This window comes from Mycobacterium sp. NGS49, from assembly GCF_059812565.1.
Window position 1 is genome coordinate 225,766 of sequence record NZ_JCALCX010000004.1, and the last position, 54,037, is coordinate 279,802.

60 protein-coding genes and 1 pseudogene (2 of these 61 running past the window's edge) are annotated in these 54,037 nt (G+C 66.3%); 36 read left to right on the forward strand and 25 right to left on the reverse strand.

Features of this window, described 5'->3' with window-relative positions; translation table 11 throughout:
- Window positions 1-222: the start of a MarR family winged helix-turn-helix transcriptional regulator gene (locus AC5Y7D_RS05850; protein WP_499922359.1), read on the reverse strand. 234 nt of this gene lie to the left of the window's left edge; the window shows 222 of its 456 coding nt (coding positions 1-222); the start codon lies at window positions 220-222; its stop codon lies off the left edge, out of view.
- A gap of 72 nt (window positions 223-294) precedes the next feature.
- Window positions 295-798 carry a metallophosphoesterase family protein gene (locus AC5Y7D_RS05855; RefSeq protein WP_499922455.1) on the reverse strand — a complete coding sequence of 168 codons (504 nt, stop codon included), beginning with the start codon at window positions 796-798 and terminating at the stop codon, window positions 295-297.
- Window positions 799-832: 34 nt separating this feature from the next.
- On the opposite strand from AC5Y7D_RS05855, the gene AC5Y7D_RS05860 reads away from it, so the two are divergent.
- Window positions 833-1,288 (forward strand): MaoC family dehydratase, encoded by a 456-nt coding sequence (locus AC5Y7D_RS05860; protein ID WP_499922360.1) that lies wholly within the window; start codon window positions 833-835, stop codon window positions 1,286-1,288.
- Between the two features lie 79 nt (window positions 1,289-1,367).
- Here AC5Y7D_RS05860 and AC5Y7D_RS05865 read toward each other — a convergent pair whose 3' ends face one another.
- On the reverse strand, window positions 1,368-2,663 hold the full coding sequence (locus AC5Y7D_RS05865; RefSeq protein WP_499922361.1) for an acyl-CoA dehydrogenase family protein: 1,296 nt from the start codon (window positions 2,661-2,663) through the stop codon (window positions 1,368-1,370).
- A gap of 178 nt (window positions 2,664-2,841) precedes the next feature.
- On the opposite strand from AC5Y7D_RS05865, the gene AC5Y7D_RS05870 reads away from it, so the two are divergent.
- From AC5Y7D_RS05870 to AC5Y7D_RS05890, 5 genes and pseudogenes are all read left to right on the forward strand, one after another.
- On the forward strand, window positions 2,842-3,447 hold the full coding sequence (locus tag AC5Y7D_RS05870) for a GNAT family N-acetyltransferase (protein WP_499922362.1): 606 nt from the start codon (window positions 2,842-2,844) through the stop codon (window positions 3,445-3,447).
- On the forward strand, window positions 3,444-3,629 hold the full coding sequence (locus tag AC5Y7D_RS05875) for an SDR family NAD(P)-dependent oxidoreductase (RefSeq protein ID WP_499922363.1): 186 nt from the start codon (window positions 3,444-3,446) through the stop codon (window positions 3,627-3,629). The genes AC5Y7D_RS05870 and AC5Y7D_RS05875 overlap by 4 nt, the downstream gene beginning before the upstream one ends.
- Window positions 3,619-3,762 (forward strand): annotated as a pseudogene (locus tag AC5Y7D_RS05880) (SDR family oxidoreductase); the annotation flags it as partial. The gene AC5Y7D_RS05875 and the pseudogene AC5Y7D_RS05880, both read left to right, overlap by 11 nt.
- 34 nt (window positions 3,763-3,796) lie before the next feature.
- Window positions 3,797-4,198 (forward strand): SDR family NAD(P)-dependent oxidoreductase, encoded by a 402-nt coding sequence (locus AC5Y7D_RS05885; protein WP_499922364.1) that lies wholly within the window; start codon window positions 3,797-3,799, stop codon window positions 4,196-4,198.
- 39 nt (window positions 4,199-4,237) lie between these two features.
- Entirely contained in the window at window positions 4,238-4,549 is a 312-nt protein-coding gene (locus AC5Y7D_RS05890; protein WP_499922365.1) for a hypothetical protein, read from the forward strand.
- On the opposite strand, the gene AC5Y7D_RS05895 is transcribed toward AC5Y7D_RS05890, so the two are convergent.
- The gene (locus AC5Y7D_RS05895; protein WP_499922456.1) at window positions 4,550-5,236 is read right to left on the reverse strand and encodes a TetR family transcriptional regulator; all 687 of its coding nucleotides are present in this window, start codon (window positions 5,234-5,236) and stop codon (window positions 4,550-4,552) included.
- 70 nt (window positions 5,237-5,306) lie between these two features.
- On the opposite strand from AC5Y7D_RS05895, the gene AC5Y7D_RS05900 reads away from it, so the two are divergent.
- The 4 genes from AC5Y7D_RS05900 to AC5Y7D_RS05915 all read left to right on the forward strand — a co-directional run bounded on the left by AC5Y7D_RS05900 (window position 5,307) and on the right by AC5Y7D_RS05915 (window position 9,222).
- Window positions 5,307-6,380: a ferredoxin reductase gene (locus AC5Y7D_RS05900; RefSeq protein ID WP_499922366.1), complete on the forward strand. Its 1,074-nt coding sequence runs from the start codon at window positions 5,307-5,309 to the stop codon at window positions 6,378-6,380.
- 27 nt (window positions 6,381-6,407) lie between these two features.
- Complete coding sequence (locus AC5Y7D_RS05905; protein ID WP_499922367.1) at window positions 6,408-7,514, forward strand: fatty acid desaturase family protein; 1,107 nt, start codon at window positions 6,408-6,410, stop codon at window positions 7,512-7,514.
- A 113-nt stretch (window positions 7,515-7,627) separates the two neighbouring features.
- Window positions 7,628-8,143: an SRPBCC family protein gene (locus tag AC5Y7D_RS05910; protein ID WP_499922368.1), complete on the forward strand. Its 516-nt coding sequence runs from the start codon at window positions 7,628-7,630 to the stop codon at window positions 8,141-8,143.
- On the forward strand, window positions 8,143-9,222 hold the full coding sequence (locus AC5Y7D_RS05915; protein ID WP_499922369.1) for an LLM class flavin-dependent oxidoreductase: 1,080 nt from the start codon (window positions 8,143-8,145) through the stop codon (window positions 9,220-9,222). Before AC5Y7D_RS05910 ends, AC5Y7D_RS05915 begins: the two co-directional genes overlap by 1 nt.
- On the opposite strand, the gene AC5Y7D_RS05920 is transcribed toward AC5Y7D_RS05915, so the two are convergent.
- Window positions 9,188-10,291, reverse strand: coding sequence for a DUF1214 domain-containing protein (locus AC5Y7D_RS05920; protein WP_499922370.1), 1,104 nt, complete (start codon window positions 10,289-10,291; stop codon window positions 9,188-9,190). The two genes, AC5Y7D_RS05915 and AC5Y7D_RS05920, sit on opposite strands and share 35 nt — an antisense overlap.
- On the reverse strand, window positions 10,291-10,875 hold the full coding sequence (locus tag AC5Y7D_RS05925; RefSeq protein WP_499922371.1) for a TetR/AcrR family transcriptional regulator: 585 nt from the start codon (window positions 10,873-10,875) through the stop codon (window positions 10,291-10,293). The genes AC5Y7D_RS05920 and AC5Y7D_RS05925 overlap by 1 nt, the downstream gene beginning before the upstream one ends.
- Before the next feature lie 28 nt (window positions 10,876-10,903).
- On the opposite strand from AC5Y7D_RS05925, the gene AC5Y7D_RS05930 reads away from it, so the two are divergent.
- Both AC5Y7D_RS05930 and AC5Y7D_RS05935 read left to right on the forward strand, forming a co-directional pair.
- Window positions 10,904-12,139 (forward strand): sulfotransferase family protein, encoded by a 1,236-nt coding sequence (locus tag AC5Y7D_RS05930; RefSeq protein WP_499922372.1) that lies wholly within the window; start codon window positions 10,904-10,906, stop codon window positions 12,137-12,139.
- A 17-nt stretch (window positions 12,140-12,156) separates the two neighbouring features.
- Window positions 12,157-13,041 carry an alpha/beta fold hydrolase gene (locus AC5Y7D_RS05935; protein ID WP_499922373.1) on the forward strand — a complete coding sequence of 295 codons (885 nt, stop codon included), beginning with the start codon at window positions 12,157-12,159 and terminating at the stop codon, window positions 13,039-13,041.
- Here AC5Y7D_RS05935 and AC5Y7D_RS05940 read toward each other — a convergent pair.
- From AC5Y7D_RS05940 to AC5Y7D_RS05950, 3 genes are all read right to left on the reverse strand, one after another.
- On the reverse strand, window positions 13,038-14,084 hold the full coding sequence (locus AC5Y7D_RS05940; RefSeq protein ID WP_499922374.1) for a zinc-binding dehydrogenase: 1,047 nt from the start codon (window positions 14,082-14,084) through the stop codon (window positions 13,038-13,040). The two genes, AC5Y7D_RS05935 and AC5Y7D_RS05940, sit on opposite strands and share 4 nt — an antisense overlap.
- Before the next feature lie 2 nt (window positions 14,085-14,086).
- Window positions 14,087-14,299 (reverse strand): TOBE domain-containing protein, encoded by a 213-nt coding sequence (locus AC5Y7D_RS05945; protein ID WP_499922375.1) that lies wholly within the window; start codon window positions 14,297-14,299, stop codon window positions 14,087-14,089.
- A gap of 121 nt (window positions 14,300-14,420) precedes the next feature.
- Entirely contained in the window at window positions 14,421-15,026 is a 606-nt protein-coding gene (locus AC5Y7D_RS05950; RefSeq protein ID WP_499922376.1) for a TetR/AcrR family transcriptional regulator, read from the reverse strand.
- Window positions 15,027-15,137: 111 nt separating this feature from the next.
- On the opposite strand from AC5Y7D_RS05950, the gene AC5Y7D_RS05955 reads away from it, so the two are divergent.
- Complete coding sequence (locus AC5Y7D_RS05955; RefSeq protein ID WP_499922377.1) at window positions 15,138-16,463, forward strand: cytochrome P450; 1,326 nt, start codon at window positions 15,138-15,140, stop codon at window positions 16,461-16,463.
- A gap of 95 nt (window positions 16,464-16,558) precedes the next feature.
- Here AC5Y7D_RS05955 and msrA read toward each other — a convergent pair whose 3' ends face one another.
- Window positions 16,559-17,074 (reverse strand): peptide-methionine (S)-S-oxide reductase MsrA, encoded by a 516-nt coding sequence (gene msrA, locus AC5Y7D_RS05960; RefSeq protein ID WP_499922378.1) that lies wholly within the window; start codon window positions 17,072-17,074, stop codon window positions 16,559-16,561.
- A gap of 70 nt (window positions 17,075-17,144) precedes the next feature.
- Here msrA and AC5Y7D_RS05965 point away from each other — a divergent pair, with 70 nt between their 5' ends.
- From AC5Y7D_RS05965 to AC5Y7D_RS05980, 4 genes are read left to right on the forward strand one after another with little or no spacing between them, the layout of a single operon-like run.
- Entirely contained in the window at window positions 17,145-17,651 is a 507-nt protein-coding gene (locus tag AC5Y7D_RS05965) for a nuclear transport factor 2 family protein (protein WP_499922379.1), read from the forward strand.
- Entirely contained in the window at window positions 17,648-18,670 is a 1,023-nt protein-coding gene (locus AC5Y7D_RS05970; protein ID WP_499922380.1) for an NAD-dependent epimerase/dehydratase family protein, read from the forward strand. Before AC5Y7D_RS05965 ends, AC5Y7D_RS05970 begins: the two co-directional genes overlap by 4 nt.
- Window positions 18,671-18,680: 10 nt before the next feature.
- Window positions 18,681-19,496, forward strand: coding sequence for a class I SAM-dependent methyltransferase (locus tag AC5Y7D_RS05975; RefSeq protein ID WP_499922381.1), 816 nt, complete (start codon window positions 18,681-18,683; stop codon window positions 19,494-19,496).
- Between the two features lie 36 nt (window positions 19,497-19,532).
- The gene (locus AC5Y7D_RS05980) at window positions 19,533-19,907 is read left to right on the forward strand and encodes a DUF427 domain-containing protein (protein ID WP_499922382.1); all 375 of its coding nucleotides are present in this window, start codon (window positions 19,533-19,535) and stop codon (window positions 19,905-19,907) included.
- Here the strand turns inward: AC5Y7D_RS05980 and AC5Y7D_RS05985 are convergent.
- Window positions 19,904-20,287 (reverse strand): nuclear transport factor 2 family protein, encoded by a 384-nt coding sequence (locus tag AC5Y7D_RS05985; RefSeq protein WP_499922457.1) that lies wholly within the window; start codon window positions 20,285-20,287, stop codon window positions 19,904-19,906. The two genes, AC5Y7D_RS05980 and AC5Y7D_RS05985, sit on opposite strands and share 4 nt — an antisense overlap.
- Window positions 20,288-20,374: 87 nt before the next feature.
- On the opposite strand from AC5Y7D_RS05985, the gene AC5Y7D_RS05990 reads away from it, so the two are divergent.
- The gene (locus AC5Y7D_RS05990; RefSeq protein ID WP_499922383.1) at window positions 20,375-21,286 is read left to right on the forward strand and encodes a DNA-3-methyladenine glycosylase family protein; all 912 of its coding nucleotides are present in this window, start codon (window positions 20,375-20,377) and stop codon (window positions 21,284-21,286) included.
- A 70-nt stretch (window positions 21,287-21,356) separates the two neighbouring features.
- A complete protein-coding gene (dps, locus tag AC5Y7D_RS05995) occupies window positions 21,357-21,908 on the forward strand; it encodes a DNA starvation/stationary phase protection protein Dps (protein ID WP_499922384.1) in 552 nt (183 codons plus the stop codon).
- A gap of 21 nt (window positions 21,909-21,929) precedes the next feature.
- On the opposite strand, the gene AC5Y7D_RS06000 is transcribed toward dps, so the two are convergent.
- Window positions 21,930-23,366: a chloride channel protein gene (locus AC5Y7D_RS06000; RefSeq protein WP_499922385.1), complete on the reverse strand. Its 1,437-nt coding sequence runs from the start codon at window positions 23,364-23,366 to the stop codon at window positions 21,930-21,932.
- An 83-nt stretch (window positions 23,367-23,449) separates the two neighbouring features.
- Between AC5Y7D_RS06000 and AC5Y7D_RS06005 the strand changes: the two genes are divergently transcribed.
- The 8 genes from AC5Y7D_RS06005 (at window position 23,450) to AC5Y7D_RS06040 (ending at window position 31,419) form a co-directional block, all read left to right on the forward strand.
- Entirely contained in the window at window positions 23,450-24,421 is a 972-nt protein-coding gene (locus tag AC5Y7D_RS06005) for a pirin family protein (RefSeq protein ID WP_499922386.1), read from the forward strand.
- Window positions 24,422-24,423: 2 nt separating this feature from the next.
- Entirely contained in the window at window positions 24,424-25,068 is a 645-nt protein-coding gene (locus AC5Y7D_RS06010; RefSeq protein ID WP_499922387.1) for a TetR/AcrR family transcriptional regulator, read from the forward strand.
- 54 nt (window positions 25,069-25,122) lie between these two features.
- Window positions 25,123-26,043, forward strand: a complete 921-nt coding sequence (locus AC5Y7D_RS06015; protein WP_499922388.1) for a class I SAM-dependent methyltransferase — start codon at window positions 25,123-25,125, stop codon at window positions 26,041-26,043.
- 5 nt (window positions 26,044-26,048) lie between these two features.
- Window positions 26,049-26,981, forward strand: coding sequence for a class I SAM-dependent methyltransferase (locus AC5Y7D_RS06020; RefSeq protein WP_499922458.1), 933 nt, complete (start codon window positions 26,049-26,051; stop codon window positions 26,979-26,981).
- The gene (locus AC5Y7D_RS06025) at window positions 26,981-27,904 is read left to right on the forward strand and encodes a class I SAM-dependent methyltransferase (protein WP_499922389.1); all 924 of its coding nucleotides are present in this window, start codon (window positions 26,981-26,983) and stop codon (window positions 27,902-27,904) included. Before AC5Y7D_RS06020 ends, AC5Y7D_RS06025 begins: the two co-directional genes overlap by 1 nt.
- Before the next feature lie 154 nt (window positions 27,905-28,058).
- Entirely contained in the window at window positions 28,059-29,501 is a 1,443-nt protein-coding gene (locus AC5Y7D_RS06030) for an aldehyde dehydrogenase family protein (RefSeq protein WP_499922390.1), read from the forward strand.
- An 83-nt stretch (window positions 29,502-29,584) separates the two neighbouring features.
- The gene (locus AC5Y7D_RS06035) at window positions 29,585-30,445 is read left to right on the forward strand and encodes an SDR family NAD(P)-dependent oxidoreductase (protein ID WP_499922391.1); all 861 of its coding nucleotides are present in this window, start codon (window positions 29,585-29,587) and stop codon (window positions 30,443-30,445) included.
- A gap of 5 nt (window positions 30,446-30,450) precedes the next feature.
- Window positions 30,451-31,419 (forward strand): NADPH:quinone oxidoreductase family protein, encoded by a 969-nt coding sequence (locus AC5Y7D_RS06040; RefSeq protein WP_499922392.1) that lies wholly within the window; start codon window positions 30,451-30,453, stop codon window positions 31,417-31,419.
- Between the two features lie 84 nt (window positions 31,420-31,503).
- Here the strand turns inward: AC5Y7D_RS06040 and AC5Y7D_RS06045 are convergent, their stop codons facing one another.
- Window positions 31,504-33,147: a PPE domain-containing protein gene (locus tag AC5Y7D_RS06045; RefSeq protein ID WP_499922393.1), complete on the reverse strand. Its 1,644-nt coding sequence runs from the start codon at window positions 33,145-33,147 to the stop codon at window positions 31,504-31,506.
- Window positions 33,148-33,729: 582 nt separating this feature from the next.
- Here AC5Y7D_RS06045 and AC5Y7D_RS06050 point away from each other — a divergent pair.
- The 4 genes from AC5Y7D_RS06050 to AC5Y7D_RS06065 all read left to right on the forward strand — a co-directional run bounded on the left by AC5Y7D_RS06050 (window position 33,730) and on the right by AC5Y7D_RS06065 (window position 35,304).
- Window positions 33,730-34,146, forward strand: coding sequence for a (R)-mandelonitrile lyase (locus AC5Y7D_RS06050; protein ID WP_499922394.1), 417 nt, complete (start codon window positions 33,730-33,732; stop codon window positions 34,144-34,146).
- A 105-nt stretch (window positions 34,147-34,251) separates the two neighbouring features.
- Window positions 34,252-34,632: a PPOX class F420-dependent oxidoreductase gene (locus AC5Y7D_RS06055; RefSeq protein ID WP_499922395.1), complete on the forward strand. Its 381-nt coding sequence runs from the start codon at window positions 34,252-34,254 to the stop codon at window positions 34,630-34,632.
- A gap of 16 nt (window positions 34,633-34,648) precedes the next feature.
- Window positions 34,649-34,942, forward strand: a complete 294-nt coding sequence (locus AC5Y7D_RS06060; RefSeq protein ID WP_499922396.1) for a DUF427 domain-containing protein — start codon at window positions 34,649-34,651, stop codon at window positions 34,940-34,942.
- 11 nt (window positions 34,943-34,953) lie between these two features.
- Window positions 34,954-35,304, forward strand: coding sequence for a hypothetical protein (locus AC5Y7D_RS06065; protein WP_499922397.1), 351 nt, complete (start codon window positions 34,954-34,956; stop codon window positions 35,302-35,304).
- 8 nt (window positions 35,305-35,312) lie between these two features.
- Here AC5Y7D_RS06065 and AC5Y7D_RS06070 read toward each other — a convergent pair whose 3' ends face one another.
- The 5 genes from AC5Y7D_RS06070 to AC5Y7D_RS06090 form a co-directional block, all read right to left on the reverse strand.
- A complete protein-coding gene (locus AC5Y7D_RS06070) occupies window positions 35,313-37,193 on the reverse strand; it encodes a PE family protein (RefSeq protein ID WP_499922398.1) in 1,881 nt (626 codons plus the stop codon).
- Between the two features lie 542 nt (window positions 37,194-37,735).
- Window positions 37,736-39,388 (reverse strand): PE family protein, encoded by a 1,653-nt coding sequence (locus tag AC5Y7D_RS06075; RefSeq protein WP_499922399.1) that lies wholly within the window; start codon window positions 39,386-39,388, stop codon window positions 37,736-37,738.
- Between the two features lie 18 nt (window positions 39,389-39,406).
- Window positions 39,407-41,059 (reverse strand): PE family protein, encoded by a 1,653-nt coding sequence (locus tag AC5Y7D_RS06080; protein ID WP_499922400.1) that lies wholly within the window; start codon window positions 41,057-41,059, stop codon window positions 39,407-39,409.
- 128 nt (window positions 41,060-41,187) lie between these two features.
- A complete protein-coding gene (locus AC5Y7D_RS06085; RefSeq protein ID WP_499922401.1) occupies window positions 41,188-42,027 on the reverse strand; it encodes a tyrosine-protein phosphatase in 840 nt (279 codons plus the stop codon).
- Entirely contained in the window at window positions 42,020-43,240 is a 1,221-nt protein-coding gene (locus AC5Y7D_RS06090; protein ID WP_499922459.1) for an acyl-CoA dehydrogenase family protein, read from the reverse strand. Before AC5Y7D_RS06090 ends, AC5Y7D_RS06085 begins: the two co-directional genes overlap by 8 nt.
- Window positions 43,241-43,296: 56 nt before the next feature.
- Here AC5Y7D_RS06090 and AC5Y7D_RS06095 point away from each other — a divergent pair, with 56 nt between their 5' ends.
- Window positions 43,297-43,749: a nuclear transport factor 2 family protein gene (locus AC5Y7D_RS06095; protein ID WP_499922402.1), complete on the forward strand. Its 453-nt coding sequence runs from the start codon at window positions 43,297-43,299 to the stop codon at window positions 43,747-43,749.
- Window positions 43,750-43,756: 7 nt separating this feature from the next.
- Here AC5Y7D_RS06095 and AC5Y7D_RS06100 read toward each other — a convergent pair whose 3' ends face one another.
- Entirely contained in the window at window positions 43,757-43,885 is a 129-nt protein-coding gene (locus tag AC5Y7D_RS06100; RefSeq protein ID WP_499922403.1) for a hypothetical protein, read from the reverse strand.
- A 173-nt stretch (window positions 43,886-44,058) separates the two neighbouring features.
- On the opposite strand from AC5Y7D_RS06100, the gene AC5Y7D_RS06105 reads away from it, so the two are divergent.
- Entirely contained in the window at window positions 44,059-44,682 is a 624-nt protein-coding gene (locus AC5Y7D_RS06105; protein ID WP_499922404.1) for a TetR/AcrR family transcriptional regulator, read from the forward strand.
- Between the two features lie 7 nt (window positions 44,683-44,689).
- Here AC5Y7D_RS06105 and AC5Y7D_RS06110 read toward each other — a convergent pair whose 3' ends face one another.
- The 3 genes from AC5Y7D_RS06110 to AC5Y7D_RS06120 all read right to left on the reverse strand — a co-directional run bounded on the left by AC5Y7D_RS06110 (window position 44,690) and on the right by AC5Y7D_RS06120 (window position 48,579).
- Entirely contained in the window at window positions 44,690-46,108 is a 1,419-nt protein-coding gene (locus AC5Y7D_RS06110; RefSeq protein ID WP_499922405.1) for a PE family protein, read from the reverse strand.
- 17 nt (window positions 46,109-46,125) lie between these two features.
- Complete coding sequence (locus tag AC5Y7D_RS06115) at window positions 46,126-47,562, reverse strand: PE family protein (protein WP_499922406.1); 1,437 nt, start codon at window positions 47,560-47,562, stop codon at window positions 46,126-46,128.
- 120 nt (window positions 47,563-47,682) lie between these two features.
- The gene (locus AC5Y7D_RS06120) at window positions 47,683-48,579 is read right to left on the reverse strand and encodes an alpha/beta hydrolase (RefSeq protein WP_499922407.1); all 897 of its coding nucleotides are present in this window, start codon (window positions 48,577-48,579) and stop codon (window positions 47,683-47,685) included.
- Window positions 48,580-48,665: 86 nt separating this feature from the next.
- Here AC5Y7D_RS06120 and AC5Y7D_RS06125 point away from each other — a divergent pair, with 86 nt between their 5' ends.
- From AC5Y7D_RS06125 to AC5Y7D_RS06135, 3 genes are read left to right on the forward strand one after another with little or no spacing between them, the layout of a single operon-like run.
- A complete protein-coding gene (locus AC5Y7D_RS06125) occupies window positions 48,666-49,766 on the forward strand; it encodes an NAD(P)H-dependent amine dehydrogenase family protein (RefSeq protein ID WP_499922408.1) in 1,101 nt (366 codons plus the stop codon).
- A gap of 20 nt (window positions 49,767-49,786) precedes the next feature.
- Entirely contained in the window at window positions 49,787-50,536 is a 750-nt protein-coding gene (locus AC5Y7D_RS06130; protein WP_499922409.1) for a glucose 1-dehydrogenase, read from the forward strand.
- Between the two features lie 2 nt (window positions 50,537-50,538).
- Window positions 50,539-51,888, forward strand: a complete 1,350-nt coding sequence (locus AC5Y7D_RS06135) for an FAD-binding oxidoreductase (RefSeq protein WP_499922410.1) — start codon at window positions 50,539-50,541, stop codon at window positions 51,886-51,888.
- Here AC5Y7D_RS06135 and AC5Y7D_RS06140 read toward each other — a convergent pair.
- The 3 genes in view from AC5Y7D_RS06140 to AC5Y7D_RS06150 are tightly spaced (at most 13 nt apart) and all read right to left on the reverse strand, a layout consistent with a single transcriptional unit that may run on beyond the window.
- Window positions 51,872-52,420 (reverse strand): TetR/AcrR family transcriptional regulator, encoded by a 549-nt coding sequence (locus tag AC5Y7D_RS06140; protein WP_499922411.1) that lies wholly within the window; start codon window positions 52,418-52,420, stop codon window positions 51,872-51,874. The genes AC5Y7D_RS06135 and AC5Y7D_RS06140 overlap by 17 nt on opposite strands.
- Window positions 52,417-53,262, reverse strand: a complete 846-nt coding sequence (locus AC5Y7D_RS06145) for a thioesterase family protein (RefSeq protein WP_499922412.1) — start codon at window positions 53,260-53,262, stop codon at window positions 52,417-52,419. The genes AC5Y7D_RS06140 and AC5Y7D_RS06145 overlap by 4 nt, the downstream gene beginning before the upstream one ends.
- A 13-nt stretch (window positions 53,263-53,275) precedes the next feature.
- Window positions 53,276-54,037 carry the 3' portion of an SMP-30/gluconolactonase/LRE family protein gene (locus AC5Y7D_RS06150; RefSeq protein ID WP_499922460.1) on the reverse strand. The gene runs 57 nt beyond the window's last position, so the window shows 762 of its 819 coding nt (coding positions 58-819); its start codon lies beyond the right edge, outside the window; its stop codon occupies window positions 53,276-53,278.

Below are 54,037 nucleotides of genomic sequence, written 5' to 3' on the forward strand. Positions count from 1 at the left end.
GGACACCAGGGTGGAGGCGGTGTTGGGCACCAATCCCAATTCGGTGGCCGCGACACTGACCGACACACCCGGCCGGTGTGAGACCAGGCGCAACATCTCTGCCTGCGATTCGGAGAGTCGGCCGGACGGGTACCCCGTGCCGCCGGCACGCCGCAGCTGGCGGCGGAACCTGCCCAGGATCCGCGGTAGGTCAGCGGCCAGATCGGTTGTCGTCTTCAGCACGGTCTAAATAGCTCTGTAGGCGAGCTATTTATTCCCGGTACCCCGGCAGCGGCAACCTGCGCATCAACGACGTCATCGAGCCTGCGGCTCGAGCCGATGCAGGCTGACGTTCAGCGAAGCGTCCTCGATGGTTGCGGTCATGTAGGTGCAGAACGGTTGCCTGCGGCGATCGGTCGGCGAGCCGGGGTTCAACAGCCGCAGTCCGGTCGGCGTCGTGGTGTCCCAAGGTATGTGGCTGTGGCCGAACACCAACACGTCGGTCTCGGGGTAGAGCCGTGACATTCGCGTGTCCCGGCCGGCCGCACCGCCCGTCTCGTGCACCACGGTGAAGTGCAATCCGGCCAGGTCCGCGTCCGCGCGCTCGGGAAGCCGGGAGCGCAGCTCGTCGCCGTCGTTGTTGCCCCAGCACGCGATCAACCGGGTGGACGCGGCTTCGAGTCTGTCGAGCAGTTCCGGTGCCACCCAGTCGCCGGCGTGGATGACGACGTCAACCGCAGCGACCTCGTCCCATATCTGCGTGGGCAGGTCCCGGGCACGTTTCGGGACGTGGGTGTCGGTGATCAGCAGCAGCCGCATAAGTTCTATGCATACCCGGACCAGAGGAGAGACCATGCGCACCTTCGAGTCAGTCGCCGACCTCGCCGCCGCCGCGGGGGAGACCATCGGGCAGAGCGACTGGGTGACGATCAGTCAGGAAGAGGTCAACCTGTTCGCCGACGCCACCGGTGACCACCAGTGGATTCACGTCGATCCGGAGAGAGCCGCCGAAGGGCCGTTCGGGACCACCATCGCCCACGGGTTCATGACCCTGTCGCTGCTGCCGCGGCTGCAACACGACATGTACACGGTCAAGGGGATCAAACTGGCAATCAACTACGGCCTCAACAAAGTTCGATTCCCGGCTCCGGTGCCGGTGGGTTCGCGGGTGCGCGCGACGAGCTCACTTCTCAGCGTCGACGACGTCGGCGACGGCGCCGTGCAGGCCATCGTGTCGACGACCGTCGAGATCGAGGACTCGCCCAAGCCGGCCTGCGTGGCGGAAAGCATCGTCCGCTACATCACCTAAACGGCGCGAGCAGACGCAAAATCCCCCTTTGTAAGGCGCAAATTGGGGGCATTTGCGTCTGCTCGGCAGGGAACGCGCGTCAGAACTCGGCGATGGAGTGTTCCAGGCGGGCGGCTAACCGCGCCTCCGCCTCGGCCTTGCGCGTCGGGATGTGCTGCGACGGGAAAGGCGTTGTCACCGGCGTATATTCGCGCAGCGTGCGACGCGCCACCGTCATCTTGTGCAATTCGGTCGCACCGTCGGCGATGCCCAGGGACTCGGCTGCGACCAGCATCTTGACGAACGGCATCTCGTCGGAGACGCCGAGCGCACCGTGCAGATGCAGCGCGCGCTGAGCGACATCGTGCAGCACCTGCGGCATGGCCACTTTCACCGCCGCGATGTCCCGGCGCACCTTCTGGTAGTCGTGGTGCTTGTCGATCAGCCACGCCGTGCGCAACACCAGCAGCCGGAACTGTTCGATCTGGATCCAGCTGTCGGCGATCTTCTCCTGCGTCATCTGGAAGTCGGACAACCGGCCGTGCCGGGTCTGGCGGGACACGGCGCGCTCGCACATCATGTCGAAAGCCCTGCGGGCCAGCGCGATAGTACGCATCGCGTGATGAATCCGCCCGCCGCCGAGTCGGGTCTGCGCGATCATGAATGCCTGGCCTTCGCCGCCCAGCACGTGGTCGGCCGGCACCCGGACGTCGCGGTAGCGGACGTAGCCGTGGGTGGCCCGCTTCGCGGACTCCGCTCCCACGCCGACGTTGCGGATGATCTCGATCCCCGTCGTTTCGGCCGGCACGATGAACAGCGACATCTTCTCGTAAGTGCGGCCTTGGGGGTTGGTGACCGCCATGACGATGAAGAACGAGGCGTGTTTGGCGTTGGTGGAGAACCACTTCTCGCCGTTGATGATCCAGTCGTCACCGTCGCGGGTCGCCGAAGTGACGAACAGCCCCGGGTCCGATCCGCCCTGCGGTTCGGTCATCGAATAGCACGAGGTGATCTCGCCGTCCAGCAGCGGCTGCAGGTAGCGGGCCTTCTGCTGCTCGGTACCGAACAGCGCCAGAATCTCGGCATTGCCGGAATCCGGTGCCTGGCAACCGAAAACCGAAGGGGCCCAGCGTGAACGTCCGAGAATCTCGTTGAGCAGCGCCAGTTTGACCTGACCGAAGCCCTGTCCGCCGAGCTCAGGGCGCAGGTGTGCCGCCCACAACCCCTGCTCCTTGACCCGCTGCTGCAATGGGCGCAGCACCGCCATCATCTCGGCGTTCTGTTTCTCGTACGGGTCGAGCGCAACCAGGTCAAGCGGTTCGAGTTCCTCGACCATGAATTTCTCGACCCAGTCCAGCTTCGCCTGGTATTCCGGGTCCGTTTCGAAGTCCCACACCGTTGCCGCCGTTCCCCGGCGCCGCGTCGCACCGGCCTCGTTGATGGAGCGACACCAATCGTAAGAGCAGCACGATCCGGGCAGTTCGCCGGTGCGGAGAAGTCCATGCCGCCCCTGGTCGTCACACCCGCGCAGTCCAGGCTGGCGCGCCCAGCGGTACCCACCTACCGTGTGTGAGGTGACTCCACAGGCGCGTCCGGCGCGAAAAGCTGATATTCGTGAGTTGGGCCGCACCATGGGCCGCGCGTTCTTCGACGATCCGATTGCGATGTGGATCCTGCCCGACGATGACGCGCGCCGGAAGCACATGGGCCGAATCTTCGCCACGATGACCCGCCATCACCACCTGGCCGGCGGCGGCGTCGAGGTGGCTTGTGATGGACCGGGCATCGGCGCGGCCGCACTGTGGGATCCGCCGAATCGATGGCAGGAATCCCGGTGGGCGCAGTTCGCGCAGTTGCCCACGTTTCTGCGGGTCTTCGGCGCGCGGTCCCAACGCGGACGCACGGTGCAGGAGCTGATGAAGCGCGCCCATCCGGAAGAACCGCACTGGTACCTTGCCGCTATCGGCAGCGACCCGAGCGTGCGCGGCCAGGGCTTCGGTCAGGTGTTGATGCGGTCCCGGTTGCAGCGCTGCGACGCCGAGTACTGCCCCGCGTATCTCGAGTCGTCCAAGCCTGAAAATGTGCCCTACTACGAACGTTTCGGTTTCCGGGTGACCGGGGAGATCAAGATGCCCGACGGCGGGCCGATGTTGTGGCCGATGTGGCGCGATCCGCAGTGACCGGCTCGCGGTTTGCGAACAAAACCGCTTTCATCACCGGTGCGGCCGTCGGGCTCGGCCGGGCCTTCGCCGAGGCCATGACCGCGTACGGAGCCAATGTGGTGATCGCCGAGATCGACAACGCCGGTGCTGACCGGGGAATTGAAATTGCTTGGCGCCCGGGCGATCGCGGTGCCCTGTGACGTTGCCGACGAGCACCAGGTCGAGGCGGCGGTGGCGGAGTCGGTCGAAACATTCGGTGGCATAGACATTCTCATCAACAACGCCGCGCGCCACCTGATGAAGTACAACCAGCCGTTCGGCGCCCTGTCCCGCGACGACCTGCGCGGAATGTTTCGATGTGAACGCGATGGGTGTCGTCAATTGCACTCTGGCGTGCCGGGATTCGATGCGGGACCGCGGTGGCGGAGTGGTGCTGAACATGTCGTCGACGGCCGGATACTCGAGCAGCACCCCCTATGGCGTCTCCAAGCTCGCGGTGCGCGGGCTGACGGTCGCCTTCGCGAACGAACTCGCACCGGACCTTATCCGCGTCAACGCGATCGCCCCTGGACTGACCAACACCGAGAGCGCCCTTGCCGATGTGCCCCGCTCCCTTGCCCACGATTACATCCACGATCTGCAGTTGGTGCACCGGATGTGCACCATGGATGACGTAGTATCGGCGATGCTCTACCTGTGTTCGGACGAGGCATCGTTCATCACCGGTGAAACCCTCAAAGTCAGCGGCGGCTACCCGCTCTCGCTATAGACGGGTTTAGCTCCCAGGCCGCTGGGAAACGAGACGAACATGGAAACCGGCCCCGGCGACACACTGGACCCGAGCGAGTCCACCGACTCCGACGAGCTGCTCAACGACGACGGCGACATCGTCGTCGACCCGCCCGAGGGGTGGAGCGAGGCCGACAAGTTCGGTATGACCGCGCGTGAGGAACGCGAGGGTGAATCGCTGGATCAGCGGCTCGCCGAGGAAGAACCCGATGTCATACCGGATATCGAGCCGGTTGACGACATGCCGGGCCGTGCGCACCGCGGTCAGATCGACGGAGTCCCCGAGGACGGGCCGTCGTTGTTCCAGGTGGTCGACGAGGATGAGGTCTGATCAGGGTTCGCTTTTCCACGACGCGACACCGATGGTGATCATCCGGAGCTGCTTGACCGCGATCCGGTGAATCTCTTCCAGCGCTTCGGTGCTCTGGGCGTCCTCGATGGCCTCGGCCGTCACGATCATCGCGTTGACGAAAAGGCTTGCCAAGACGTTGAGATCCTCGGTGCTCCACTCGTTCAGCCGCGGGAAGCGGGCCAGGTCGGTCGCGAGTTCCGAGACGATCAGACGGATTTCCGTGCGAATGGCATAGCGCAGTACGGACACGCCGGTAGAGCGTTCGCGAGAGATGAAGCGCCAGTGCTCGCGCTTCTCGGCGACGCTGCCGATCAGGATCTCCACTGATGACTCGATGACCCGGCTGGGGTCCAGCTTGCCGGCGCGTGCGCCGCGCAGCGTGTCGCGCAGGCTGCGGAAGGACTCGTCGATCAGCACCAGACCCAGTGCCTCCATCGACTCGAAGTGGCGGTAGAACGCCGCCGGCACGATCCCGGCCTCCCGGGTTACCTCACGCAGGCTCAGCCCGCTGAAACTGCGGTCATTGAGCGCCTTGAGCGCCGCGGCGATGATCGCCCGCCGGGTTGCCTCTTTGCGTTCCTCGCGTGAGGGCGTGTCACGGGCGCCTTCGCGGCTCCGTTCCCGGCCCGAACGCCGCGATTGTGAGCTAGGAGTACGACTGTTCACTATGTGAACCCTAACACATAACCGGCGAAAACCCTTGACCACCTGCACCGACCGGTGTCACGGTGTACACATGTTCACTCAAACTTTCACTCGGACGATCGCCCAGCGAGTCCTGAGTTCCGACCTCGTTGATCTGCTCACCGGGCCGCACGGCGTCGACCGGTACACCGAGCTTGTCACGCCGACGTGGACCTCGGGTGAGGCCCGGGCCAAAGTGGTCGACGTGCGGCGCACCACGCCGCGCAGCGTCACGCTGACCTTGGCTCCAAACACCGCTTTCACCGACCGCTACCGCGCCCGGGCCGGGCAGTTCGTCAACGTGACCGTCGAGATCGATGGCCGGATGCACTCGCGGTGCTACTCACCGGCCAACGTCGAGGGCAGCACTGAAATCGAGCTGACCGTCGGCGTCCACGACGGCGGGCTGGTGTCGGGCTACCTCTACGAGCGGGCGCGTCGCGGCCTGGTCGTCGGTCTGGACGGCGTCGGCGGGGACTTCGTCCTGCCTGAGCAGCTGCCCGCTCGCATCCTTTTCATTTCCGGCGGTAGCGGGATCACCCCCGTGATGGCGATGCTGCGTACGCTCGTCGCCCGCGGCTACCCGGGCGAGGTGGCGTTCGTGCACTACGCCCGCACCCGCGAGGAAGCGTGCTACCGCGAGGAACTGGCGGCGATGCGCGGGGTTCGGGTGCTGCACGGGTTCACCCGTTCGGGTTCGGGTGATCTGAAAGGCCGCTTCGGTGCCGAGCATCTGGCCGCGGCGATGGATGCGCCCGACGCGGTGTTCGTCTGCGGCCCAGACGCTTTGGTGGACGCCGTCAAAGGTCTCTGTGAAAATGTGTTCACTGAAAGTTTCGTGCCGCCGGTGTTCGCGCCGCCGGCGAATCCGACGGGCGGCCGAGTCAGTTTCGCCGGCAGCAAGGTCGACGTCACCGACGACGGTCGGTCGTTGCTCGAACAGGCCGAATCGGCCGGCCTGAAGCCACAGAACGGATGCCGGATGGGCATCTGCCACACCTGCACCCGCCGCAAGACCTCCGGCACCGTGCGCAATCTGATCACCGGCGCCGTCTCCACCGCACCCGACGAGGACGTGCAGATCTGCGTCACCGTTCCGGTCGGCGACGTCGAGCTCGCCCTTTAGCCACTACACCCTTCTAGGAGAAAAACCATGTCACAGAACAAGATCACGCTGACCAAGGAGCAGGCCGACGCGTTCGGCCGAGAGCTCGACGCCATCAGGGAGCGAGTCTTGGCCGACCTCGGCCAAGAGGATGCCGAGTACATCCGAAAGGTCATCAAGACCCAGCGCGCCTTCGAAGTCGGCGGCCGCGCGTTGTTGTTCCTGCCGCCCGCCTGGTTGCTGGGCACCGGCATGCTGGGCATCGCGAAGATTCTCGACAACATGGAGATCGGCCACAACATCATGCACGGGCAGTACGACTGGATGCGTGACCCGACGATCTCCGGCCGCGACTTCGAGTGGGACAGCGCTTGCCCGTCGGACCAGTGGCGGCACTCCCACAACTACATGCACCACACCCACACCAACATCCTGGGCATGGACCGCGACATCGGCTACGGCATCCTGCGGATGAGCGAGGACCAGCGCTGGCAACCGTACTTCTTGGGCAATCCGGTCTACGCCTTCCTACTGATGGTGCTGTTCCAGTACGGCGTCGCGCTGCACGAGCTGGAAACCGAGCGCATCCGCTCCGGTGAGATCAAGCTGCGTGACAAGCGTGAGACGCTGCGCGAGATCTGGAAAAAGGTCCGCCGGCAGACGCTGAAGGACTACGTCGCATTCCCGCTGCTGGCCGGCCCGTTCGCGCCGTTCGTCTTCACCGGGAACCTGACCGCCAACCTGATGCGCAACGTGTGGTCGTACACGATCATCTTCTGTGGCCACTTCCCGGAGGGCACCCAGGAATTCACCGTCGAAGAGACAGCGGGCGAGTCCCGCGGCCAGTGGTACTTCCGCCAGGTGCTCGGTTCGGCGAACCTGACCGGCGGCAGAATCTTCCACGTGCTGTCCGGCAACCTGTCGTTCCAGATCGAGCACCACTTGTTCCCCGACATGCCTGCCCGCCGGTACGCCGAGATTGCGCCCGAGGTTCAGGAAATCTGCGAGCGCTACGGCGTCCCCTACAACAAGGGCCCGTTGCTCAAGCAGTTCGGCACCGTGGTCCGCAAGATCGTCCGGCTCAGCGTTCCGGACGCGTGGCACCGGCGGCCGAAGGCGCCGGCGCCCGCCGAGCTGGAATTGGTGGCTGCTTAAGCGTTGCATCGAGCCTGAACTGACGGCGCCGAGACTGCGTCCAGGGTGTGTCATTTCGACATCGAGCCACCCTGGACGCAGTCTCGCGGCATTTTCGGGTGGACAATGGCCAAGTGGAATGGACCGGCGCGCGATATTCGGACAAACCGACGGTGGAATCCTCGACGTGGGTCGATGCCGAGCCGCAGCGAGTCTGGAGCCTGGTCTCCGATATCGAGTTGATGCCGACCCTCAGCAATGAGTTGCAATCGGTGGCGTGGCTGGACGGAGTCAGTGAGCCGCGCGTCGGCGCCCGGTTCGTCGGGCACAACGAACACGACGCATTCGGACGCTGGAGCACCACGTCACAGATCGTGGCCTTCGACCGGCCCCGCGAGTTCGCCTGGGCCGTAGGCGAACCCGAGTGCCCGGCAGCGACCTGGCGATTCCGGTTGACCCCGCGCGACGGCGGCACCGTGCTGTCGTTCTGGACACAGATGGGCCCGGGCCGTTCGGGTTTGTCCAACGCCATCGATGCGATGCCGGACAAGGAACAGAAGATCGTGTTCGTGCGCCTGCGGGAGTTCGAGGCGGCGATCGACAAGACCCTGGCGGCGATCAAGAGACTGGCCGAACACGGGGTGCGGTGATGCGAACCGCGACCACCGTCGAATTCTCGGCGGGTGCCGGGGAAACGGCGGATTTCGTGGTCGAGGCCGAGCGGCTCGGCCTGGACATGTGCTGGGTGGCCGAGGCCTGGGGGACCGACGCCCCGTCGGCGCTGGGTTATCTCGCGAGCCGTACCGACGCGATGCTGCTGGGATCCGGGGTCATGCAGGTCGGAACCCGTTCGCCGGTGCTCGTCGCCGCGACGGCGATCACCTTGTCCAACCTTTCGGGCGGCCGATTCCTGCTGGGCCTGGGTGCCTCCGGTCCCCAGGTCATCGAGGGCCTGCACGGCATCGCCTTCGACAGGCCGCTGTCGCGCATCCGGGAGACCGTCGAGATCGTCCGGCAGGTCTTCGAGGGCGGCAAGATCTCCTACTCCGGCAGGGAGTTCCAGATTCCGCGTCCGGGCGGTGAGGCGAAGCCGATGCGCTTGTCGACCCGCCCGGAGCATCCGATCCCGATTTACCTGGCCACGCTCTCACCGGCCATGCTGCGACTCACCGGCCAGCTTGCCGACGGCTGGCTGGGCACCAGCTTCGTCCCGGAAGGCGCCGGCCAGGCCTATTTCGCCCACCTGGACGAGGGCCTGGCCGCCGCCGGCCGCAGCCGCGCCGACCTGGACATCTGCCAGGGCGCCGAGGTCGCTTTCGCGGCCGACGAGGATGTCCTGCGTGACATGGTCGCCGGGCGCAAGACGGAACTGGCGTTCAGCCTCGGCGGAATGGGTTCGGCCAGCACCAACTTCTACAACCAGGCCTACAGTCGGCAGGGCTGGAGCGACGTGGCCGCCGCGGTGCGGGAACGCTGGCAGGCCGGCGACCGCCCGGGCGCCGCGGCGCTGATCACCGACGAGATGGTCTTGGCCACAACGCTGATCGGTACCGAGGCGATGGTGCGTGACCGGCTGGTGGTGTGGCGTGCTGCGGGCGTGAACACCGTGCGGCTGTACCCCGCGGGCGAGACACTCAGCGAAAAGCTCGACACACTGGGCCGGGCGATCGAGTTGGTGCATGAGGCGGCGTCGGTCAGCGCACCTGCATCGGCGCCGCCGACACCTTGACCAGCCGCACCTCGGGGCGCGCCGGCACCCCCTCGGCAAGGAACCACCGGAACGCCAGGTTCCCGCGCGGATAGCCCAGTGTCGTCAGCGAATTCGGGTGAGCCGTGGCCGCAGCGGACAACACGATCGTCACCGACCCGTCGCTGTTCGGGACCGCGCTGTGTCCGTTGACAGAGCAGCGCGCGTCGCCGGCCCCATAGGTGGCCATGAACTGGTTCCACACCACCAGGTTCCAGAACCGGCACGACGGCGGTCGGTGCGTGATGACCAGCGCCTCGTCCTCGCCGAGCACGAAGCTGCCATAGGCATAGCACGCGTCGCGCGCCGACCAGCCGAAGTTGGCGTCCGGGACCTGATAGGGCTCCGCGAATTCGTTTGCCGCATGGGCAACTTCGTGCCCAAGCGAATGGGCGTCGTCGGCGCGCGTCCCGACCGGCAGCGGCACGATGGCGAACATGGTGCGCATCCACGTGGTTGCCGCACGCAGTCTGGCGGCGGTCTCGGCGTCACCGTGCCGTATCGGCTCCGGCTCGTCGAGTGCCTCGATATGCCAGACCACGGGCCGCCCGGTCAGCGGGTCGGCCTGGTAGTCGCGCGTCATCAGCGTGGCAGCGTCGGGTGTCGGGGGGAACTCGAACGAGAAGTTGCCGTCGGCGTCGATGTCGAGGTCGCTGTCGCGGATGATCGCGACCACCCGGTCCGACCACGCGCCGGGTGCCGGCTCGTTGTACGCCGTCACAGAGAAGTAGACGCTGTCACCCTTGTTGCCGCTGATGCGGTAGCGACGGTCCGGATCGACCGGGCACATGTAGTAGTAGGCGTCGGTGTTGTCGCCGCCCCACCGGCGGTCGCGCCGAAAGGGCGTATTGACCGCCATGAACTGGGGGCGGCCCGGTTCGGGGAACAGGTAGCTGTCGAGCGCCACCCCGAGTGTGGCGCCGAGCATGCGGTAGCCGTCGCCAACGTGCCGGTCATCGGTCACCGCGCGGTCGCCCTCGAGGAATGATCGATCGAGTTCGGTGAGGGTGCTGAGCAAGTCGCGCCAGGCGGCTGTCGATTCGTGCGTCATCATGGGGTTCCTCTCCGGATTCCGTCCAGCAGCAACGTCGTGGTGCGCTCGATCCAGGTGTCGTCGAGTGCCGTGGGACGGGTGAGCAGGCCCAGCAACGCGATGCCGGCGATCGCCTCGGCCAGTTCGGGCGCGGCCACATCGGGGCGCACCTCACCCCGCGCCACGGCCTTCGCGAGCAAGCCACTGAGCCCGCCGCCGATCAGACCGGCAAAGCGTTCCAGCAGCGCCGAATGCAGGGTCGGGTCTGCGGCCATTTCTCCGATCAGCCCGGGCAGTGCCGCCTTGGCGGCCGGAGTGCTCAGCACAGCCATTGTGCGGCACAGCATTTCGCGTACATCGCCGCGCAGCGAGCCGGTGTCCGGAATGTCCGTCGCGGCGCCGATCGGGAACACCGCCTCATGCACGAGGTGCGCCTTGCTCGGCCAGCGCCGGTAGATCGCCGGCTTGCTCGTTCCCGCCCGCCGGGCGATCGCCGAGACCAATAGGCCGGGGTAGCCGGTGTCGGCCAGTAGTTCGGCGGTGGCGCTCAGGACGGCCGCGTCGATACGCGGATCGCGAGGCCGGCCGGAGTCTTCAACCATTACGAAACTGAGAGTAACATAATTTGCCGTGACCGACGCCGTTCGCCTGGACGATCTCGCCCGGCCCCGCTTCAGCGCCGAGGCGCAGCCGATCCTGGACATGATGGCCGCGCTGGCCCCCGACTGCCCACTCGACGCAGATGATTTGTGCGCCAGGGCAATTGCGGATACCGGCCTGGCCGACTTCGGTCCCGGCGACTATCGGGAACGGCTCGACGTCTACCTGCAGGCGTTGCGGGAGATTGACGGACTGCACCCGGCGGGGCGGGTCAACTTCTACGGGCAGCTGCTGCAATTGCTGAAGAACCGGCTGCTGCTGGCCGACCTGCTGTACCGCCACCCCGAGATCCACGACATCCAACTGCGCTCGCCGGTGGTGATCGCCGGACTGCCCCGCACCGGCACCACCCATCTGCACAATCTGCTGGCGTCGGCGCCCACCTTCCGCACCATGCCGTACTGGGAGAGCAACGAGCCTTTCCCGCTGCCCTCCGAAGCGGGTATCCAACCCGATCCGCGGCGTGCCCGGATGGATGTTGCGGTCAGCGTGATCAATCTGGTGATGCCGCATTTCGCGCTCATGCACGAGATGACCACCGATCACGTTCACGAAGAGATCCAGTTGCTGGCCAACGACTTCTCGACAATGCTCTTCGAAACGCTGGCCCATGTGCCGCGGTGGCGCTACTATTACCAGGCGCACGATCAGACGCCGCACTACCGCTACCTCGCCACGCAGCTCAAGGCGATGCAGTTGCTGCGCGGGGGGCGACGGTGGCTGCTCAAGTCGCCGCAGCATCTCGAGCAGGTGCCGGTGCTGAATCGGGTGTTCCCGGACAGCATCGTCGTCTTCACCCACCGCGATCCGGTGCCGGTCGCGCTGTCGATGGTCGCCATGATCACCTACTCCGCGCGCATGCACCGCTCGCCGGTGGCGGTGCAGCAGATCGCCCGGTATTGGATTGACCGCCTGGAACAGATGCTCAACGCGCTGGTCCGCGATCGCGACACCCTTGGTCCCGACCGCTCGATCGACATCCGGTTCGACGACTTCATGACCGACGAACTCGGCGTCGCCCAGCGGGTATACGAATTGGCCGGGGAGCCGTTCACCGAGCAGGCGCGGGCCGCCGTCACCGGCTACCTGGCCGGCCACCAGCGCGGCCGCCTGGGCACCGTTGCCACGTCCTTCGAGATGTTCGGGCTGGCCGAGGACGACCTGCGGGCTCGGTTCGCGCCCTATGTCGAGCGCTTCCTCACCTAGGACTACGTTCATCAGACATGATCACCATGCCGGCCCTGGAAGGCGTCGAACACCGATACATCGATGTGGGAGGCGGCGTCACCATCCACGTCGCCGATGCCGGGCCGGCCGACGGGCCGGCCGTGATGCTCGTGCACGGCTTTCCGGAGAACTGGTGGGAGTGGCACGAACTGATCGGTCCGCTGGCCGCCGACGGCTACCGGGTGCTGTGCCCCGACCTGCGCGGCTCGGGCTGGAGCTCGGCGCCGCGGTCGACGTACACCAAGGACGAGATGGCCGGTGACCTCGCGAAGGTACTGGACGAATTGGGCGTCGCCACGGTCAAGCTCGCCGCGCACGACTGGGGCGGACCGGTGGCCTTCATCCTGATGCTGCGCCACCCCGAGAAGGTCACCGGCTTCTTCGGCATGAACACCGTCGCGCCCTGGGTCAAGCGCGATCTGTCGTCGGTCCGCAACATCTGGCGGCTCTGGTACCAGATCCCGATCTCGCTGCCGATGGTCGGGCCGCGCCTGCTCAGCGATCCGAAGGCCCGATTCGCCCGTGGCCTGGGGAAGTGGGTCGGCGGGGGCTACACCATTCCCGACGAAGACATCCGCCTCTACATCGACTGCATGCGCCAGCCCGGGCACGCGGAGGCCGGCTCGCGGTGGTACCGGTCGTTTCAGACCGGGGAGATGCTGCGCTGGATGCGTGGTGAATTCGCGCACGCTCGCGTCGAGGTACCGGTCCGGTGGCTCACCGGCACCCAGGATCCGGTGATCACACCGGATCTGACCGACGGATATGCCGACCACATCAGCGACTTCGAGGTCGAGCTGGTCGACGGGGTGGGTCATTGGATCGTCGGTCAGCGGCCCGATCTGGTGCTGGACCGGTTACGCGCCTTCCTGCGTCTCTAGCCGGGACGGACCAGGATCCGGATCGGGTTGCCCTCCTGGCGCTCCAGCTTCTCGATGCCGGCATGGATGTCCTCGAGCGCCACCACCTCGCTGATGGAACGCGAAAGGTCAAGGCGCCCATAGGAAACCAGCTTGGCCAGGGTCTCGATGTCCACGTTCTGGTAGCCCAGGTGGCCCAGCGCCTGCTTGCGGCTCAACCCGAACATGGCGGTGGGCCCGACCGTCGGTGACTCCGCGCTCATGCCGACACCGACCAGCCGGCCACCGGCGGTCAGGGAGTCCAGGGCCTGCTCGAAGGTCACCTTGAGCCCGACGGCGTCGAACGCGACGTCCAGCTTGCGGCCGCCGGTGACCTCGGCGAGCTTGTCCTGCAAGCGGTCGTCGCGAGTGTCGAACGCGTAGTCCGCACCGATCTCAAGCGCGCGCTCCAGCACGGCGGGGTTGATGTCGAGGGCGATCACCGGTACCGCACCGACCAGTTTGGCGAGCTGGACGATGTGGGTGCCGACCCCGCCGACGCCCCAGACCCCGACCGACTCCCCGATCGCGACCTTGCCGGTGCGTACCACGGCGCCGAACGGGGTGGAAACCGCGTCGGCCAGGATCGCCGCCTGTTCGAGTGGCACGTTGTCGGGCACCCTGGTCAGGCCGGCCGCCTGCGCCAGGGTGTATTCGGCCCACGCGCCGTCGTAGGCGAACGCCATCAGCTGAATTCGCAGGCAATTGACGACGTCGCCACGTCGGCAGTTCGGGCAGGTCTGGCAGGGGCGGCCGGCCGCGACCACCACCCGGTCGCCCTCGGCCCACCCGGTCACCTCCGGCCCCAGTTTCGCGATGGTGCCGGAAGCTTCGTGGCCCTGGGTCACCACTGGCGTCTGGGGCGGGAAGGTGCCGTTGATCAGGCTCAGGTCCGAATGACAGATCCCGCAGAACGCCACCTTGACCAGAACCTCGCCGGGGCCGGGCTCCGGAATCGGAACATCCTCGAGCACAACTCTTCTGGTGTCGGCATAGAAGCGTTCGGCGCGCATGGTGGCTGGCATGGCTACTCGACGCCGATGGTGACTTCGGTCGACTTGATGAATACGGTGGCCGGCTGACCGACCTTCAGGCCCAGGTCCTGCGCGGCGTCCTTGGTGATCGAGGACGTGACGATCTGATCGCCACCGTCGAGCCGAATCTTGATGATTGCCATCACGCTGCCGAGGTCGACGTCGGTGATGGTGCCCTTGAGTTGGTTTCTGGTCGATAGGCGCATGTTGGTGTCCTCCGGGGATCTAGTGTGCAATCGCGAACTTCAGTGTGCTTCCACGGCGGGTTCCTCGCGAGAACAACGCCGTGGACGCACACTCAAATCTGTTGGCTGTCAACGCAAGCCTCTAGTGCCGCGGCCCGAGCAGCGCGACGGACGCATCCACGGCTGGTTCGACGATGCTTCGTACCGGTCGCCCGTCCTCGACGGCCAGTGCCACCAGTTCGCGCAGGCCGCCCACCAGTATCACCGCCAGCGGGACCGTCAGCGGCGGCAGCTCGGCGCGCCGAAATCCCGGGCTGTCACTCAGGCTGACCAGCAACCCGGTCAGCAACTCCAGGCCCTGGCGCTGAACCGGGCGAGCATATTCGCCGAGCGAGGGAAGCTCGCGAATCCAGCTCAGGGTGATGGCCGGGCGAGACTCGATGTTGCCTACGTATCCCTCCACGGCCTGGCGGATCTGCTGGTGCCAGTCAGCCTCGGGGTCGACCGCCGCCCGGATGTCTTCGGCCATGATCTCGATCTCGGTTCGCAGCAACTCCAGGAAGCACTGTTCCTTGGTGGCGAACCGGTCGTAGAAGGTGCGCTTGGATGTGCGCGCGTGGCGGACGATGTCGGCGACCGTAGTGGCCCGGTACCCGCGCTCGCCGATCGAAGCGGCCAGGCCGTCGAGCAGCCGTAGCCGAAACGGGTCGGGTTCAGCCGCAACCGTGTCGCCGGCTACTGCTGTCACAACCGAGCCCTTCTCTTGTCAGGTCTGGTACCACAGAGTACCGTACAGGCAAAGCCTTTGGTACACCGCAGTACCACCCCGGACAGGGGCAGATGTAGGGAGTCGCACTCCGTGAGCCAAGCAATCGACGCGCCGGTACTGACCGAGGTCAAGCTGCCGCCGGCGACCCGGATCCCGAAGCTCTTCCAGGGCTTGATCTTCGCGTTCTCGCGCAAGGGGATGCTGCGGCGGCTGGCCGATCGCCACGGCGCCGCCGTGACCATGCACATTCCCTTGTACGGCCACATCGTGATGGTGTCCGATCCCCAGCTGGCCAAACAGGTCTTCACCACCAGCCCGGAAGAGCTGGGCAACATCCAGCCCAACCTGAGCCGGATGTTCGGGTCCGGCTCGGTTTTCGGGCTCGAAGGCGACGACCACCGGCGGCGACGGCGTTTGCTTGCGCCGCCGTTTCACGGCAAGAGCATGAAGAACTACGAGGCCATCATCGAAGAGGAGACCCTGCGCGAGAGCGCTGAATGGCCAGAGGGGGAGTCGTTCGCGACTCTGCCGTCGATGATGCACATCACTTTGAATGCCATCCTGCGTGCGGTATTCGGTGCCGAGGGCGCCGAACTCGACGAGTTGCGCCGGATCATCCCGCCGTGGGTCACCCTGGGCTCCCGGCTGGCTGCGGTGCCCAAGCCCAGACGCGACTACGGCCGTTTCAGCCCGTGGGGAAGGCTGTCCGAATTCCGGCGCGAGTACGACGCGGTGATCGACAAGCTGATCGACCGCGAGCGGTCGGATCCGGACTTCGCCGAGCGTAACGACGTGCTGGCGTTGATGCTGCGCAGCACTTACGACGACGGTTCGGTGATGTCGCGCAAGGACATCGGCGATGAACTGCTCGCGCTGCTGGCCGCCGGGCACGAGACCACCGCCTCCACGCTGGCCTGGGCCTTCGAGCGGATTACCCGCCACCCCGCGCTGTTGGCGGACCTCGTCGAAGAGGCCCGAAATGGCGGCGGTGAGTTGCGCCAGGCCACGATCCTGGAGGTGCAACGGGCGCGGACCGTCATCGACCTCGCCGGACGGCACGTCTACCCGCAGACCTATCAACTCGGCGAGTGGGTGATACCGCGTGGGTATTCGATCATCGTCAATATCGGTCGGATACATGACAATCCAGATGTCTTCCCGCACCCCGAGCGCTTCGATCCGCAGCGCTACATCGGTGGCAAGCCATCCGCTTTCGCCTGGATACCGTTCGGCGGCGGCACCCGTCGCTGCGTGGGAGCCGCATTCGCCAATATGGAGATGGACGTGGTGTTGCGAACGGTGCTGCGCCAGTTCGTCATTGAACCCACCACTGCGCCGGACGAGGCGTGGCACGGCCGGGGTGTGGCGTTCGTACCCAAAGACGGCGGGCGAATCGTCGTGACCCGGCGCCGCTGAGCGAGGCTGCGCGCAGGGCGCCGAAACTGCGGTGAGGGCCGCCGCTCGGCCCCGGGTGCGACCCTGAGCGCAGGCTCAGCGTCGTGAGCGCAGGCTCACGACGCGGCGTCGGCCCGACGCGGCAGCTTCCAGCCGGGCCGCACGAAGTGGCAGGTGTACCCGTTGGGGTAGCGCAGCAGGTAGTCCTGGTGCTCGGGTTCGGCCTCCCAGAAATCCCCCGCCGGACTGACCTCGGTCACCACCTTGCCCGGCCACAGCCCGGACGCCTCGACGTCGGCGATGGTGTCCAGCGCCACCCGCTTCTGCTCGTCGTCGACGTAGAAGATGGCTGACCGGTAACTCATGCCGCGGTCGTTGCCCTGCCGGTTCTTCGTGGTCGGGTCGTGGATCTGGAAAAAGAACTCCAGCAGGGTGCGGAAGCTGGTGGCTGACGGGTCGAAGACGATCTCGACGGCCTCGGCGTGCGTGCCGTGCTTCCGGTAGGTGGCGTTGGGCACGTCGCCGCCGCTGTAGCCGACCCGCGTGGCGATCACCCCGGGCTGCCTGCGGATCAGATCCTGCATTCCCCAGAAGCAACCGCCGGCGAGAATGGCCCTCTGCGTGCTGGTCATACTGTCCTCCTAACCGGCCCAGACCGGTGACTTTCCCAGGCTACACTCCGCCCGTGAGGTGTAACGGCTCGTGAGCGGCCCGGAATTCCCCAAACCAGAACTGGCGGCGGCCTTCGCGCGGTTCGAACAGACCGTCGCCCGAGCAGCCCGAACGCATGACTGGGACGCCTGGGTGCAGCACTACACGCCCGATGTCGAATATGTCGAACACGCGGCCGGCACCATGCGCGGGCGGGACGAGGTCCGGACCTGGATCAGGCGAACGATGACCACCTTCCCCGGCAGCCACATGGTCGAGTTCCCGTCGCTGTGGTCGGTGATCGACGAGTCCACCGGGCGCATCATCATGGAGCTGGACAACCCGATGCGCGACCCCGGCGACGGCAGCGTGATCACCGCGACCAACATCTCGATCATCACCTACGCCGGCGACGGCCTGTGGCGCCGCCAGGAAGACATCTACAACCCGCTGCGCTTCGTGCAGGCCGCCCTGAAGTGGTGCCGCAAGGCACAGGAACTCGGCACCCTCGACGACGAAGCCGCCGCCTTCCTGAAGCAGTACGGGAGCGCGCAGTGAGTGGCAAGCCCAAACTGGTGATCGGCGCCAACGGCTTTCTCGGGTCGCACGTAACCCGGTTGCTGGTCGAGGACGGCCACGAGGTACGCGCGATGGTGCGGCCCACGGCCAACACCCGCGCGATCGACGACCTGCGGCTCACCCGCTTTCACGGCGACATTTTCGACACCGCCACGGTGCGCGAGGCCATGGACGGTTGTGACGACGTCTACTACTGCGTCGTCGACACCCGCGCCTGGTTGCGCGACCCGGCGCCGCTGTTCCGCACCAACGTCGACGGTTTGCACAATGTCCTCGACGTGGCCAAAGACCTTGAGCTGCATCGCTTTGTCTTCACCAGCACCTACGCGTCGGTGGACCGCCGGCACGGTCATGTCGCCACCGAAGCCGACCGGGTCGGCTCCCGCAACGTCACGCCCTACGTCCAGTCCCGGGTCCGGGCAGAGGACCTGGTGCTGCGCTACGTCGCCGAGCACGGACTACCGGCCGTGGCGATGTGCGTCTCCACCACCTACGGCAGCGGCGACTGGGGCCGCACGCCGCACGGCGCGTTCATCGCCGGCGCGGTCTTCGGCAAGCTGCCGTTCCTGATGAGCGGCATCCAGTTGGAGGTGGTGGGCGTCGACGACGCCGCGCGGGCGATGATCCTGGCCGCCGAGCGAGGCCGCAACGGCGAGAAGTACCTGATCTCCGAACGAATGATGGCGCTGACTGATGTGATCCGCATCGCGGCCGACGAGGCCGGAGTTGCGCCGCCGCAGCGGTCGATCCCGGTGCCGGTGCTGTATGCCCTGGGCGCCTTCGGCAGCCTACGGGCCCGGCTCACCGGCAAGGACGCCGAACTCAGCCTCGACTCGGTGCGGATGATGCGCGCCGAGGCCCCCGTCGACCACAGCAAGGCGGTCCGCGAGTTGGGATGGCAGCCACGGCCGGTGGAGGAGTCGATCCGCGCGGCGGCCCGCTTCTGGGCGGCCATGCGCAGGACCGACACGACAAGCCGGACCGCTGCACCGGAATAGGCGCGCGGCGATGGAACGAATTCACGTCGACTTGCACGGGCCACCTCAGACGATGCTGGCCACGCTGTACGGCAAGGCACTCGACGCCGACGCACCGCTACCGATCCTGGGCGACGAGTACGCGAAGGCTGCGGTGCAACGCATCGACTATGACTGGGCCGCAACGACTATCACCGCGCGTCGGGCCCCGTCGGTTGCGGTGCGCAGCGCGCACTTCGACAAATGGACCCGGCAGTTCGTGGCGGCGAACCCGGAGGCGGCGGTGCTGCACGTGGGCTGCGGCCTCGATGCCCGGGTGCACCGGGTAGCTCCCGGTCCGGGGGTGCGCTGGTATGACATCGACTACCCGGATGTGATCCGGTTGCACGAGCAGGTGTACCCCGCGCGCGACAACTACCAGAGAATCGCGGCCTCGGTCACCGACCCGCAGTGGCTGGCCGAGGTGCCGGCGGACCGTCCCACCCTGCTTCTCGGGGAAGGTCTGACCATGTACCTCACCCGGGACGACGGCCTGGATCTGTTCCGTCGGGTGGTCGACCGATTTCCTTGCGGCGAAATGCAATTCGACGCGTTCAACACCTTCGCGATCCGCACCCAGGTGATCAATTCCGTGGTACGCAGCTCGGGTTCGACGCTGTACTGGGGAATCGACTCACCGTCGGACATCCTGGACGCGGTGCCGGGCGTGCGTCTGCTGGTGTGGGAGTCGGTGTTCGACAGCGACACTTTCACCTTGGTGTCGCCGGCGATTCGGTGGCTGGGCCGGATGATGGCACTCGTGCCGGCACTGAAGAACATGCAGCAGTACCACCGCTATGCCTTCTGACGGGAATGCCACCGTCTGGATTGCGTTGAACGTTGCATGAGTCATCCGGAAATCAAGGAACCCAACGCGGGTCATCCCATCACGATCGAGCCGACACCGGGTCGGGTGCAGGTCCGCGTCAACGGGGAACTCGTCGCGGACAGCACTGCGGCGCTGGGCCTGAAAGAAGCCAGTTTGCCTCTGGTGCAATATATTCCGCTGGCCGACGTGGTGCAGGAACGGCTAACCCGCAGCGACACCGGCAGCTACTGCCCGTTCAAGGGCGAGGCCAGCTACTACAGCGTGACCACCTCGGCGGGTCAAACCGTCGAAGACGCGATATGGACGTATGAGCGGCCCTACCCGGCAGTGTCCGCGATCGCCGGCCACGTCGCGTTCTATCCGAGCAAGGCCGAGATCACGCTGAGTTAGGGGAACACCTTCGCCAGCGCTTGGGTGTCAGTGTATTCGCGCAGCGACGCGATCATTCCGTCGCGTGTATCGAAGATGCACACGAACGGGCTGTCGTACTCGGTGCCGTCGGCGGTGGCGCCGTATACCTGCCCCTCGACCACCACCGTTTCGCCTTCGTTGACGCAGCGACGCAGATCGATGTTGATCTCGAAGACTTGTTTGCGCCGCTCGATCACGCGGCGCATCGTCTCTTTGTCCCACTCTTCGCGGGTGATGATCGTCCAGTAGGTGAAGTCGTCCCTGAGCAGCGCGAAGCCTTCGTCCAGGTCGCCGCCGTCGCACATGCTCTGCAGGAACATCCACGCCAGCTCGGCCTGCGGATCATCAAAGGGCGTCATCACCAGGCCATCCTGTCCCGCCGGACAGTTTGCGGTCAATTGACGCGACCCCCCCGTCAGGGTGTTGCGGTAGGAAGAATCATCGAAGTGGAGACCACGCGGGACGTCACGTTTGCCGGAGCCGGCGGCTTCGGGCATACGTTGGCGCCGTTGCGGCGCGGGCGCGGCGACCCGTGCTTCCGGGCCTCCGGTGACGGCACGGTCTGGCGGACCAGCCTGCTGCCCAGCGGACCGGTCACGGTGCGGATCAGCCGGATCGATCGCGATACGGCGCGCTGCCAGGCCTGGGGCGCGGGAGCGACGGAATTCGCCGAGCTGTTCCCGGCGATGCTGGGTGCCGATGACGACGCGTCGGGTTTCCAGCCGCAGGAGCCCACGGTGGCCGCGGCCCACCGCAGGGTGCCCGACCTGCGCCTGGGGCGCACCGGGCAGGTCCTGGAAGCGCTGATCCCGGCGATCATCGAGCAGCGGGTGCCCGGCGCCGACGCGTTCCGCTCCTGGCGGTTGCTGGTGAACAGGTATGGCACGCCGGCTCCCGGACCGGCGCCGGAGGGCATGCGGGTGCCGCCGTCCGCGGACGCGTGGCGCTTCGTCCCGTCGTGGGAGTTCCACCGCGCCAACGTCGACCCCGGTCGGGCGCAGACGGTGGTGCTGTGTGCGCGGCGCGCGTCGTCGCTGGAACGGCTGGCTTCGCTGCCGTCGGCCCGGGCGCGGGAGGCGCTGACGTCACTGCCGGGTGTCGGGGTGTGGACTGCGGCCGAGACCGCGCAGCGCGCATTCGGTGATGCCGATGCACTGTCGGTGGGCGATTACCACGTCCCGAAGATGATCGGCTGGACGCTGATCGGCCGGCCGGTCGACGACGCCGGCATGCTCGAATTGCTGGAACCGATGCGGCCGCACCGGCACCGGGTGGTGCGGGTGCTGGAAGCCAGCGGCCTGGCCTACGAACCGCGCCGGGGCCCCCGGCTGCCGGTGCAGCAGATCCACCCGCTCTGAGGTTAGCCCCCGGCTCATCGGGTACTCGCTGCACAGGACTAGAAGCGAAGCGATATCGAAGGGAAAACTGATGGCGGAGTTCACCATTCCGGGCTTGACCGACAAGCAGGGCGCGCGGCTCGTCGAGCTGCTGCAGAAGCAGTTGAGCACTTACAACGATCTGCATCTGACGTTGAAGCACGTGCACTGGAACGTGGTCGGCCCGAACTTCATCGGCGTGCACGAAATGCTCGACCCGCAGGTGAAGGAGGTGCGCGGGTATGCCGATGAGGTTGCCGAGCGAATCGCTGCGCTCGGTGGTTCGCCGGAGGGCACTCCGGGGGCGATCGTGCGGGACCGCACCTGGGACGACTATTCGCTCGGCCGCGACTGTGTGCAGGCGCATCTGGCGGCGCTGGATCTCGTCTATACCGGTGTGATCGAGGACCTGCGCAAAGGCATCGAAGAGACCGAGGACCTCGACCCGGTCACTCAGGACCTGTTGATCGGTCACACGGGTCAACTCGAGCAGTATCAGTGGTTCGTGCGCGCCCATCTGGAGAGCGCGGGCGGCAAGCTCGACCATCAGGGAGCCACGTCCGAGAAGGGCGCCGCCCGCGCCGCGCGGGACAAAGGCAAGTAGCCCCTCGGGCCCGGGCGAGAGTCAGTTCTCGGCCGATCCGCCAGGGGCTTCTCGCCTCGCGCGCTCGGCCTCGGCCGTCTGACGATTCAGCCGTTGCGCCTCGTAGATGGTCACGTTGGTGCGAGACATCAGCAGTGACGCAACCCCGACCGCCAGGATCGCTCCGGGCACCACCGAGAACGAGCCGGTCATCTCCGCGACCATGATCATGATCGCCAGCGGGGCGCGGGCGACGCTGCCGAAGCAGGTCATCATCCCGACGACGACGAAGACGCCCGGCTGCTCGGGAACGCCGGGCAGCCCGGCCAGCTCGCCCAGCCGCCAGATCGCCGCCCCGACGAAGGCGCCGATCACGATGCCCGGCCCGAACAGACCGCCCGATCCGCCGGAGCCGATGGACAGGCATGTCGCGACGATCTTGGCGACTGGCAGCACGACGATGATCCACAGCGGGATCGACATCAGCGAATTGCGGTCGGCGGCCAGCTGCGCCCAGCCGTAGCCGCTCCCCAGGATCTGCGGGATCGCCAGGCCCAGCAGGCCGACCAGCAGCCCGCCCACCGCGGGCTTGACGATGGGACCGCCGGGAAGCCGGCGCACCAGTGCCACCGTGGTGTGAAAGAACCGCGCGTACAGGTAGCCGACCGCCGCCGCGGCCAGGCCGATCACCACGAACCACAGCAGCGGCCAGGCCCGCTCGAATCGATACTCGGCGTCGATGTAGCCGAACAGCGGGTCAAAACCGAGGAACGACCCGAGCACCGCGTATGCCGTACCGGAGGTGATGAAGCCGGGTATCAGGCTGCGGTAGTCGAAGTCGTCGCGGTAACTGATCGATGCGGCGAGGACCGCTCCGCCCAACGGCGCGGCGAAGATGGCTCCGATTCCGGCCCCGATACCGAGCGCCACCGCGACCCGGCCGTCCTCGTCGGACAGGCCCAGCCGGCGGGTGAGCAACGACGAGAATCCCGCCGAGATCTGGGCGGTGGGGCCTTCCCGTCCGGCGGACCCGCCGGAGCCGATGGTCAGCGCGCTGGCCACCAGCTTCACCAGCACGACGCGCGCGCGAATGGCGCGCGGATCGGTGTGGACGGCCTCGATGGCCTCGTCGGTGCCGTGGCCGGTGGCCTCCGGCGCCAGCTTGGCCACGACGAACGCCGAGAGCAGCGCCCCGCCTGTCGTCACCAGGGGAATGGCCCACGGTCGGACGAACCCGGCCGAGCCGCGGCTGCCTCCCTCGCCCAGCGGGGTGGGGACGTGATAGCCCGCGAGATAACCGAGCAGGAACTCGCCGGTGTACCACAGGGCCAGGTAGAAGACGACTGCGCCGAGGCCGGAGATGACCCCGATGGTCAGGCCCAGGAGCAGCCACTTGCGCAGGTAGCCCGCGTTCCTGATGGAGGCGCCGAACCGCCCGCCGGCGGACGCGGGCGGCGCCTCTTTCGGCTCCTCCGGCATGTCCGGGAGGTTAGCAGCTCCCGCCCTGGGAATAAGCGGACCACAGTCCGGTTATATGGATAGGTCGAATCCAGGAGGTCCTAATGCCCGCTGTCACCGCAGACACCCTTACCTTGCCGCGAGTCGCCCCGGCCGGGCCGGCGGACACCGAGCGGCCGGTCCGCTCGGTCACCGCGGGCCCCCGGGGCTACGAGGGGTTGGGTTTCCCGGTGGTCCGTGCCTTCGCCGGGGTCGGCACTGCCGCCCTGGACCCGTTCATCCACATGGATCAGATGGGCGAGGTGCAGTACGAGCCGGGCGAGCCGCGCGGTACCGACTGGCATCCGCACCGCGGCTTCGAAACCGTCACTTACATGCTCGACGGAAAATTCGCTCATCAGGACTCACACGGCGGCGGCGGCCTGATCGCCGACGGTGCGACGCAGTGGATGACTGCGGGAGCGGGGATCCTGCACATCGAGACTCCGCCGGCCGAAATGGTGGCCAGCGGCGGCCTCTTCCACGGCATCCAGCTGTGGGTGAATCTGCCGAAGCGGGACAAGTTCGCCGCCCCCCGGTATCAGGCCATCGAAGGCGCCGACGTGAAGCTGCTGTCCACCGAGGACGGCGGGGCGCTGATCCGGCTGATCGCCGGCGGCATCGACGGTCACCGCGGACCGGGCGTCACCCACACTCCGATCACGATGGCCCACGCCACGGTCGAAACCGGTGCGCGTCTCAACCTGGCGTGGCGTCGTGACTTCAACGCTCTGGTCTACGTGCTGTCCGGGCAGGGATCCGTAGGCCCGGTCGGCCACCCCGTCAAGCAAGGTCAGTTGGCCGTTCTCGGGCCGGGTGACCGGATTACCGTGGCGGCAGATCCGCGGCGCAAGCAGGCACTGGACGTGCTGCTGCTGGGCGGACGCCCGATACGGGAGCCGGTGTTCCACTACGGACCGTTCGTGATGAACACTCGCGCCGAGGTCATCGAGACGCTGGAGGACTATCAGGCCGGGAAGTTTGGCAGCATCCCGCCGAACGCTCTGATGCCACACCGTGGCGGTGGCACACTCTAGTAATGCCTCAGCTGGCAAGTCGGGGACCCGGGCGTCCCCCCGCCGCAAAAGCCGACGACACACGTAAGCGCATCGTGCGCGCCGCGCGACAGGTGTTCAGCGAACGCGGGTATGACGGGGCGACGTTCCAGGCCATCGCCCTCCGGGCGGATCTGACCCGGCCGGCGATCAACCATTACTTCGCCAGCAAACGGGTGCTCTACACCGAGGTGGCCGACCGCACCAACGATCTCGTGGTGACCGCCGGCATCGAGCGGGCGCGCTGCGAGCAGACCCTGGCCGGCCGGCTCGCCGCGTTCATCTCGGTCGCGTTGGAGGCAGACGCGCAAAATCCTTGCACCGCGGCATTTCTGGCCACCGCTGTGCTGGAGTCGCAACGGCATCCCGAGTTGAAGCGGGACGACAACGACGCGGTGTCCACGACACGGGACTGGCTGATCACGGCGGTCGGCGATGCCATCGCGAGCGGCGAACTCGCCCCCGGCACCGACGCCGCCGTACTGGCGGAGGCGCTGGTGATGATGCTGTGCGGGGTCGGCTTCTATGCCGGATTCGTGGGCAGCTACTCCGAGGTGCAGGACATCCTGGGCACGCTGCAGCAGTTGATCACGGGTGGCTTGTGGAGGGCTCGGGTCCAGCCGCGGTGACCTGACACACAAAGCGCATAGGTTACCTAACTTATTAGGTACCATGGTCGCGTCATGACTGATCTCGACTCGCCCTCGTTGCGAAACGCCGGCGACAGCTGGCATATCACCGAAAGTGTGGGCGCTACCGCGTTGGCTGTGGCGGCGTCGCGGGCAGTGGAAACCGCGGGACCGGACCCGCTGATTCGCGACGAATTCGCCGCCTTGCTGGTGTCCGCGGCCGGGCCGGCCTGGGCCCGGTTGGCTGATGCCCAGATGGCCTGGCTCGACGGCGACGAGCACGGGCAGCGGCTGCACCGCGTGGGTTGCGACTACCAGGCGGTGCGGACCCACTACTTCGACGAGTACTTCGGCTCGGCAACCGAGTCCGGTATCCGGCAGGTGGTGATCCTCGCCGCGGGCCTGGACTCGCGTGCCTACCGGTTGCCCTGGCCGCCCGGCACCCAGGTTTACGAGATCGACCAGCCGAAAGTTTTGGAATACAAGGCCGAAATACTGGGGTCGCACGGTGCCCGGCCGACCGCGGGTCGGCACGCCGTCGCGGTCGACCTGCGCGAGGACTGGCCGGCAGCACTGGTCGACGCCGGCTTCGCCCCCGACCGGCCCACCGCGTGGCTGGCCGAGGGCCTATTGGCCTACCTGCCCAGCGACGCCCAGGACCGGCTCTTCGAGATGTGCACCGCACTGAGCGTGCCGGGCAGCCGGCTGGCCGTCGAGGCGTTCAACATGAAAGTCACCGCCAACAAGCAGCGCTGGAACCGAATGCGCGACCGGCTGGGGCTGGACGTCGACGTCGAAGCCCTCACCTACCAGGAGCCGCACCGCTCCGATCCCGCGCAATGGCTGACCGACCATGGCTGGCAGGTGCGCTGCGTAGACAACCATCAGGAAATGGCCCGTCGGGGCCGGCCGGTGCCACCGGACCTGGCCGACGAGGCCATCACCAGCAGATTGATGCGAGGAGTACGGCAATGAGCACACTGCGCAGCCACGACGACACCTGGGATATCAGGACCAGCGTCGGTACCACCGCGGTGATGGTGGCGGCCGCCCGGGCCGTCGAAACCGACCAGCCCGATGCGCTGATCCGCGATCCCTACGCCAAGATGCTGGTCACCAACGCCAATGCCGGCGTGTTGTGGGAGGCCATGCTCGACCCGGCGGTTGCGGCGAGAATCGAGGCGCTGGACGCCGAAGCAGCCGCGATGGTGCGGCACATGCGCGGCTATCAGGCGGTGCGGACCAATTTCTTCGACACCTTCTTCGCCGACGCGGTCGCCGCAGGCATCCGTCAGGTGGTGATTCTCGCGTCGGGTTTGGACTCGCGTGCCTATCGACTGGACTGGCCGGCCGGCACCACCGTGTACGAGATCGACCAGCCGCAGGTGCTCGCGTACAAGTCCGCGACCCTGGCCGACAACGGCGTCACGCCCTCGGCCGAGCGCCGCGCGGTGGCCGTCGACCTGCGACAGGACTGGCCCTCCGCGCTGCGTGAAGCGGGGTTCGACCCGGCTGCGCGCACCGCGTGGCTGGCCGAGGGGCTGCTGATGTACCTGCCGGCGGAGGCGCAGGACCGGCTGTTCACCCTGATCGGCGAGCTGAGCCCGGCCGGCAGCCGGATCGCCGCCGAGACCGCGGCCTCGCACGCCGACGAGCGGCGCGAGCAGATGCGGGCAAGGTTCAAGAAGATCGCCGAGCAGATCGGTCTCGAGGAAACCATCGACGTCGGCGAACTGATGTACCGCGACGAACACCGGGCGGCCGTCGCCGACTGGCTCAACAACCACGGGTGGCGGGCCACCGCGGTCAGCTCGGGGGATGAGATGCAGCGGCTGGGCCGCTGGGTCGCCGGAGTACCGATGGCCGACGACAAAGACGCATTCTCCGAGTTCGTGACGGCCGAGCGCCGCTAATGCCGCGCACTGCGGACGACTCGTGGGACATCGCAACGAGCGTGGGCGCCACCGCGGTGATGGTGGCGCTGGCCCGGGCCGCCGAGACCGCGAGCGCCGACCCGCTGATCCGCGACGAGTTCGCTGAGCCGCTGGTGTCGACACCTGAGCTGGCCGGCGTTCGCGAGCAGGTCGCCGCGTGGTGGACTGCCGAACCCGACGAGGATCCCGAATACGCCGTCGATTCGCAGCAGATGATCGACTACCAGGCCGTCCGCACACACTTCTTCGACGCGTACTTCGCCGAGGCGGCGGCCTCCGGCATCCGCCAGGTGGTGATCCTGGCGGCCGGTCTGGATTCGCGGGCCTACCGGCTTCAGTGGCCCGCCGGCACCGCGGTGTACGAGATCGACCTGCCCAAGGTGCTGGAATACAAAGCCGAGACCCTGGCGCGCCACGGTGCCGCGCCGCGCGCCGACCGCCGGGCCGTGGCAGTCGACCTGCGTCACGACTGGCCGCAAGCCCTGCGTGACGCCGGTTTCGACGCAGATCGCCCGACGGCCTGGCTGGCCGAGGGATTGTTGCCGTTCCTGCCGGCCCAAGCGCAGGAGTCCATGTTCGGCGCGATCGACGCGCTGAGCGGGCCGGGCAGCCGGATCGCGGTGGAGATATTCGGTGTGGATACCGAGCGGCGCCAAGAGGCGCAGGAACGGTGGGCGCAGTTGCGGGCCAGGCGCGAAGCCCGCGGCGAAGACACCTCGTTCGACCCGTTCGACCTCTGGTTCGACGACGAGGGCCGCCCCGACCCGGCCGGCTGGTTCACCGCGCACGGCTGGGGGACGGCTACGGTCGACGCCCGCGACGAGGCGATCCGCCTGGGCCGTCCGCCGCACGCCGACGCCGGACCGTTTCAGAACGGTTTTGTTGTCGCGACCAGGTCCTGATCCAGGTCCCGCGCCGGGGAACCCAGGCCCCTTGGCCTGATCTTTCCGGTTGCCGTCCTAGAGCAGTCAGGGCCGGGTGACTAGGATCACGGTTATCACCGATGAGCGACCGCGCGCTACCGGCTGCGGGCACCTCGGGGAAGGAAGGACAACGATGACCACCGATTCCCTGCCGAAGGCTGCGACTACGCCCGCCAACGGGCACGAGACCGTGCAACCCAGTGTCGCCGACACGGTGGCCCGGCTACGCAAGACCTTCGCCACCGGGCGCACCCGGAGCTACGAGTGGCGCAAGCGGCAACTGCAGCAGCTCACGAAGCTGGTGGAGGAGAACGAACCCGCCATCGCCGCGGCGCTGGCCGAGGACCTCGACCGCAACCACGTCGAGGCGTTCATCGCCGACATCGCCACGACCGCCGGCGAGGCCAAGTACGCGGCCAAGAAGCTGAAGAAGTGGATGCGGCGCAAATATCTGCTGCTGGAGGCTCCTCAGCTGCCGGGCCGGGGCTGGGTGGAGTACGAGCCGTACGGCACGGTGCTGGTCATCGGCGCCTGGAACTACCCCTTCTATCTGACGCTGGGTCCCGCCGTGGGCGCGCTGGCCGCGGGCAACGCCGTCATTCTCAAGCCGTCGGAACTAGCCCCGGCCTCCTCACACCTGATGGCCGAACTCGTCCCCAAGTACCTCGACAACGATGCGGTCGCGGTCATCGAGGGCGACGGCATGGTCAGCCAGGAGTTGATCGCACAGGGCCTGGACCGCGTGATGTTCACCGGCGGCACCGAGATCGGCCGCAAGGTCTACGAGGGTGCGGCACCGCATCTGACCCCGGTCACCTTGGAACTCGGCGGCAAGAGCCCCGTGGTGGTGGCCGCCGATGGCGACGTGGACGTCGCGGCCAAACGGATCGCCTGGCTGAAGATCCTCAACGGCGGACAAACGTGTGTCGCGCCGGACTATGTGCTGGCCGACGCGTCGATCCGCGATGAACTCGTCGACAAGATCAGCGCGGCCATCACCAAGTTCCGTGCCAAGGAAAACCAGGACGGGATGCGCATCGTCAACGAGCGCCAGTTCAACCGGTTGAGCGGCTACATCTCCGAGGCGCAGGCCGACGGCACATCGAAGGTTGCCGTCGGTGGCAAGTGCGATGCGTCCACTCTGCGGATCCAGCCGACGGTGGTCGTCGACCCGGCCCAGGACGGGCCGCTGATGCAGAACGAGATCTTCGGGCCGATCCTGCCGGTGCTGACCGTCAAGAACCTGGACGAGGCGATCGCCTTCATCAACGCCCGGCCGAAGCCTCTCTCGGCGTACCTGTTCACCAAGTCGAAGGCCGTCCGTGAGCGTTTCATCAGGGAAGTGCCAGCCGGCGGCATGCTGATCAACCACATCGCCTTCCAGGTGTCGACGGCCAAGCTCCCGTTCGGCGGTGTCGGCTCCTCTGGCATGGGCGCATACCACGGCAAGTGGGGCTTCGACGAGTTCAGTCACCGCAAGTCGGTGCTGACCAAGCCGACCCGGCCCGACTTCTCCAGCATGATCTACCCGCCCTACACCGAGCGGGCCTTCAAGCTGGCGCGCAAGCTGTTCTAGCCTGGATTTCGTCCGCGCCGGCACCAGGTCCCTGGTGCTGGCGCTTCACCCTGATAGCCAGCAGACCAGCAGAGAGGAAGCTGATGCCCGGAGTGCAGGATCGCGTTGTCGTAGTGACCGGAGCCGGTGGGGGATTGGGCCGCGAGTACGCCCTCACCCTGGCCCGGGAGGGCGCCAGCGTCGTCGTCAACGACCTCGGCGGTGCCCGTGACGGCACGGGCGGCGGATCGGCCATGGCCGACCAGGTGGTCGCCGAGATCCGGGACGGCGGAGGTCGCGCGGTCGCCAACTACGACAGCGTCGCCGAGGCCGACGGGGCCGCCAACATCATCAAGACCGCGCTCGACGAGTTCGGCGCCGTGCACGGCGTGGTCAGCAACGCCGGCATCTTGCGCGACGGCACTTTCCACAAGATGACTTCGGAGAACTGGGACGCCGTCCTCAAGGTGCACCTGTACGGCGGTTACAACGTCATCCGCGCGGCATGGCCCCACTTCCGCGAGCAGAGCTACGGCCGCGTCGTGGTCGCCACGTCCACCAGCGGGCTGTTCGGCAACTTCGGTCAAACCAATTACGGCGCAGCCAAACTCGGTCTGGTTGGGTTGATCAACACGCTGGCGCTGGAGGGCGCCAAGTACAACATCCACGCCAACGCCGTCGCCCCGATCGCCGCCACCCGCATGACCGAGGACATCATGCCCAAGGAGGTGCTGGAGAAGCTGACGCCGGAGTTCGTCGCGCCGGTGGTGGCCTACCTGTGCACCGAGGAATGCCCGGACAACGCATCGGTGTTCGTCGTCGGCGGCGGCAAGGTGCAACGCGTCGCGCTATTCGGCAACGAGGGCGCCAACTTCGACAAACCGCCGACGGTTCAGGATGTGGCGGACCACTGGGGCGAGATCACCGACCTCTCGGCGGCTACCAAAGCTGGATTCAAGCTCTAACTTTAATGAAAGCCGCTGTCGTTCAAGAGCTTTCCGGGCCAGCCGGCTTAGTCTATACCGATATCGACGACGTATCCGACGACGGTGGCAACATCGTCGTCGAGGTACGCGCCGCCGGCGTCTGCTTCCCGGACCTGCTGCTGACCAAAGGCAAATACCAGCTCAAGCTGCCGCCCCCGTTCGTCCCCGGCATGGAATGTGCCGGTGTGGTGCGCTCAGCGCCGGCGGACTCGGGATTCCGTGTGGGCGAGCGCGTTTCGGCATTCGGTGTGCTCGGCTGCTATGCCGAGCAGGTGGCGGTTCCGGCTACCCACGTGATCCCTAGTCCCGCCGAGCTCGACGATGCCGAGGCGGTGTCACTGCTGGTCAACTACAACACCATGTATTTCGCGCTGTCCCGGCGGGCGGTGATGCGGCCGGGTCAGACCGTGCTGGTGCTCGGTGCTGCCGGTGGGGTGGGTACCGCCGCCGTTCAAATCGCCAAGGCGATGGGCGCCAGTCAGGTGATAGGCGTGGTGCACCGCGAAACCGCGATCGACTACGTCACCGCCCTCGGCGCCGACCGGGTGCTGCACCTGTCCGACGGCTGGGTGGAGCGGGTGCATGAATACACCAACGGCCAAGGTGTGGACATCGTCGTCGATCCCATCGGCGGCCGCACCTTCGACGACGCGATCCGCGCGCTGGCCATCGACGGCAAGTTGCTGGTGATCGGGTTCGCGGCGGGTAGCGTCCCGACACTGTCGGTCAACCGGTTGTTGCTGCGCAACATCGGCGTGCTGGGCGTCGCCTGGGGCGAATACCTGAACAAGGTCCCCGGTTCGGCGGTCGTGTTTTCCTCGGGTCTGAACCAACTGGTCGCGCTCGGGCTGAAACCGCCGCCGCCACAGCGTTATCCGCTCTCGGAGGCCCGTGCCGCGCTGCAGTGCCTGGATGACGGCGGAGTGCTCGGCAAAGTGGTTCTGGAACCGTAGGCCGCGGATTCCTGCGCCATGTTCGCCGGAACAGCGCTGCCGACGCCGGTGGACAGCGTCGCGCCCCGTCCGGTCAGCGGCGGACTACAAATTCTCCAATAGCTTTGTGAGACCGAATAAGCCGGCGACACCGGTGCCCGTGTTCAAGAACCCAGAGTTCACTCCGCTGAAAAGTCCACTCGCGAACGGCCCAAAAGGACCCGTCACACCAGCATTGAAGAGTCCGGAGCTGGCGCCGTTCGTATTTGTAGCACCACTGGCTGCATTCCCGAAGCCCGAGTTGCCACCGTTTGTCACTCCGCCACTTGACGTGTTGAAGAAGCCCGAGCTTCCCCGATTGCCGGTGTTGTTGAAGCCGGAGTGGAGCTGGCCACTGTTGGTGGTGACTCCGAAACCCGTGTTTACGTCGCCAGCGTTCCACAAGCCAGTGTTGATGCTGCCGGAGTTTCCATTTCCGGTGTTGATATCACCAGAGTTCCAGAAACCCGTGTTAATGCTGCCCGCGTTTCCGATGCCAGTGTTTAAGTTGCCTGAGTTTCCGAACCCGGTATCGAGCGAGCCGGAATTCCCTAAGCCGAAGTTTCCGAGCCCTGAGTTGCCGAGGCCGATGTTACCAAAACCAGAGTTTCCGATCCCGAGGCTTTGGACCTTACCCACATCAGCCGGTGCTATATTGGCGCCAGAGCTGAATATGCCAACGTTGCCGTCGCCTGAGTTGAAAAAGCCAATGTTGCCGGTACCCGAATTTCCAAATCCGATGTTGCCACTTCCCGAATTCAGGCCGGTGAAGGTGAACTGTCCGTTCGTCGTATCATAGTAGGCGTTGCCTATGCCAACCAGATTATTGCCGTTGAGGCCGAAGCCAATGTTGTTGCTTCCATAGTTGCCGGCGCCCCAGTTGCCGAATCCAGTATTCCCGAAGCCGATGTTGTTGCTACCCGCATTGCCGATGCCGACGTTGTGATCGCCCGATCTAGGTATCAAGAATGTATTGCCCACGCCGCTGTTTCCAAACCCGATGTTCCCGTTGCCCCGGTTACCGGACCCATAGTTGTCGCTGCCGAAGTTTCCGCTGCCAACGTTGTTGTTGCCATTGTTGCCGCCGCCCGCATTTGAGGTGCCTGTATTGCCGTTGCCGATGTTGGCGTTGCCGGTATTACCGTTGCCAAGATTGGAGCTGCCGATGTTGCCAATGCCCAGGTTCGGAAGGTCGGCGACCGCCGCCCAAGGTGCCAACCGTGCGGCCGCTGCGGATGCGCCGGTGTGGTAGCTGACAAGCGCAGCGACGTCGGCGGCCCAAAACTCCTCGTAGACGCTCTCTGCCACCGCAATAGCGGGAGCGTTAAGCCCGAACCAGTTCGAGCGCACCAACTCCTTGAAGGCCTGGCGGTTGGCCGTGACGACCTCCGGATGAATAATGGCGTTCTTTGCATTCTCAAATACTCTCGCCACCACTTGGGCGTTTTTGGATGCGCTATGGGCCTGGTCGGCGCTTGCTTGCAGGAATGCAAGGTAGGGAGTAGCTGCACGCAGCATCGACGCAGCAGCCGGGCCTTGCCATGCATGGCCGGTTAGATTGGTGGTTACGGAAGAGAACGATTCAACCGCAGAGGTCAATTCTTCCGCCAGGCCCGACCAGGCGACCGAGGCTGCCAGCATGGGTGCTGGACCCGCACCTATGAACATTCGCAGTGAATTTATTTCCGGCGGTAGAACATAGAAGCTCACAGTTTTTTCTCCCTTCTGACGTCCCACACGGCAGCGGGATTCGGCAAGAGTGTAGCGGCATACGCCGGGTCGGCGAAATGCCGCGAAATCATTTATGAAGGTTTATCGGATACGGTGTGAACTTCAATAGTGAATTCAGTTCAGGGGCGAGGCGGACCTTCATTTTGCTTGCCGACTTAGCCTCAAACCACCGATGGACCTTGTGGCGTGATCGGTTGATTGTTTGATCTTGAATTAAGTGGGCTGGGGTATGGCTGTTCCGCTGGTCTGCCCCCAGCTTTTCCTGTTAGTTCCTGGTCGTTGGGTCGGGTGGCGTTGGTCACGCGGTGGAGGTGTGACCGATTGTTTTGTGCCACAGTGCTGGCCATGCTGGTTCCCAGGGCCAGTGGCTGGGCAGCCGGTGAAGCCGATGAGTTTGGCCCTGACTGAAACCGCATCTGCTACAACGGTATCCGTTGTTTGATGCGCGCGTCGCGCTCCGGTGCCCGGGCGACGGCGGCGTGCTCGGAAAAGTGGTGCTAGAACTCTAGGCTGCGCGTCCCTATCCTCTATACGGTATTTCTCTACGGAGGAGGGCAGGTCATGCACGAACAAGAGCCGGAAATGCAGATCACTCATGCGGGGGATCGCCCGGCCATGCACGGGCCGGCCCAGTTCTTCACCGGCGACGTGACGATGAACCCACTCTTCGGGCCGGCTGGCGACTCGAACGCCCATGCGGGACAACTCACGTTCGCCCCCGGTGCCCGAAGTGTGTGGCACACGCATCCCGCCGGGCAGCGGCTGATCGTCACCTCCGGCACCGGCTGGGTGCAGCAGTGGGGCGGGGCCAGGGAGCAGATCAATGCCGGGGACGTGGTCTGGACGCCGGCCGGGGTCAAACACTGGCATGGCGCCACATCCAGCACACCGATGACCCACATCGCCGTTCAAGACGAGGTTGACGGGCGCTTCGTCGATTGGCTGGAACAGGTGAGCGACGAGGATTATCTGGGCTGATCCTCATTGACCGGTGCGTCCGTCGGCTCCTACACTGTCGTCCACTCCGCTTCGATCTATTGACCCGGATCCCCCCCGTCCGCCCGTTGTAGAGGAGCAAGGCCGATGGCTGTATTCACCGACACCGAAATCGAGTACCTGTCCAGCCAGCGGCTCGGCAGGATCGGCACGGTGACCCCCAAAGGATCCCCACAAGTCCGTCCGATTCGGTTCGCGTACAACGCCGAACTGGGCACCATCGACATCGGTGGGAAGGCGATGGCGGGCAGTCGCAAACTCCGCAATGTAGAGAACGATCCCCGCGTGACCCTGGTTGTCGACGACCTGGCCAGCATCGATCCGTGGCGTCCCCGAGGGCTGGAGATTCGCGGGGAGGGCGAGGCCCTGTCCACCGAAAACGGCGCGATGATCCGGATCCATCCCCGGCGGGTGCTGGTGTGGGGGCTCGATCCGGAGTCCCCGAAGTTGCAGGCCCGCAACGTGTAATCGCGGTGACGGCAACATGATCCGAGCCGTATGGAACGGTGCGGTGCTGGCCGAGGCGCCGCGCACCGTTCGGGTGGAGGGCAATCACTACTTTCCGCCGGAGTCCCTGCGACGCGAGTTCTTCACCGACAGCAAGACTGAATCGCTGTGTCCGTGGAAGGGTGTCGCGCACTACTACGACGTGACGGTCGACGGCCAGGTCAACGCCGACGCCGGGTGGTATTACCCGAAGCCCAGCCCGTTGGCGCGCAAGATCAAGGATCATGTCGCGTTCTGGCGCGGGGTCACGATAGAAGGCGAAAGCGAATAGCGCCGTCCGACGTGGGCCCAGGCTCCGCCGACGTCCCGATGTGGCGCATCGGCATTGCCGCCGGGACGGTCGGCATCCTGTGCTGCGTCGGGCCGACCGTGTTGGCGATGATCGGAATCATCGGTGCGGCAACGGCTTTCGCGTGGGCAAACAATCTCTATGACAACTACGCCTGGTGGTTCCGGCTGGGTGGGGCGGCCGTGTTCGCCACGCTGGTGTGGTGGCAGCTGCGCCGGCGCAACCAGTGCAGCATCGCGGGCGCCCGGCGGGCACGCCGGCGGTTGCTCGGTGCGCTCGCCATTGCCGTGGGTACCTATGCCGGCCTGTACGCGCTGACCACCTGGCTGGGCGGCTTCGCCTGACGGTGCCGTTACGAAGGCGGCGTGTAGGTGGCGATGCCGGTCAGGTCGTCGATGACGTCGCTGATCGCATCCGACAACACCACGAACTCAAAGCCGGCGGCCAGCGTCCCCACCGCCACGTTGGCCGCGATCGGCTTCCCGAAGGCGTTGATCAGGCCGGCCGGGTCACCATTGGCGAACTGTTCGATGCCGTCCAGGAACAGGTTGAGATTGTAGGACGGAACGGTGGTCAGCAGCGTGTTCACGATGTCGGCTGTCGGCAGCGCGACTGCGTAGGTGTCGGCCGCAGCACTGGTGATGGCGGTGGTGATGTTGGTGTTCGCAGCCTGGATGCCGTCGATGATGCCGCTGATCGGGGAACCGGTTGCACCTGGCAGGGAGAACGGCAGGGACAGGCCGCCGCTGCCGCCGCCGGTCGGCAACAGGGCGGACAGTTCCGGCAGCGAGAGCGCCGGCAGTGCCGGGGCGGTGAAGTGGCCCGCGAAGGCATTGAGTCCCTGGCCGGCGAGGGCGATCTGGTCGCTGACGAATGTGGCGGGGATCGGCGGGAACAATTCGAACGGGGTGTGCACATCGGCATATCCGGTGTTGTAGCCGTAGTTCGGGTCGCCGTAGCCGAGGTTGACCAGATAGGTCAAGTTGGGTTCCACCAAGTCCGCCAATGGATTTCCGATCAGCGGGATTGCCCGGATCGGCTCCAGCAACGGCAGGCCCGGGTAGGTGATCATGTAGTACTGATCGAGTCCGTTGTTCTCGGGAGATACCGGCAGTTGGACCAGTTCGTAGCCCGGCGGCAACGCGTTCGGGTTCAGATCCGGGTAATTGCCGTGCACCAGTTGGATGCCCAGGAAGGCGTTGAGATCCGCCAGGAAATTGAGCGGGTACTTCGGGAAGTCGGCGTATCCGTCGTACTGCAGCGTGTACGTGTTCACCGGGAGGCCGGAGCCCGTCGGCTGGGCGCCGTAGAAGTCCAGACCGATGGCCGGCAAGGACAGGCCGGGGAAGCGGGCCAGCAGCCCCCCGTTGGGGTTCATCGGATTGCCCAACAACGTGAAGCTGAGCACATCCGGGGAGGGAACCATTCCCGTGGCCATCAGGTTGCGCAACTCCAGCGAGGCGAGGATCGCGCTCTGCGAGTAGCCCAGCACGGAAACGCTCTGTTCGCCAGTGGAGATCAACCCGTTGGCGCCGAAAAGCGCATCGTGCAGTATTTGCACGCCGCGGTCCACCGAGACCTGCAGTGTCAAGTCTTTGATCGCCGTCAGCGGGTACAGCCCCTCCGGAGTGCTCAGACCGATCGAGACCGGGTTGTTCACTCCGAATGCCGCCGTGATCCACGGCCGGATATCGGTCAGGTAGGACGGCGGCGGGATCGGCGTGCCACTGCCGGACATGATCAAAGCGACGTCGTAGGGCCCAAACGGCGAGGGCGGTACCTCTGTGACGACCACACCGCCCCCGCCTGTGGCGGGCGCGCCGAACAACGACTGAAAGGGGGCCAGGAGCGCTGACTGCACGGGCGCGAGCAGCGACTGAACCGGGGCAAGCAGCGGAGCGAACAGTGCCTCGATCGGCGAGGCAGCCGCGGTTCCGAGCACCTGCGCGGCGTTCGCAATCTCCGCTTCGGCGTAGGCGCTACTGGCCGCCGACAACGCGCGATTGAATTGCTCGTGGAACGCCGCCGCCTGGCCGATGACCGCCTGGTATTCCTGACCGAACGCTCCGAACATCTGCGCCGCCGCCGCCGATACCTCGTCGGCTGCGGCAGCGGCCAAACCGGTGGTCGGACCGGCGACGGCCGCATTGGCCTCGGTGAGGGCGGCTTGGATGCCGGCCAGATTCTCGGCGGCGACGCTCATCAGTTGCGGTTGAGTCGTCAAGTACGACATAGCTAGTCCCTTCACGGCCAGGTATTTCCAGCGCGGCCGGGCAACCCGAAATCCGGCAGTTGTCAGACTAGAACGGTCCGGCCGGCCGCATGATGCTTTTGCGGCCCGAATTTGTGGTCAGCGTCAGGGGATCAGCGAAAGGATGTCAGGCAACGTGTTGAAAGCCGCTTCGGCAAGCACCAGGAACTGCACCCCGCCGGCCACCGTGGCCAGACCGTTGCCCTTCTGGCATATTCACCTATTGCCTGGTCTTGGCGGATGAAGAGATCAGAGAAACGCGAATTAGGCTCTCACCTGTTGTAATCCGACCCGAACGTCCGGACGGGGTCGCGATGGCGCCGGCACCTCGTCACCAACCGTCCGACGGCCGCAGCCGGGCCTTTACCCCGGAGCTTGGCCGCCGTCATCACCCACCCCTTGCCCTGTGACCAAGACCTGGTCAGTTCCGAAGTGAGCGGATGCCGACGCGGCTATGGCTGTCCGGAGTTCACGTTCTTTGACGATCGTGTAATAGGTTCAACGGCAGAACAATTGGCGACGCGTCAGAAGTCTCTGACCACTGCGCCCAACACCACCAGGGCTTCCAGGCCCAGCCCGGCAGTCACTAACGCCGTGCTCGCAGCGATCGGTTTACCGATCGCGTTGATCAAGCCCACCGGGTCACCGGCGGCGGCCTGATCGACGCCGTCCAGGAACAGGTTGAGGTTGTAGGACGGCAACGACGTGGCAGCTGCGTTGAGCAGATCGGCGGTGGGCAGGAGGATCGCGTACGTCTGGGACGTTATCGTCGTGAACGAGTTGGTGAGGTAGGTGTTGGCCGCCTGGACACTGCCGACGAGGCCGGGGATAGACGTCGGGACGGTGAAGAGCTCAGGCGGCGGCATGGAAAGCGGTGTATAAGCCTGGAAGAGGCCCAACGCCGACAGGTCGGCCTCGACCGGCTGGTCCGGGATCGCGAGATTCGATGTGGCAGTGGTGATTCCCTGGTGGGTGCCAAGAACCAGCGTGGCGGTCAAGTCGACCGGGTCGATCGCCGGGAACAGCCCGAACGGTGTGGGAAGGTCCGCGGGTGCGGTCGAATATCCGTAGTCCGCGTCGCCGTAGCCCAGGTTGACAATCGTTCTCAGGTTAGGCTCGACCAGATCCGCGAAGAAGTTGCCCACCAAGGGTATTGCGCGCACCGGGGTCAACAGCGGCAGGTCGTGGTTGCGGATGATGTAGTACTTCGTACTACCCTCGTAGCCCGGGGAGGTCGGCAGCTGCACCAGGTCGCCGGGCGGCAGCGCGTCGATGTTGACGTACGGGGTCTTGCTGTGCACCAGGGCGATACCCGCAATGGCGTTCAGGTCGGACACGATATTGAGCGGATAGCGCGGGAAGTCGGCGAACCCGTCGTATTCGTAGGTGTAGATGCTGGTGGGGTAGATCGTGTCCGACGGTGTCGCGCCATAGAAGTCGAGTCCGATGCTCGGCAGGGTCAAACCGGCGAAACGGGACAGCAGCCCGCCGTTCGGATTCATCGGATTGGCCAGCAGCACGAAGCCGAGCTGGTCGGCGCCGGGTGCCCCGGGCATGCCGGCGAGGTTGCGCATCTCCATCGAGGCGAGGATTGCGCTTTGCGAATAGCCAACGGCGACAACGCTGTTTCCTCGGCCGATTTCGCCCATGATCGCTTCGTGCAGCATGGCGACTCCCTCGGTCACCGAGGTGTTCAGCGGCAGGCTCTTGGCGCCGGTCAGCGGATACAGCTGCTCGGGGGTGTACAGGACCTGCGGGCCGGTGCCGCCGAATTGCGGGCTGATGTAATTCAGCACGCCTTGCACGAATTTGTTCGGGGGCAAAGGATTTCCGCTGCCTCCCATGATCAGGCTGACGGTGGGTCCGTTCAGCGGAGTCGCGGCGACCGTTGCAGCGTTGGCCAGTTCGGTTTCCGGGTAGGCGAACCCGGCCGCGGCCAGTAACCGACTGAACTCGTCTTGAAGCTCCGCGACCTGCGAGATGACGGTCTGGCACTGGGCGCCGTAGCCGCCGAACATCCGTGCGATGGCCGCCGACACCTCGTCGGCGGCGGCCGCCACCACATTCGACGTGGGGACCGCTGCGGCTGCGACGGCGGCGTTGACCGCCGAGCCGATTCCTTCCAACTCGACCGCAGCGTTTGCCAGGACCTGGGGCTGGGCGCTCAGATATGTCATCGGGCCGGACCTCTGAGGTCAGAAGCGCAGGCTCTGCAAGTCCTGCGTGATCTCCGCCGCCGCCTCCACGATCGCGATGAATTCGATCATGCCGCCCAGCGCCGCCAGACCGGCGGTGGCCGCGAGCGGAAGCTGAATCGCCTGGCTGATGTTGCCCTGAGCAAGCTGGCTCAGGAACAGCTCCAGGTTATAGGCGGGCAGGGTGGTCGCGAAGGCGGTCACCAGGTCGGCCGTCGGAAGCAGCACCGAGTAACCGGTTGAGACCACCGATGCGAAGGTGTTGGCGATATTGACCAGCGTCGCAGGGGTCGGAGGTGGCGGCGATGGCAGGTAAGCCTGAATCAGTGGCGGGAATGCGGGCGGTTCGATGACCGGCACGGTGGTCAGCGCGATCGGCACCTCTGCCATGAAGTCGTCGATGCCCTGCTGAGTCCCCCGGGCCAGGGCGTCCATGATGACACCCGGCGGAACGTCCGGGAAGAGTCCGAATGGCGTCGGTACGTTCGCGGGGCTGGTGGAATAACCGAAATTGGGGTCGCCGTAGCCGAGGTTGACGATCACCTTCAGATTGGGCTGAACCAGTGCCGCGATCGGATCACCGATCACGGGAATGGCCCGCACCGGGTCCAGCAACGGCAGGTCCGGGTGGCTGATCATGTACCACTTGTTCTGCGTCGTACCCTGCGTCGGCAGCAGCGTGGCCGATTGGACCTGCTCCGGCGTCAGGTCGGCGTAGGTGGTGTGGACCGTGAGAATGCCGAAGACGGCGTTGATGTCGGAGATGATGTTGAGCGGGTAGCGCGGGAAGTCGGCAAAGCCGTCGTATTCGATCGTGTAGGTGGTCGTCGGGTAGGGACCGTCCGGCATTGCGCCGTAGAACGGCAGACCGATCGTCGAGATGTTCAGCCCGGGAATGCGCGCCAGGATGCCCCCGTTGGGGTTCATCTCGTTGCCGATCAGGACGAAATTGACCTGACTGGGCAGCGGGGCGTTCGGGCCGAGGGAAATGTAGTGCTCCATCAACAGTGACGAGATGACGGCGCTCTGCGAATAACCGAAAACGGTGACGTGGTTGCCGGCGTTGAGCTGGTTCCAGACCGCGGTGTCGAGGATCTGCAGACCCTCCTGCACCGAGGTGGCGAAGATCAACGACCGCACGCCGGTGATCGGATACAGCTGCTCGGGGGTCACCAACGATGTCAGGATCGCGCCCGGCGAGTTCGGCTGAATGAAGAGCGTGTTGACGGCGTCGAGGTAAACGGGTCCCGGAATCGGAGTTCCCGTGCCGCCCATGGCAATTGCTATGGTATCTCCGGTGAAGGGTGGGAACACCGGCGGCGAGGTCGGTTGGTACAGCCCGGCGGTCACACTCTGCACCAACTGCGCCGTGTTGATCGCCTCGGCGTTGGCGTAGTAGTTCACCGTGGCCGTCAGGTTCTGAACCAGGCCTTCGTAGAGTGCGCCCAGCTTCGCACTCACCAACTGGAACTCCTGGCCGTACCCGCCGAACAGGTTGGCGATGGCCGCCGACACCTCATCGGCGGCCGCAGTCATCAATCCTGTCGTCGGAGCCGCCGCGGCCGCCGCGGCCTCACCGATCGCCGCGCCGATCCCGGACAACTCCGTCGCCGCCGCTGCCAACGCCGGCGGCTGCGCGAATACGTAAGACACCTTCATCCCTCCTGGTGCACCGGGACCGGCCGATCCGGCCATTCCTCAGGCCGCCGGTATGCGTTGAGGGTAGAGGGATTGCGCGAGGATGTCTGGCCTTTGGCCCGACTCATAGAACGTCGTCCGGCTCAGCCCAGCAGTGCCCCTCGCAGCCGCGCCACGTCGGCCTGGGTGACGCCCGCCTCCCGCAGGTAGGCGTCCAGTGACCCGAACGACTCTTCGATCGTTCGCCATGCGGCCCAGAGGTATTCGGCGCGGACGCCCAGAACTCCGTCGGAGAGTCGCGCCTTGGTGAAGGTGACCACCTCCGGGGTGAGTTCGACGTCGGAGCGTTGCGCGATCATCTCGGTGATCTGGTGGCGCAACTGCGGTACCGCGTCGTTGCTGCGCAGGTAGTCGGCGACGATCTCGTCGCGGTCCAGTCCCGCCGCTTCGAGCACCGTCGCGACCACGAAACCGGTGCGGTCTTTGCCGGCGAAACAGTGCGTGAGCACCGGACGTCCCGCAGCCAGCAACGTGAACACCCGGTGCACCGCACGCTGGGCGCCGTTGCGCGTCGGGAACGCCCGGTACTCCTCGGTCATGTACCGGACCGCGTTGGCTTCGATGGCCTCGTCGGATTCATCGGCATCGCCGTCGGTCAGCAAGCGTCTGAACGCCGATTCGTGTGGCGCTTCGTTGGTTTCGGAATCGTCGGCGCCCTGGTCGTCGGCGAGATCGGGAAACGGCAACAGGTGGACGTCGACGCCCTCCGGAACCCGGCCCGGGCCGCGGCGGTTGACCTCGCGGGTCGAGCGCAGGTCGGCGACGTCGGTGATCCCCAGTTGCCGCAGCGCTGCGCGGCCGGCGTCGTCCAGCTTGCTCAGCTCGCTGGACCGGAACAGCCGCCCGGGGCGCAGTCCGGTCGTGGTCTGGGCGACGTCGCGAAAGTTCCACGCGCCGGGCAGTTCCCGGATTACCTCAGCCATGAGTGGTAACCGCCGCAGCGAGCGCGGACTGCTCGCGTCCCAGCTCGGTGCGCGCGATGGTGCGCATGTGCACCTCGTCGGGGCCGTCGAAAATACGCATCGCGCGGTGCCAGCCGTAGAGCCGGGCCAGCACGGTGTCGTCGCTGACCCCGGCCGCGCCGTGCACCTGGATGGCACGGTCGATGACGTCGCAGGCTACTTGTGGCGCCACCGCCTTGATCTGCGAGACCAGCAGACGAGCCGCCTTGTTGCCGTGCTTGTCGATGGTCCAGGCCGCCTTCTCGCACAACAACCTGGCCTGATCGATCTCGTTGCGGGACTTGGCAACCGCGTGTTGCACCAAGCCCTGGTCGGCCAGCGGGCGGCCGAACGCGATCCGGTTGTTGGCCCGGCTGACCATCAGCGCGAGCGCCCGCTCGGCGCCGCCGAGGGCGCGCATGCAGTGGTGGATGCGGCCCGGGCCCAGCCGCGCCTGGGCGATGGCGAAGCCGGCGCCCTCCTCGCCGAGCAGGTTGGCGGCCGGCACCCGCACGTTGTCGTACACGATCTCGCAGTGGCCGTGCTGGTCCTGCCAGCCGAACACCGGCGTGGAACGGACGACCGTCACGCCGGGCGTGTCCATCGGCACCAGCACCATCGACTGCTGCTGGTGGCTGGCCGCGTCGGGATTGGTGCGGCCCATCACGATGAGGATTTTGCAGCGCGGATCAGCCGCGCCCGATGTCCACCACTTCCGGCCGTTGATCACGTAGTCGGCGCCGTCGCGCACGATCGAGGTCTCGATGTTGCGCGCATCGCTGCTGGCCACCGCGGGCTCCGTCATCGAGAATGCGCTGCGGATCTCGCCGTTCAGCAGGGGTTCGAGCCACTGTTTGCGTTGCGCCTCGGTGGCGAACAGGTGCAGCGTCTCCATGTTGCCGGTGTCGGGCGCCGCGCAGTTGAGCGCTTCGGGTGCGATCTCGAGGCTCCACCCCGTCAATTCGGCCAGCGGTGCGTACTCGAGGTTGGTCAGTCCCGACTCGGCCGGCAGGAACAGGTTCCACAGGCCGCGTTCCTTGGCCTTGACCTTCAGGTCTTCGATGACCGGCGGCACGCTGAAGTCGTTCGGGCCGGCTTCGTGGCGGTACTTGTCGTAGTCGGCCTCCGCCGGGAAGACGTGTTCGGTCATGAAGTCGGACAGTCGTGTGTGATAGTCACTGGCTTTGGCCGACATTGCGAAGTCCATGACCGCCACGATAGGACAACTCTGCTCGCGGGTTAGATGGTGATGTGCGACCCCCGTTTCCGCCCTTCACCCGCGAATCCGCAGCGGCGAAGGTTCAGGCCGCCGAAGACGCCTGGAACACTTGCGATCCCGAACTCGTCAGCATGGCCTACACGAGCGATTCCCAATGGCGCAACCGCGACGAACACATCGTCGGCAGGTCGGAGATAGTCGCCTTCCTCACCCGCAAGTGGCAACGCGAACTCGACTATTCACTGCGCAAAAGCCTCTGGAGTTATGCGGGCAACCGCATCGCAGTGCGCTTCCAATACGAGTGCCGCGACCACAGCGGACAATGGTTCCGCAGTTACGGCAACGAACTGTGGGAATTCCACGCACAAGGTCTGATGGCCCGCCGCGAAGCCAGCATCAACGACATCCCGATCGGCCAAGCCGAACGCCGCCTGTTCGGGCCGCGCCCGGCGACCGAGCACGGCGTGGACTTTCCGCTGTGGTAGCCGACGATCAGACGGGCGGGTAACCCGGCGGCGGATATCCGTTACCGGACTCGACGCCGCGCAAACCCCAGGTGAGGTAGCTGAAGAAGAACTCGATCTCGTCGCTCGCGTCGTAGTCAGGACTCGGGTCCATCACTCCACCTCTCGACTGCTGATCGACTCACCACGGGGCCCGGTTTGCGAGTGTAGTCCTATCCGCGTCGCTGCGACAGGCGCGGCCCTGCCTAAACTGTCCAACTAGTTGATTGATAACCAGCCGTGTCGGGGGGTCGTCCGGGCCCCCGCCGGCAGCGACGAGGGTGAGTGCAGATGGCATCCGGAAGTGGTCCGACCCGCCGTGAGGAGTTGCTGGCCGTCGCCACCAAGCTGTTCGCCGCCCGCGGTTATCACGGCACCCGAATGGACGACGTCGCGGATGTGATCGGGCTGAACAAAGCCACGGTCTACCACTATTACGCGAGCAAGGCGCTGATCCTGTTCGACATCTACCGGCAGGCCGCCGAGGGGACGCTGGCCGCCGTGCACGACGATCCGTCCTGGACGGCCCGCGAGGCGCTGTATCAGTACACCGTCCGGCTGCTGACCGGCATCGCGAGTAATCCCGAGCGTGCCGCCGTCTACTTCCAGGAGCAGCCCTACATCACCGAGTGGTTCACCTCCGAACAGGTCGCCGAGGTCCGCGAGAAGGAAGCCCAGGTGTACGAGCACGTACACGGTCTGATCGACCGCGGCATCGCCAGCGGCGAGTTCTACGAGTGCGACTCGCACGTGGTGGCGCTCGGCTACATCGGGATGACGCTGGGCAGCTACCGCTGGCTGCGGCCGAGCGGGCGGCGCACGGCCAAGGAGATCGCGGCCGAGTTCAGCACCGCGCTGCTGCGCGGACTGATTCGCGACGAGGAGATCCGAACCACCGCTCCGCTGGGACCGTGAAGCGGCGTCAGTTGCAGACCGGCGGGATGGTGCGCAATATGTCGCCGAGCCCGCCGCTGAGCATCGAGAGCGCCGTCACCTGTGGCTGGCCGATGAAGATATTGAGGCCCGGGTTCACCGACGGCACCCACGGGTAGCTGTCCGGATAGTATTCCGGGCCCCACAATCCGGCTGCGTCCCCGATCGACACCACCGCGCCGTACGGCCCCTGCAGCGCGCCCTTGATCAGGTAGTAGGGCACGGTGACCGGGTTGGGAATCGAGAGCAGGCCGGCCGGGGTGGGGATGTCCGCGTAATTGGCGCCCGCCGCGTAATCCCCGTAACCCAGATCGACCAGCACACGAAGTGGCGGCTGGACCAGATCTGCCAGTGGGGGACCGACGATCGGGATGTCGCGAACGGGCTGCAGCAGTGGGAGATCCTGGGTCAGGATCATGTAGTACTCGGTGTTGCCGGTGTAGCCCGGCGACGTGGGCAGCAACACCGCGTCGGCGAGCTCGGCCGGCGACAGCGTCGGATAGACGTTATGTACGTAGAAGTAGCCCATGATCGCGTTGAGGTCGGACAGGATGTTCAGCGGGTACTGCGGGGCATGGGCGACACCGTCATATTGGGCGGTGTAGATCGCGGTCTGGTAGGGGGTGTTCGCCGGTGTCGCACCGGTGAACGACACGTCCATGATCGGCAGGTAGAAGCCCGGGAAGCGGGCCAGTATGCCGCCGCCCGGATTGTTCGGCGAGCCGATCATCATGAAGGCCAGGTCGTCCGGGTAAGGCGCGCCCGTGGCCATCAGGTTGACGATCTGGTGGTGAACGATCGACGCGCTCTGCGAAAACCCGAAGGCGATCACATCGTTTCCGGCGAGCAGTTCGGCTTTGATGGCGGCGTCGAGAATCGTCACGCCTTCGGCCACCGATTGATTGAACGTCAGGTCCCCGAGTCTGGGGGTCAGCGGCCAGAATTGCTCCGGTGTGGAAAGGCCTCGCGGAATCGCGCCGGCGAACGATGGCTGGATGTATTTGGCGCTGATCTGGGCGATGTACCTGGGCGAGGGCGTCGGGTTGCTGGTGCCGCTCATGATCAGCGCGGTGATCGGGTCCGCCAGCAACGCCGGGGGCGATTGGGCCGCACCGCTCAGCAGGGCCGCATTGCGGGCCTCTGCCCGTGCGTAGCCGGTGGCGGCGTTGGCCAGGGCCTGGGCGAACTCGTGCTGGAACGCGGTCGCCTGGCTCAGAACCAGGTGACATTCCTCGCCATAGGCGTTGAACAGACCCGCGACCGACGCCGACACCTCGTCTGCGGCCGCCGCCATCAGCCCGGACGTCCGGGCCGTTGCTGCGGCACGGGCCGTCTCGACGGCCGTGCCGATGGCGCCGATGTCCGTAACCGCCGTCGCGACCGACTCTGGGGCAGCAAGCAGGTACACGCCGCGTCCTGAGTCCGTCAGTTGAGGATCGGCGGGAAGACGCGCAGTCCGTTGCCCAGCACGCCGCTGAGTAGCGAGAGCGCGGTCACCGGGGGCTGGCTGAACTGCGGGCCGAAATAGAGATTCAGCCCGGGGTTGGCCGAGGGAACCCAGGGATAGGCGTCGGGGAAGTATTCCGGACCCCACAGGCCGGCCTGCACCCCGATCTCCACGGCTGCGCCGTACGGCGCTTGCAGGAGTCCCTGCCCCAGGTAGTAGGCGACCGCGAAGGGGTTGGGGATGTTGATCAGCCCGGCCGGGGTGGGCAGATCCGCGTAGCCGTAGTTGTAGCCGAGGTCGACCATCACCCGTAGCGGCGGCTGCAACAGGTCGGCAAAGACCGGACCGGCGTAGGGAATGTCCCGGATCGGCTGCACCAGCGGCAGGTCCTGCGTCAGGAACATGTAGTACTTCGTGTTGCCGTTGTATCCGGGCGACGTCGGCAACTGCACGGCGTCGGTGGCCAGCAGGTCCGGGTAGTCGCCGTGCACGTAGAAGTAGCCCATCAGGGCGTTGATGTCCGCGAGGATGTTGAGGGGGTACTGCGGCACGTGCGAGATGCCGTCGTATTGCGCGGTGTAGACGTACGTCTCGTATGGGTTGCCCGCCGGGAGCGCACCGTTGAACGGCACGTCCAGGAAGGGCAGATAGAAGCCGGGGAAGCGGGCGAGCAGACCACCGTTGGGGTTGTTGCCGGGGGCGGTCAGGACGAAGGCCAGGCTGTCGGTGTGCGGGGAGCCGGCCGCCATCAGGTTGACGATGTAGTTGTTGATGATCGAGCTGCTCTGCGAGTAGCCGAAGGCGATGACGTCCTGGCCCGCAGCCAGCTCGGCGTTGACCGCGTTGTTGAGCAGGGACACGCCCTTGGCGACCGACTCGGTGTACGTCATGTTGCCCAGGTCGGGAGTTACCGGCCAGAACTGCTGGGGGGTGAACAAGCCCAGCGGAGTGGACCCCGGGTAGAGCGGCTTGACGAACCCGGTGAAGACGTCGGTGACGTACTTGGCTTCGGGCAGCGGATTGTTGGTGCCGCCCATGATGAGTGCGGTGATCGGGTTCACCAGCGACGCCGCGGGCGCAGCGGCGGTGGTGGGCTGCGCAAGCAGTGACTGGAACCCGTTGAGCAACGTCCCGTTCAGGGCTTCGGCCTGGGCATAGGCGCGGGCGGCGTTCTCCAGCGCTGCGGTGAACTCGCTCTGGAACACCGAAGCCTGCCGGACCACGGCTTGATACTCGTCGCCGTAGGCGCTGAACAGACCGGCGATCGCCGCGGAGATCTCGTCACCGGCGGCCGCCGCCACCCCGGACGTCCGGGCGGCCGCGGCCGCGTTGGCGGCCTCGATCGCCGCGGCGATGCCGTCCACGTCGGTCGCCGCCGCCGCGAGCGTCTGTGGGGCAGTGAGCAAGTACGGCATCTCCCCGTCCTTCCTGATGACCGGCCCCCGTCCGGTGCACCACGAACTACCCGCAACCGCAGGTATTAGGTATCAACAGAGAGTAGAGCCGTGCAGCGGGGAATTCCGGCGTTTCGGCCCTTATTTGTCGATGGTTTGCAGATGCTTGTCCAGAAAGGCGATCTGGTCGGTGACGACCCGCTCGAAAGCGTCGTCGACGTAGATGGCGAAATGGCCTTCGGGGTACGTCTTGATTTCACCGCGCGGCGCTTTGGCGGCGTAACGAAGTGTCGGTCCGGCCGGGGCCACCGAGTCGGTTTCGCACACGCAGAACAGGATCGGGCAGGAGATCCGGGCGGCACTGCGGCCGGGGCGGTAGGTCAACACCTTCAACCCGATCCGGGCGGCGACCTCGTTGCGCAACTCCACGCCGTCGGGCACCAGCCTCAGGTAGCCCGGGTACGCGTCGGGTGCCGTCATCAGGGCGACCTCACCCGGCATGCCCGCCGTCGGGATCATGACCGGCGGCTTTCCCCGTCGTGCCCCGAGCAGGTCTCGTATCGCCAGCGCGGTGACGCGGGCCGCTGTCAACGGGTTGAGCGCCGCGACGGACGCAATGCCGTCGGTAAAGGGGCACTGCGCCACCGCGGCGGCGATGCCCGGCAGCCGCGCTGCGGACTCGATGACGTGGCCGCCGCCGAAAGAAGTGCCCCACAGGGCGATTCGGTCCGCATCCAGCCCGGGGAGGGTGCGTGCGTACTCGACGGCCGCCGCCCAGTCGGCGAGCTGCATCTCGATGTCGAGTAGCTGACGGGGCCGGCCCTCGCTGTCGCCGAAGTTGCGGTAGTCGAAGACCAGGCAGGCGTACCCCGCCGCGCTGAATCGCTCGGCGTAGGCGTCGAGCCGCATCGTGCGCACCGCGCCCAACCCGTGTGCCATCACCACCAGGGGTGCCGGGCCGCCGGTTTCGGGACGGTACAACCAGGCGCTGACCCGGTCTGTGCCGGACGTGAACCGGACGTCTTCGCGCGGCGACATAGCGCACACACTAGTGCCGGTGTGGTCCCGCAAATTTATGGACTAGTGTCTAGAAAAGCACAGCGTTGTGGGGACGGAGGACACTCATGGCGATTCGCGTCGCCCACGTGGGCACCGGCAATGTCGGCGGGCTGGCGCTCGCCGAGCTGATCGCCAACCCGGCGTTCGAACTCACCGGAGTCTGCGTGTCCAACCCGGACAAGGTGGGGCGGGACGCCGGCGAATTGTGCGGGGTGGGTCTGGACGAGCCCGTCCGGACGGGCGTCGAAGCCGGGAGCGACCTCGACGCGCTGCTGGCCGGCCAGCCGGAGTGCGTCGTCTACTGCGCGATGGGCGACACCCGGCTGCCGGAAGCGATGGCCGATGTGATGCGCATCCTGGCCGCGGGTGTCAACGTCGTCGGGTCCTCGCCCGGTCTGCTGCAGTACCCGTGGGGGGTGATGCCGGAGAAGTACATCGCGCGGGTGGAAGCGGCTGCACAGCAGGGTAATTCGAGCATCTTCATCACCGGCGTCGACCCGGGTTTCATCAACGACCTGATCCCGTTCGCCCTGGCCGGTACCTGCCAGCGCATCGAGGCGGTGCGGTGCATGGAGATTCACGACTACGCGAGCTACAACGGCGCCGAGGTCATGCACTACATGGGGTTCGCCCGCCCCCTGGACGAGGTTCCCATGTTGCTGCAACCTGGTGTGCTCAGCATCGCCTGGGGAACTCCGATCAGGCAGCTTGCCGCCGGCCTGGGAATCCAGATCGACGAGATCACCGAGTCCTATCAGCGTGAGCCGGCTCCGGAGGATTTCGACATCGCGGTTGGCCGGGTGGCCAAAGGCACCCTGGCGGTACTGCAATTCGAGATCCGCGGTATGGCCCAGGGTCGCCCCGCGATCGTCATCGAGCACATCACCCGGCTGCGCCCGGACCTGCGACCCGACCTGCCTCAGCCCGCCGCCGGCACCGGCTCATACCGGGTGGAGATCACCGGGGAACCGTCCTACGCGGTGGACATCGTGCCTACCAGTCGCAAGGGCGACCACAACCACGCCGCGATCGCCGGCGCCGCCGGCCGGATCGTGAATTCCATACCGGATGTGGTGGCCGCGGCGCCCGGCATCAGAAGCACGCTGGACCTGCCATTGGTCACCGGGAAGGGGCTTTTCGCGCCCAACGGTCGAGTCGTCACGTAAACGAAAGGGATTGGCTGCACATGGAACGACCAGGACGGGTCGACGGCAAGGTCGCGTTGATCAGCGGTGGTGCCCGGGGAATGGGCGCCGAGGACGCGCGGCTGCTGGTCGAGGAGGGCGCCAAGGTGGTGATCGGCGACATCCGCGACGAGGAAGGCAAAGCGCTGGCCGCCCAGATCGGTGCCGCGGCCCGCTACGTCCACCTCGACGTCACCCAAATCGATCAGTGGGAAGCCGCCGTTGCGACGGCCACCGGCGAGTTCGGCAAGCTCGACGTGCTGGTCAACAACGCCGGCATCGTCGCGGCCGGACCTCTGCGCGAATTCCGGATGGACAAGTGGCAGCAGGTCATCGACGTCAATCTGACGGGAACCTTCCTGGGCATGCGCACCGTGGTCGACCCGATGACCGAGGCCGGCGGTGGGTCGATCATCAACATCTCCTCGATCGAAGGGATCCGCGGCGCGCCGATGGTGCATCCCTACGTCGCGTCCAAATGGGCAGTGCGCGGCATCACGAAATCTGCGGCCCTGGAATTGGCGCCGTTGAACATCCGGGTGAACTCGGTGCACCCGGGTTTCATCCGGACGCCGATGACCGCTCACCTGCCGGAGGACATGGTCACCATCCCGTTGGGGCGGCCGGCCGAGGCCCGCGAAGTCGCCACCTTCGTCGTGTTCCTGGCCAGCGACGAAGCCTCCTACGCCACGGGCAGCGAGTTCATCATGGACGGCGGCCTGGTGACCGACGTGCCGCACAAGCAGTTCTGAGCATGCTGTCGAGTCTGGCCGATGTGGTGGGCTCGAATCATGTTGTCACCGACACCGATGTGCTGGCCGGCCGCAGCGTCGACCACACCGGACGGTACCGCGGCCGGGCCGGCGCGCTGGTGCGCCCGGGTTCGGCCGACGAGGTGGCCCAGGTGCTGCGGGTGTGCCGCGACGCCGGGGCCCACGTCACCGTGCAGGGTGGCCGCACGTCCCTGGTGGCCGGCACCGTGCCCGAGCACGACGACGTGTTGTTGTCCACCGAAAGGCTCACTGCCATAAGCGATGTCGACGTAGCCGAGCGCCGGCTGGCAGTTGGCGCAGGCGTCACGCTGGCAACGGTGCAGGGGGTGGCCGCGGCGGCGGGGCTGGTGTTCGGTGTGGACCTGGCCGCCCGCGATACGGCCACCGTCGGTGGCATGGCCTCGACGAATGCCGGCGGCCTGCGCACGGTGCGCTACGGGAACATGGGCGAGCAGGTGGTCGGCCTGGACGTGGCGCTGCCCGACGGTTCGGTGCTGCGCCGGCACAGCCGGGTGCGCAGCGACAACACCGGCTACGACCTGACGTCGCTGTTCGTCGGTGCGGAGGGAACCCTCGGGGTGATCACCGCACTGGACCTGCGGCTGCATCCCACCCCGTCACACCGGGTGACGGCCGTGTGCGGGTTCGACGACCTCGAGGCCTTGGTCGACGCCGGCCGGTGGTTCGCCGAAGTGGACGGCATTGCGGCGCTGGAGCTGATCGACGGCCGGGCGGCGGCTCTGACCGGAGCGCAGTTGGGGGTGCACGCGCCGGTCTCGGGTGACTGGCTGCTGTTGGTGGAACTGGCGGCCGACTATGACCAGACCGAGCGGTTGGCCGGCCTGCTGGACGGTGTGCACATGTGCGGTGAACCGGCCGTCGGTGTGGATCTTGCTGCGCAGCAACGGTTATGGCGGGTCCGGGAGGCGGTGACCGAGGTGCTGGGAGTGTACGGGCCGCCGTTGAAGTTCGACGTGTCGCTGCCCCTGTCGGCCGTCGGCGGGTTTGCCCGCGACGCGGTGGCGTTGGTTGCTGCACGGGTGCCCGAGGCGCTGCCGGTGTTGTTCGGCCACATCGGCGAGGGCAATCTGCACCTCAATGTGCTGGGCTTCCCGACCGATCAAGAGCCCGCGCTGTATGCGCAGATGATGGACCTGATCGCCAGTTGCGGCGGCAATGTCAGTTCAGAGCACGGCGTCGGCACGCGCAAGCGGCCGTACCTGGGCATGTCGCGGGAGCCCGCCGATATCGCCGTGATGCGCGCGGTCAAGGCGGCGCTGGACCCGGCCGGCTACCTCAATGCGGCGGTGTTGTTCACTCCGGACCCTTGATGCCGACGGCGTGGCGCAGCTGAGCAAGAAACTGGTCTGCATCGTCGCTGCGAACGACGTAGTGCGAGATGGCGATTCGGATCACCGTCGCCGCCTTCACGGCGGCGTTGGGGCCGGGCAGGAGCCGTTGCAGACCCTCGCGCATCTCGGGGATGACACCGGACATCTGCGGTATGACATGTTCTGGTTCGATGTCGACCATCCGTACACCTGAGTACGAGTACTGGTAGTCGACGATGAATCGCAATGCGGCATCCAGTCTTTCAACGCCCTTGAGCCCGGCCGTCGCCTTCGCGAGTCCCTTCTCGAAATTCTCGCGTTCGTAGCGTGAGAACGCGGACATCAACTCCTCCTTGGAGGCGAACCAGCGGTAGAGCGTGGGTCGCGACACCCCCGCCTGCGTCGAGACCTCCGACAGGCTGAGTTTGGTCTTGCCGCTGCGGGCCAGCACCTCCGCGGTGGCGGCAAGGATCCGCTGGCGGGTCGAGGTGTCGTTCTCCACGCTTTCGCTCACCGGCGACGGCTGGCTCATGACTGGTTCTCTCCCACCGGACTGGTCTTCGGCGCCCTGGGCCGCACCAGCACCGACTGCTGGATGGCGCCGACCGCCCCTTGCTCGTCGAAAAGTGTCCCGATCGTGGTGCCGATGCCGTCGGGCCCGTAGCTGGTCTCCGCGCGGATGCCGACCCACTCACCCTCCGGAATCCGGAACACGTGCACGGCCAGGTCGGTGTTGAGGAACGTGAATTTGGTGATGTCCAGCTTGCTGCCGATGCCGTTGGCGCAGTCGGCCACTGCGAACAACCGCTGCAGCGGTGTCATGGTCTCCCCGGCGACCAGATCGGCGATCGGCTTGATCCACGATTCACCCGGGCCCGGCGTCAGCGGCTCGGTCAGCCACAGCCACTCCAGGCTGTGTACGTAATTGCGGTCCCAATTCCTTGCCTTCAGGTTGCGGTCGCGCGCCTCGGACAGCGGGCGGGGCGCAGGCGTGGCCGCGTGCAAGAGGGCGGCGGTGTCTACCCGCTGCAACCGCCAGCCGCTGGCGCGGGCCACCGGGCGGGGTTCCCCGTCGGGCCCGAGTGCCAGCATGTCCGCGGTGACCAGCTCGATCTGCCTGCCGCCGCGCTCGAGTTTCGAGCGCACCCACAGGTCCCCCTCCACCGGCACCGGCCCGAGCAGGTCGACGACCACCCGGCTCAAGCGGGTGTCCTCGCGCCGGTCGCATCGCTCCAGTGCGCGCGTCAACAGTGCCGACACCGGTGCGCCGTGCTGAATCTCGGACGACCAGGTGCCGCGGGCCAGGTCGGTGGCTCTGAACTTCTCGCCGTGCGCGTCGGCGCCGTCGATCAGCTCGTAGTACGAGTCGGTCATCATCCCCCTCGGGTCAGGGCAGGCCGGCGCCCGGAATGTCCACCCGGACCGCGTCCAGCCGGCCCATGCGGGTGCCCACCAGTCGCTCGGGATAGGCGTCGGTGCTCGATAGTAGAAACAGTGTGCGCCGATCCGGTCCGCCGAGGCTGCAGGCGATGGCAACCCGTTCACCCATGTCGATCCGGTCGGTGACGTCGCCGCCCTCGGTGATCCGCTCGAACTGGTGAGCCAGCGTCATGGCCGCCCAGACGCCGCCTTCGGCGTCGAGGGCGATGCCGTCGGGTGGGCCGTCCAGGTCGCCGGCGAAAGTGCGGCGGTCGGTCAGGTCACCGTCCGCACCGATGGTGAACGCAGTGAGGCGCCGACCCATGGACTCGGCCACGATCAGGGTGCGGCGGTCCGGGGTGATGGCCAGCCCGTTGGGAAAGTCGAGATTCGTGGCCACCGTGGCCGCACGGTTGTCCGGATCGAGCCGGATGACGGTACCGCCTTCGAACGCCTGACAGCCGATGTAGGCGCGCCCGAGGTCGTCGATCACCATGTCGCCCAGATGGGCCGCCGCGAGGCCGGAAAGGTCGGCGACAGGCACGACGGTGTCGCCGTCATAGCGCAGCACCTGATGACTTTCGGTGGAGACGATGAGCAGTGAGCCGTCCGGACGGAAACCCAGGCCGGACGGCGAATGGCCGGGCAGTGGCAACGTGGTCAGCGAGCCGCGTAGATCGCAGGTGTGCACCGCTTCACCGAGCATGTCGGAGAACCACAGCAAGCCCTC

What these genes read in the sequence shown, in the direction of transcription:
- AC5Y7D_RS06000 (WP_499922385.1), bottom strand. Translation starts at nt 23,366, where the DNA reads ATGCCGGAGGAGCCGAAAGAGGCGCCGCCCGCGTCCGCCGGCGGGCGG.
- AC5Y7D_RS06085 (WP_499922401.1), bottom strand. Translation starts at nt 42,027, where the DNA reads ATGGCTGAGGTAATCCGGGAACTGCCCGGCGCGTGGAACTTTCGCGAC.
- dps (WP_499922384.1), top strand. Translation starts at nt 21,357, where the DNA reads ATGGCGGAGTTCACCATTCCGGGCTTGACCGACAAGCAGGGCGCGCGG.
- AC5Y7D_RS05985 (WP_499922457.1), bottom strand. Translation starts at nt 20,287, where the DNA reads ATGACGCCCTTTGATGATCCGCAGGCCGAGCTGGCGTGGATGTTCCTG.
- AC5Y7D_RS05905 (WP_499922367.1), top strand. Translation starts at nt 6,408, where the DNA reads ATGTCACAGAACAAGATCACGCTGACCAAGGAGCAGGCCGACGCGTTC.
- AC5Y7D_RS05915 (WP_499922369.1), top strand. Translation starts at nt 8,143, where the DNA reads ATGCGAACCGCGACCACCGTCGAATTCTCGGCGGGTGCCGGGGAAACG.
- AC5Y7D_RS05900 (WP_499922366.1), top strand. Translation starts at nt 5,307, where the DNA reads ATGTTCACTCAAACTTTCACTCGGACGATCGCCCAGCGAGTCCTGAGT.
- AC5Y7D_RS05885 (WP_499922364.1), top strand. Translation starts at nt 3,797, where the DNA reads ATGGGTGTCGTCAATTGCACTCTGGCGTGCCGGGATTCGATGCGGGAC.
- AC5Y7D_RS06035 (WP_499922391.1), top strand. Translation starts at nt 29,585, where the DNA reads ATGCCCGGAGTGCAGGATCGCGTTGTCGTAGTGACCGGAGCCGGTGGG.
- AC5Y7D_RS06005 (WP_499922386.1), top strand. Translation starts at nt 23,450, where the DNA reads ATGCCCGCTGTCACCGCAGACACCCTTACCTTGCCGCGAGTCGCCCCG.
- AC5Y7D_RS06130 (WP_499922409.1), top strand. Translation starts at nt 49,787, where the DNA reads ATGGAACGACCAGGACGGGTCGACGGCAAGGTCGCGTTGATCAGCGGT.
- AC5Y7D_RS06105 (WP_499922404.1), top strand. Translation starts at nt 44,059, where the DNA reads ATGGCATCCGGAAGTGGTCCGACCCGCCGTGAGGAGTTGCTGGCCGTC.
- AC5Y7D_RS06115 (WP_499922406.1), bottom strand. Translation starts at nt 47,562, where the DNA reads ATGCCGTACTTGCTCACTGCCCCACAGACGCTCGCGGCGGCGGCGACC.
- AC5Y7D_RS06075 (WP_499922399.1), bottom strand. Translation starts at nt 39,388, where the DNA reads ATGACATATCTGAGCGCCCAGCCCCAGGTCCTGGCAAACGCTGCGGTC.
- AC5Y7D_RS05980 (WP_499922382.1), top strand. Translation starts at nt 19,533, where the DNA reads ATGAGTCATCCGGAAATCAAGGAACCCAACGCGGGTCATCCCATCACG.
- AC5Y7D_RS06060 (WP_499922396.1), top strand. Translation starts at nt 34,649, where the DNA reads ATGATCCGAGCCGTATGGAACGGTGCGGTGCTGGCCGAGGCGCCGCGC.
- AC5Y7D_RS06055 (WP_499922395.1), top strand. Translation starts at nt 34,252, where the DNA reads ATGGCTGTATTCACCGACACCGAAATCGAGTACCTGTCCAGCCAGCGG.
- AC5Y7D_RS06140 (WP_499922411.1), bottom strand. Translation starts at nt 52,420, where the DNA reads ATGAGCCAGCCGTCGCCGGTGAGCGAAAGCGTGGAGAACGACACCTCG.
- AC5Y7D_RS05940 (WP_499922374.1), bottom strand. Translation starts at nt 14,084, where the DNA reads ATGCCAGCCACCATGCGCGCCGAACGCTTCTATGCCGACACCAGAAGA.
- AC5Y7D_RS05855 (WP_499922455.1), bottom strand. Translation starts at nt 798, where the DNA reads ATGCGGCTGCTGCTGATCACCGACACCCACGTCCCGAAACGTGCCCGG.
- AC5Y7D_RS06145 (WP_499922412.1), bottom strand. Translation starts at nt 53,262, where the DNA reads ATGACCGACTCGTACTACGAGCTGATCGACGGCGCCGACGCGCACGGC.
- AC5Y7D_RS06120 (WP_499922407.1), bottom strand. Translation starts at nt 48,579, where the DNA reads ATGTCGCCGCGCGAAGACGTCCGGTTCACGTCCGGCACAGACCGGGTC.
- AC5Y7D_RS05920 (WP_499922370.1), bottom strand. Translation starts at nt 10,291, where the DNA reads ATGACGCACGAATCGACAGCCGCCTGGCGCGACTTGCTCAGCACCCTC.
- AC5Y7D_RS05975 (WP_499922381.1), top strand. Translation starts at nt 18,681, where the DNA reads ATGGAACGAATTCACGTCGACTTGCACGGGCCACCTCAGACGATGCTG.
- AC5Y7D_RS05860 (WP_499922360.1), top strand. Translation starts at nt 833, where the DNA reads ATGCGCACCTTCGAGTCAGTCGCCGACCTCGCCGCCGCCGCGGGGGAG.
- AC5Y7D_RS05935 (WP_499922373.1), top strand. Translation starts at nt 12,157, where the DNA reads ATGATCACCATGCCGGCCCTGGAAGGCGTCGAACACCGATACATCGAT.
- AC5Y7D_RS06010 (WP_499922387.1), top strand. Translation starts at nt 24,424, where the DNA reads ATGCCTCAGCTGGCAAGTCGGGGACCCGGGCGTCCCCCCGCCGCAAAA.
- msrA (WP_499922378.1), bottom strand. Translation starts at nt 17,074, where the DNA reads ATGACCAGCACGCAGAGGGCCATTCTCGCCGGCGGTTGCTTCTGGGGA.
- AC5Y7D_RS05890 (WP_499922365.1), top strand. Translation starts at nt 4,238, where the DNA reads ATGGAAACCGGCCCCGGCGACACACTGGACCCGAGCGAGTCCACCGAC.
- AC5Y7D_RS06050 (WP_499922394.1), top strand. Translation starts at nt 33,730, where the DNA reads ATGCACGAACAAGAGCCGGAAATGCAGATCACTCATGCGGGGGATCGC.
- AC5Y7D_RS06090 (WP_499922459.1), bottom strand. Translation starts at nt 43,240, where the DNA reads ATGTCGGCCAAAGCCAGTGACTATCACACACGACTGTCCGACTTCATG.
- AC5Y7D_RS06030 (WP_499922390.1), top strand. Translation starts at nt 28,059, where the DNA reads ATGACCACCGATTCCCTGCCGAAGGCTGCGACTACGCCCGCCAACGGG.
- AC5Y7D_RS06125 (WP_499922408.1), top strand. Translation starts at nt 48,666, where the DNA reads ATGGCGATTCGCGTCGCCCACGTGGGCACCGGCAATGTCGGCGGGCTG.
- AC5Y7D_RS06135 (WP_499922410.1), top strand. Translation starts at nt 50,539, where the DNA reads ATGCTGTCGAGTCTGGCCGATGTGGTGGGCTCGAATCATGTTGTCACC.
- AC5Y7D_RS06040 (WP_499922392.1), top strand. Translation starts at nt 30,451, where the DNA reads ATGAAAGCCGCTGTCGTTCAAGAGCTTTCCGGGCCAGCCGGCTTAGTC.
- AC5Y7D_RS05925 (WP_499922371.1), bottom strand. Translation starts at nt 10,875, where the DNA reads ATGGTTGAAGACTCCGGCCGGCCTCGCGATCCGCGTATCGACGCGGCC.
- AC5Y7D_RS06025 (WP_499922389.1), top strand. Translation starts at nt 26,981, where the DNA reads ATGCCGCGCACTGCGGACGACTCGTGGGACATCGCAACGAGCGTGGGC.
- AC5Y7D_RS05945 (WP_499922375.1), bottom strand. Translation starts at nt 14,299, where the DNA reads ATGCGCCTATCGACCAGAAACCAACTCAAGGGCACCATCACCGACGTC.
- AC5Y7D_RS06015 (WP_499922388.1), top strand. Translation starts at nt 25,123, where the DNA reads ATGACTGATCTCGACTCGCCCTCGTTGCGAAACGCCGGCGACAGCTGG.
- AC5Y7D_RS06070 (WP_499922398.1), bottom strand. Translation starts at nt 37,193, where the DNA reads ATGTCGTACTTGACGACTCAACCGCAACTGATGAGCGTCGCCGCCGAG.